A 57351-nucleotide genomic window follows, 5' to 3' on the forward strand; every position below is an offset into this window, starting at 1 on the left:
TTCACCTCAAGCAAATTGCACGCGCCACACGGGTAGAACCCTCCGCACGTTGATCGCCACGACCACCACCAAGGGTGTGGCACTGAGACGAGCCAAAGATCTCCAGGTATTAGACGGCTGCGGTTACGACTCAGCCAGGCACTCGGCGTTACCGCAAGCGTACGACCCACAAGCGTGCGCGTGCACTGGTGAGGCCATACCCGCTTCCCGCACCTATTTACGCGATCACACTCAACGATAGGATGACAATGAGGTCACGGACTATTCGGCGGAGCGCCCTCGGCACACAAACGGCCTCACGAGTTCGAGCAGCGGTCAGCGTAGCTCTCACAGTGTGTCTTCCACTCGTCGCAAGTGTGCTCGGCGGGTCAGCGCCGGCATATGCCGATGAAGGTCAGTTCGAGGCGTTGTATCAGGAGTTCTACACACCACCGGATCCCTTACCGCTCGGCTCCCCCGGCGATCTAATCCGCAGTGAGCCGTCACGACTAGTACTGGAGCCGTCCGGTCAACTTGGTGCCTTCGTCGCCAAAGGCACGCGGATCATGTATCGCAGTACCGACACTCATGGGAATCCTGTTGCGGTAACTGGCACATACTTTGAACCCGACAACCCCTGGCCAGGTACGGGACCGCGCCCGCTAATAGCGCTAGCGACGCTGCCTTACGGGCTGGGGGAGCAGTGCGCGCCGTCGCGAATGTTCAATCAGGGGATTCACGCATCCGTCGGCCACTCGGGGTTCGATCTTATGGTCAATCTCGAGGAGACATTCGTGGCGACCATGGTGGCCCGCGGCTTCGCCATCGTAGTGACCGACTACGAAGGATCGGGAATACCGGGAAAGATTCAGCCATTCCTCAACCGTGTCTCGCAGGGGCACGTACTGATCGATGCTGCCCGCGCGGCAATGAAGTTGCCGGCCACCTCACTGGACCCAAACGGGCCGGTGGCTTTTTGGGGCTACTCCCAAGGCGGCTCGGCCTCGGCATCTGCTGCCGAACTAGCTGCGAGCTATGCCCCGGACATGCGCGTAGTCGGCGCCTGGGTGGGAGCTCCCTTCGCGGACCTGTCGATAGTCTTGCCATTCCTGGACGGCAGCATCCTCAACGGAGCGCTCGGGTTGTTGCTCAACGGTATCGCGGCGGCCTATCCACAAACGGCCGAACCACTTATGGGCACGCTCAGTGATCGAGGTAAGGACCTTGTTCAACGCACGCAAGTGATGTGCACGGTGGAAGTCATGGCAAGCTTCGGGTTCCGCCATGTGGCGCCGTACTTCAATACCGACCCTGTTGCACTGATGTCCTCGGAGCCGTTGAAGGGCATCCTTGACGCGCAGCGGATAGGGACGCTGAGACCGTCGATGCCGGTGTTTATAGACGTCAACCGTTACGATCCGTTCAGCCCATGGACCGGGGCGCATCAGCTGGCTGTCGACTGGTGTTCGAAAGGTGCAGATGTCGAGTTCTGGACCAATGAACAGCCACCGTTTCTGAACAAGACCTTCACCAATCACTTCTTGACCTACTGGGTTGACGGTGAGCGATCCATGCAATGGGTCGCCGATCGGTTCAACGGACTGCCCACCACACCAAACTGTGGGTTGATATGAGAGGCACCACGACTGGGTGAGCGTTAACGGTTACGCCTTCGATTGGCGGCGTTACCCCGCGCACGGCCGACAGTGACGAGACCTCACGTCGACTTCACCCGGTTCTTGGCAAGTGATCGTCACAAGCGGGAGGCATAACCCGTTCTACTCGAGGTTGTTGTCGCCTTTCAAGATTATTATGCGTCCGACGTTGGAACATGTGTCACGTTAGGCATTGTCGTCGGTAGGCGTCAATCGCCTGAGCGCATTGCCGAAGTGACGCAGAAGAAGTGGCTTGCCAGCATACTGTCTAACGCCAAAGCTCCCGACTGATCGGTTGCGGCGACCGGTAGCACCACTGCAGCAACTAATCTCGGATAGGAGACGAGGCTTTCACGTACAGGTAGACGGGCGCTTTTCAACTCATGCAGACCGCCTTCTTGCTACAGGGATCGTGATGTTGCCAGCCCTTCCTCGGTTAGCTTGTCAAGTCTAATGCCGATGCTGCGCGCCGCCTCTTGTACGATCGGCGCAACCGTACGCATGTTCATGTTGCCCGTCCACCCCGCAGCGGAAATCGCGGCGATGGCGGCGCCGCTGGTGTCGCGAATAGACGCAGCGACGCAGGAGATTCCGGGTCCTGACTCTTCGTGCTCGAGAGCCAAGTCGCCAGTCGCAGCGCGGTTGAGTTGCCGCCGCAACAGCTGAGGATGTCGAACAGTTCTTGGACCTACAGCTGGGAGGCCGGCTGCTACTAGAGCGTCAACTACCTGCGGCGGCGCCCCAGCCAGTAGCGCCTTCCCGACACCCGTCGCATGTGCTGGAAGACGACCGCCTACGCGCGAAGGCAGCTGGGGCGCAGAGGGACTCGGTAATATTTCGAGGTATAGAACGTCGAATCCGTCTAGGACAGCGAGATGAATCGTATGACGTGTCGTCAACAACAGGCGCACCAATATCGGCATTGCAGCGTCGCGGGTCAACCGCCGGCTCCTCGCATGCTCGCCCCACTCGAAAACTCTCAGACCGATGCCGACCTTCTCCGCGTAGCGGTCGACCATCCCCGTCCGGGTCATCTCCGCTACTAAGCGCGACACCGTCGACTTGGGGAGGTCAGTGCGGCGCGCCAAATCATTGATACCAACGGGACTTTGCGCTGCGTGTAATTCGTCGAGCAGCCGTGCCATCCTGCGTATCACCGATGTCGCTGGAATCCCTGCAGTGTTCCGTTCTTCGGGCCGCACCGCTTCATTATGGCCCCTTCGTCGAGCAGAATGCCATGCAGCTGCATACCGGAATGCGCACCAGGCCCTCAGATGTCTCAAGCAGCCGACCTAAGGAAATGATGATCGACGACCACGATGTCGGCACCGCCCCTGGCCGATCCGAAAAACCGTGAACCCAACCGGGCAGGTCTCCCGCAACACGATCAATTACGTCGCTGACTTACTGCAACAGGCAGCCGAGCTGCGCCGACCAATTCCGCCGATTCGTCACCTCATCGGTGCCGAGAACGTCGACGGAGCCTACGGCGTCCAAGACGAACTTGTTCGACGCCGCGTGGGAGACGGCGCGGTTATCGTCGGACGCAAGATCGGCCTTACCTCTGCGGCGGTGCAGCAACAACTCGGCGTCGACCAACCCGACTTTGGCTTCCTAACGGTCGATATGGATGTCTCAGATGCGGCGATGATCCCTTCCCACCGACTGCTCCAACCCAAAGTCGAAGCTGAGATTGCGTTCATGCTCAAAGCCGATCTCGACGGCGATGTCAGCGACCGCGAACAGCTCGTTGCTGCCATTGACTACGCCGTGGCCGCCTTAGAAGTTGTCGACAGCCGTATCTCACAATGGAATCTAAGTATCGCCGACACTGTCGCCGACAACGCCTCCTGCGGACTTTTCATCCTCAGCAAGCACAAGGTTCCGCTGACCGTCTTCGAACCGCGCAACGCGGAGATGCGCATGTTCGTCAACGACGAACTGCTGTCCCAAGGCGACGGACGCGCCTGTTTGGGGGATCCCCTCGACGCCCTGGCCTGGCTTGCCCGCGCCGCTGTGAGGTATGGAAACCCCCTGCGCGCCGGTCAAATCGTTCTGTCAGGGGCTTTGGGGCCGATGGTTCCCGCGTATCCGGGGGCCCGGATTCGCGCCGAGATCGCTCCTCTTGGCACAATTTTGGCCGAATTCTCACCGTCGGAGATAGCGTGAACGCAATAAAAGTCGCAATCATTGGCTCGGGCAACATCGGTACTGACCTGATGTACAAAATCTTACGTACATCTCGAGTACTGCAAGTCGCGGCAATGGTCGGCATCGACTCCGGCTCTGACGGGCTTGCGCGCGCCGCACGGCTTGGCATTCCCACCACACACGAGGGCGTCGACGGACTCATAAGCATGCCCGGATTCACCGATATCGACATCGTCTGCGACGCCACGTCGGCGCGCGCGCACGTAGCCAACGCAGCCGCACTCGCCGGCTATGCCAAGACGCTGATCGACCTGACACCTGCAGCGATCGGCCCTCAAGTCGTCCCCTCAGTCAATCTGCTCTCCTGCCTTGACGCCGGAGCGACCAATGTCAATATGATCACTTGCGGCGGGCAAGCCACCATCCCCATAGTGTCCGCGGTCTCGGCGGTCACCGCAGTGCACTATGCCGAAATCGTCGCGTCCATCGCTTCCAAGTCCGCCGGGGCAGGAACCCGCGCGAACATCGATGAATTCACAGAGACTACCGCCCGTGCGGTCGAACAGGTGGGGCGAGCCACAAGGGGTAAGGCTGTTATCATCCTCAACCCGGCCGAACCACCGTTAATCATGCGCGACACTGTATTTTGCCTAATCGGCAACGCGGACCACGACGCTGTCCGCGACTCAATTCACGCTATGGTCGACAGCGTTGCCGGTTACGTGCCGGGATACCGGCTTAAGCAGCCCGTGCAATTTCATCCCGTCGCACCCGATGAACCTCTTTGCACACTCGCGGGGGACGCCAGCAGACAGGTAAGGACTCGGGTGTCGGTGTTCCTTGAGGTGCAAGGCGCCGCACATTACTTGCCTGCCTACGCCGGCAATCTTGACATCATGACCTCGGCAGCTCTACAAGTCGCCGAGTGCATCGCTGATAGGCGACGACACGGCGGCCAAACGGAGGTACCACAGTGACCGCCCAGCTCTACATTCAAGATGTCACGCTGCGCGACGGCATGCATGCCATTCGGCACCGGATTAGCCCAATCGACGTGGCGATTATTGCCGCCGCCCTCGATGCTGCTGGTGTAGACGCCATTGAAGTAGCTCACGGCGACGGATTAGCAGGGACCTCACTGATCTACGGTCCGGGCAGCCACACGGATTGGGAGTGGATTGAGGCCGCTGCCAGCGCCATCAAGAACGCGGTCCTCACAACATTACTTCTTCCCGGCATCGGCACGATCGCTGAACTCAAGCGCGCCCACTCGCTGGGCGTGCAATCTGTGCGCATCGCGACGCACTGCACCGAAGCCGACATCGCTGCCCAGCACATCACCATGGCACGCGAACTCGACATGGATGTGTCGGGCTTCCTCATGATGAGCCACATGACTGACCCCCAACACCTTGCGTCACAAGCAAAACTGATGGAATCGTATGGCGCCCGTTGTGTTTACGTTACTGACTCCGGAGGGCGACTCACCATGGATGGCATGCGCGAACGTATCCGGGCTTACCGTGATGTTCTTGACCCAACGACTCAGATCGGTGTTCACGCGCATGAAAACCTCTCACTTTCCGTAGCTAACAGCGTTGTCGCGGTCGAAGAAGGGGCAACCCGCGTTGACGCGTCGCTTGCCGGGCAGGGTGCCGGTGCTGGCAATACCCCTATCGAGGCCTTCGTGGCAGTTGCCGATCTAAACAATTGGGAACACAACTGCGCAATGTTCGCACTCCAAGACGCCGCCGACGACTTTGTCCGCCCACTTCGTGACCGCCCGGTTCAGGTCGACCGAGAAACCCTCACTTTGGGATATGCCGGGGTGTATTCATCGTTTCTGCACCACGCCGATAACGCAGCTCGCATATACGGAGTAGATGTCCGCACACTGTTGTTGGAGGTAGGTCGGCGGGGTCTAATCGGTGGCCAGGAAGACATGCTCGTCGATATAGCGCTCGACCTCGTTGCGTCGCCGGAATGAATCCAACGTATTAAGCCAGGGCCGAAAGAGCCTGCGCCGCAGAGGCCGGCTCGATACGCCCGTTGATGCCAAGAAGACTTCGAGGCGCAGGGCAGTTCGAGACGAGGATCGCCGATTTGATTCGAAGTGTCAGACCTGGAGGAGCGTAAGCGTGAATTTTGGAATCGACGTCTCTAACGAGTAGCGAAGACTGAATTCTGCGGCGTCGTAACGATATAGACGATGATCTCTAAAGTCCTGGTCGCCAATCGTGGTGAGATCGCGATCCGCGCTTTTCGGGCCGCTTATGAGATGGGGATCGACACGGTTGCGGTCTATCCGTATGAGGATCGCAACAGCGTGCACCGGTTGAAGGCCGACGAGTCCTACCAGATCGGCGAGACCGGCCATCCCGTGCGGGCGTATCTGTCGGTCGAGGAGATCATCGGGGTCGCACAGCATGCGGGAGCCGACGCGGTTTATCCGGGGTATGGCTTTTTGTCGGAGAATCCGGCGTTGGCGGTTGCGTGTGCGCAGGCCGGGATCGCGTTTGTTGGGCCCAGTGCTGATGTGCTTGAGTTGGCGGGCAATAAGTCGCGGGCGATCGAGGCGGCCCGCTCGGCGGGGCTGTCGGTGCTTGACTCGTCGGCCCCGTCGGCGTCGGCCGAGGAGTTGATGGCCGCTGCCGAGGGCTTGGAGTTCCCGTTGTTCGTCAAGGCCGTGTCCGGGGGTGGGGGCCGGGGGATGCGGCGGGTCGCCGACATCGACGTGCTGGCTGATGCGATCGATGCCGCGGCGCGCGAAGCCGAGTCGGCGTTCGGCGACTCGACGTTGTATCTCGAGCAGGCCGTGGTTAACCCTCGCCATATCGAGGTGCAGATCCTGGCCGACACCCACGGCAACGTGATGCACCTGTTCGAACGGGACTGCAGCGTGCAGCGCAGGCACCAGAAGGTCATCGAGCTCGCGCCCGCCCCGAACCTCTCTGAGGAACTGCGGCAACGGATTTGTGGGATGCGGTCGCGTTCGCCCGCCAGATCGGCTACACGTTCGCGGGCACCGTGGAGTTCCTGCTCGACGAGCGCGGCCAGTACGTGTTCATCGAGTGCAATCCGCGCATCCAGGTCGAGCACACGGTCACCGAAGAGATCACCGATGTCGATTTGGTGTCCAGCCAGTTGCGCATCGCCGATGGGGAGACGTTGGAGGGCCTGGGCTTGAGCCAGGAGGGTCTGCCGTCGCCGCGGGGTTTTGCGCTGCAGTGCCGGATCACCACCGAGAACCCTGCTAACGGGTTTCGGCCCGACACCGGCCGCATCACCGGGTACCGCACCCCCGGTGGTGCGGGCATCCGGTTGGACGGCGGTACTCATCTGGGTGCGGAGATCAGTGCGCATTTCGACTCGATGCTGGTGAAGTTGACGTGTCGCGGACGCGACTTTGGCACCGCGGTGGCGCGGGCGCGCCGCGCGCTGGCCGAGTTCCGGATTCGCGGGGTGTCGACGAATATCCCGTTCCTGCAGGCGGTGGTCAACGATCCCGATTTCCGGGCCGGGCGCATCAGCACGTCGTTCATCGACGAACGCCGGTATCTGCTGACCGCCAGAACACCGGCCGACCGGGGCACCAAAATCCTCAACTACCTGGCCGAGGTGACGGTCAACCAGCCACACGGCCCGCGAACCGCGTCGGTGTAACCCCAAGACAAGCTGCCCGACATCGATCTTGAGGCGCCGGCGCCCGACGGCAGCAAGCAACTGCTGACCGAACTGGGCCCCGAGGGGTTCGCCGGTTGGCTGCGCGACTCCAAACCGTTGGGCCTCACCGACACGACATTCCGCGACGCGCATCAGTCGCTGCTGGCCACCCGGGTGCGCAGCAGCGGACTGTCGATGGTGGCGCCCTACGTCGCGCGCATGACCCCGCAGTTGCTCTCTCTCGAATGCTGGGGCGGGGCGACTTACGATGTGGCGCTTCGGTTCTTGAAGGAAGACCCGTGGGAGCGGCTGGCCGCGCTGCGCGAGGCCATCCCGAACATCTGCCTGCAGATGCTGCTGCGGGGCCGCAACACCGTCGGTTACACCCCGTACCCAGAAACCGTCACCCACGCCTTCGTCGCCGAGGCCACGGCGACGGGCATCGACATCTACCGCATCTTCGACGCGCTCAACAACGTCGAATCCATGCGCCCGGCCATCGACGCGGTCCGCGAAACCGGCACGGCCATCGCCGAAGTCGCGATGAGCTACACCGGGAATCTGTCTGACCCCGGCGAGAACCTCTACACCCTGGACTACTACCTCAAGCTCGCCGAGCAGATCGTCGAGGCGGGCGCGCACGTGCTGGCGATCAAGGACATGGCCGGGCTGTTGCGCCCGCCCTCGGCGCACACATTGATCAGCGCTCTGCGCAGTCGCTTCGATCTGCCCGTGCACGTGCACACCCACGACACCCCGGGTGGGCAGTTGGCGACGTATCTGGCGGCGTGGCAGGCGGGCGCGAGCGCCGTCGACGGGGCATCGGCGCCGCTGGCCGGCACCACCAGCCAGCCCGCGCTGAGTTCGATCGTGGCCGCGACCGCGCACACCGAGTTCGACACCGGGTTGTCGCTGCAGGCGGTGTGCGACCTCGAACCGTACTGGGAGGCGTTGCGAAAGGTTTACGCGCCCTTCGATGTGGTGGCATCTGGGCCGCCTTCTCCGACGGGGCGGGTGTATCACCACGAGATCCCCGGCGGTCAGCTGTCGAACCTGCGCCAGCAGGCGATCGCGCTCGGGTTCGGCGACCGCTTCGAAGAGATCGAAGCCAACTACGCCGCTGCTGATCGGGTGCTGGGCCGGCTGGTGAAGGTGACCCCGTCATCGAAGGTGGTGGGCGACCTCGCGCTGGTGTTGCTCGGGGCCGGTATCAGCGCCGATGAATTCGCCTCGGACCCAGCGCGGCTCGACATTCCCGATTCGGTGATCGGATTCCTGCGCGGCGAACTCGGCGATCCCCCCGGCGGATGGCCCGAACCGCTGCGCACCAAGGCGCTGGCCGGTCATGCGCCGGCCAAGTCGCAAGAGGAACTCAGCGCGCAGGACGAAGCGGTGCTCGCCCAGGCGGGCCCCAAGCGGCAGGCCGCGCTGAACCGGTTGCTGTTCCCCGGTCCGACAAAGGAACTCGAGGCCCACCGCGAGCAGTACGGCGACACGTCGAGCCTGTCGGCCAACCAGTTCTTCTACGGGCTGCGCAGCAACGAGGAGCACCGGGTCCGGCTGGAGCGCGGCGTCGAACTGCTCATCGGGCTCGAGGCGATCTCCGATCCCGACGAGCGCGGCATGCGGACCGTGATGTGTATCCTCAACGGCCAACTGCGGCCGGTACTGGTGCGCGACCGCAACGTCTCCAGCGACATCCCGACCGTGGAAAAGGCCGACAAGTCCAACCCCGACCACATCGCAGCACCCTTCGCCGGCGTGGTCAGCGTCGGCGTCTCCGTCGACGACCAGGTCCAGGCCGGACAGACGATCGCCACGATCGAGGCTATGAAGATGGAGGCCGCCATCACCGCACCCAAAGCGGGCAAGGTGAACCGCGTCGCGGTCTCAAACACCGCACAGGTCGAAGGCGGCGACCTGCTGGTGGTGGTCGGGCGTTAATGAGCGGGTCGACGGTACCCCTGTCAGTTGCTCCTTCTTAGCAAAGACTGAACCAGGCCCAGATACGGCTTGATCGATGTTGATCGTCTCACATTGAACTCTGGTCTGAACACGCCTGACGCCACGTTATGCGTGCTGGCAGCGAACACGTATGGTGAAATCATGACGGCAGTTGGGAAAGCAGCCGGAGGCGGACGCGACGCACGAGTCGCTCAATCCATCCTCACGATCTTTGGCCTTTACGCGCGGGCTGAAGGCAACTGGCTGTCGGTGGCGTCCGTAGTTGCGATGATGTCCGACCTCGGCGTCGAGGGTCAGGCTGTACGGTCGGCGATTTCACGCCTCAAACGACGGGATGTCCTTCACAGTGAGTATCGCGCCGAAACTGCGGGATATTCGCTCGCACCATCGACCCTAGAGGTGCTCGCGGAGGGCGACGTTCGCATATTCGAACGCACGCGGGCAACCGTGGATGATGGCTGGATCGTAGTGGTCTTCTCAGTCCCTGAATCCGAGCGGGAACGTCGACACGAATTGAGGTCGAGCTTGACACGGCTTGGCTTTGGCACTGCGGCGGCGGGGGTTTGGCTAGCTCCGGGGAATCTGGCTGCGGAAACGCGACATGCGTTGGAACGGCGTGGCTTGTACGAGTACGTAGACATGTTCTTGAGCAAGTACGTAGCCTTCGGCGACCTTCGCGCCAAAGTGCACACATGGTGGAGCCTTGAAGAACTCAGCGATATGTACGCAGACTTTCTGCAGCAATACCGTACGGCTCTGTATCGGTCGACCTCACAGCGAGTTGAGCCCCGCGACGCATTCCAGATCTATGTGCCGATGTTGACTAAGTGGCGCCAGCTGCCATACCGCGATCCTGGGCTGCCCCTCTCACTCCTGCCTCCGGCGTGGAATGGTGAGGCCGCCGGCGTACTGTTCGACGAACTAAACCGAGCCCTGAGTCCGTTGGCTCAAAAGCACGCTCTGGCGGTCATTCATGGGCGACGTGTCGAGGATAGCGCCAAGCCGACCAAGTCTCCTATTCGGCGCCAATAGACAGATGTATCAATAGTTTCAATGATTTCAGCACCCGATGTAAACCTTCATCGGTGCATCTTCGTCACACGGGATCATCGAAACGCCGAGACACCCGTCAGTGCTCTACCGATACTGAGGGCGTGCATCTCCTCAGTACCCTCATACGTCACGACACTTTCTAAATTGCTCATGTGGCGCATCACGGAATGCTCCAGGGTGATTCCGGCAGCCCCTAGTATCCCCCGCGCCGTACGCGCTACCTCGATTGCAATCCGAACATTCGCTAGTTTGCCATGGCTGACCTGCTCTGGAGTGACGCGGTGAGCATCTTTGAGATGACCTAGTCGCGTAGCGGTTAAAGCTGCGTTGCTCAGTGCGATGGACATGTCGGCAAGTTTTCGTTGGGTGAGCTGAAAGGCGCTGAGTGGCTTACCGAACTGAGTGCGAGTTTGAGCGTACTCGAGAGCCTCGGCGAAGCAGGATCGAGCCGCGCCCACGGCGCCCCACAAGATTCCATATCGCGCCTCGTTGAGGCACGATAGCGGTCCCTTCAGCCCGCGAATATCGGGGAAGACGGCCGAGGCGGGAAGTCGGACATCGTCGAAAACGAGTTCGGCGGTGGCTGACGCTCGGAGCGAGAGCTTGCGCTTTATCTCATGCGCGCTGAAGCCCGGGGTGTCGGCAGGCACAATGAACCCGCGAATCCCTTCCTCAGTCTGCGCCCAGACAACTGCTATGTCTGCGACAGTGCCGTTGGTAATCCACATCTTCGAGCCGTTGAGCACCCAGTCGTCGCCTTCGCGCCTTGCTGAGGTACGCATGGCCCCAGGGTCGCTGCCGGCATCGGATTCCGTCAGCCCGAAGCAGCCGATCGCCTCCCCCGCGGCCATCGGGGGCAGCCATTGCTGGCGGTGCTCTTCGCTTCCCCATCTATAGATGGCGAACATGGCCAATGAGCCCTGTACCGATACCAGGCTGCGCAATCCAGAATCAACGGCTTCCAGTTCACGGCATGCAATCCCATATGAGGTTGCTGAGGTGCCCGCGCATCCATAGCCCGAAAGGTGCATTCCCAGCAATCCGATCTTTCCCAATTCGGGCGCGATCTCTGCGGGTATGCCGCCGTGGTCGTACCACTCGGAGATACGGGGAGCGAGCTCCGCGCATGCGTAATCGCGGACAGTCTGCCCGATGGCGCGTGCTTCAGGAGACAGCAGTTCATCAACTGCTAGGAAGTCGCTCGGCTGCATCATTGCCCTCTCCATTGAGGCGGGCGTTTGGCGTTGAACGCCGCGTGAAATTCACCGTGATCGTCAGTTGTCATCAATAACGCCTGTGTCATCGCGTCGAGCTCCAATGAGGACGACAGTGGCATATCGAGTTCGCGGGTCAACAATGATTTTGTTTGGGACAGCGCTAGAGAGGGTCCCTGTGCCAGCCGAGCCGCCAGAGCGGTCACCGCGGCATCTAATGAGTCATCATCGACGAGTTGCGATACCAAACCGAAACGGTCCGCGGTTTCAGCATCGATGGTGTCACCCAGCATCAACAGGGAAGTGGCCCGGCCCAAACCGACGACGCGGGGGAGCAAATACGCTGCGCCCATGTCACCGCCGGACAGACCCACCTTGGTGAACAGGAATGCAAATCGTCCCGAGCGACCCACCACCCGGAAGTCTGCCGCTAGGGCGATGACAGCACCGGCACCTGCAGCTATTCCTTGAATCTTGGCGACGATTGGGATCGGGCACTCGCGCATCGCGCGAATTACGTCGCCGGTCATCTTGGTGAACTTCGTCAACTCGCGAGCCTTCATCCTGATGAGTTCACCGATGATCTCGTTGACGTCGCCGCCGCCGCAGAAGCCTTTCCCCTCGCCCTGTATCACGAGCACTTTGACACCCGGGTGATGAGGAAGCTCGCTCAACAGGTCCCGGAGATCGGCATAGGACTCAAACGTCAGCGCGTTGAGCTTCTCAGGCCGGCTGAGAGTGACAGTGGCCACTGGGCCGGTAACGGTGTAGCTGAAGTGATTCCACTCGAATGTCAGTGGGACTGATGCTTTGTAACGAGTCATGAGGCGTTCCCAAGCTGTCTGAATAGTTCTCGGGCAATGATGGAGCGTTGCACTTCCGACGCACCTTCGTAAATGCGAGGGGCACGAACGTCGCGGTACAGATGTTCCAGCGGGTGGCCACGTTCAAGCGCGTAGGCGCCATGAAGCTGCACACATTGATCAACGATGACCTGCGCGGTCTCGGTAGCGAATAACTTCGCCATCGCGGCTGCCATGGTGATGTCGCTACGCGAGGCGCCGTCGTCGTACATTCGCGCTGCGGAATAGACGAGCAATCTCGCAGCTCGCAGTTGGGTGGCGAGGTTGGCAAGTGTGTGGTTGACCGACTGCAATGTCGCGAGGGGTGCACCGTGAACGTGTCGGCGTGAGACATGGTCGAGAGTGAGGTCGAGTGCTGATTGCGCCATCCCGACTGCGAAGGCGCCCACGCTCGGGCGGAACAGGTCAAGTGTGCGCATCGCGACCTTGAACCCTCCGTCGAGTTCGCCAAGTACATCTTGGGGTTCGACGCGGACTCCCTCAAATCGCAAGCGGCCGATCGGGTGCGGTGCGAGCAGATCGAGATGGCTGCCTGACAAGCCTTCTGCATCGCCAGCCACTGCGAATGCTGTGACCCCGCGAGCACCCGCATCAGCGGTAGTGCGCGCGAAAACGGTATAGACGTCGGCCTCCGGAGCATTGGAGATCCAAATCTTGTCTCCGTAAAGCCGCCAACCGTCGCCGTCAGCCTCGGCTCGTAAGTCGAGGGCGGCGGCATCGGAGCCGGCTCGCGGCTCAGTAAGGGCGAAAGCTGCCACAGTGTGGCCCCTAACCACTCCGGTCATCCAGCGGTCGATGGTTTCCGGCTGCCCGGACTGGAGGATCGGATAACTCCCCAGACCCTGTAGCGCTAGTGCGGTTTCCGCCTCGGTTGATACCGACGCGATAGTTTCTCGGAGTAGACACAACCGCATCGCGGCAGCGTCAGTTGGAGGGCTGTCGGCCTCGCCGCCAAAGAGATCGCGGAGTAGCCCATGGTCACCCATGGCGCGAAGCAGTGGTCGGTTCACCCGAGCTTCGCAGCACTCCTCAGTTAGGGGTCGTAGTACATCAACCGCGAGCTCGCGGACTCGGCTGATGTATGCGGCTTCCTCTGGGCGCAATGTCGTCATCGTGCCGCCACCTTCGTTGGCCGCCAGCGGTCGTGACGCGTGTCCATCCCACCGGCGCGAACTAGTTCCAGGCGTGGTTTGGGAGCGTCGGTGCGGCCGGTCTGTGGCTTACGTCGGCCCGCTGCCCAGGGCTTGGGCCACGTAGCGGCTGGGCCCTTGTAGTCCTGCTCGGCAGCGGCGTGCAGCGTCCAATTTGGATCGTAAAGGTGAACACGGCCGAGGGCGCAAAGATCAGCTCTCCCAGCCAGGAGAATCGAATTTGCGTCGTCGTGAGAAGAGATGACACCCACTGCGATGGTCGCGATGTCAGCTTGGTTGCGGATTTTGTCGGCGAAGGGCGTCTGATATGAGCGCCCAAATGCAGGCCTCTCGTCTGGTGTCACCTGGCCAGTTGAGACATCGATGGCTGCAGCTCCGGCATCCTTGAATGCTTCTGCAATCACTACTGCATCCTCGGCAGTAATCCCGCCATCGACCCAGTCGGTGGCGGAAATGCGGACAATCATCGGCTTGCCCTGGGGCCATGTCTCGCGTACCGCAGTAAAAACCTCGAGAGGGTAGCGTAGCCGCGCTCGAAGGTCACCGCCGTACTCATCGCTCCGCTGATTGGTGATAGGTGAAATGAATGACGACAGCAGGTAGCCGTGCGCGCAGTGAAGCTCAAGCAGATCGAATCCTGCATGGTTCGCGCGTAGCGCCGCATCGACGAATTGTCGCTTGATCATGGCCATATCGTCGCGAGTGAGCTCGCGAGGCACTTGATTCTCTGGCCTGTACGGCACGGGCGAGGGAGCTACGACTGGCCAGTTTCCGTTGTCGAGCGGCTGGTCGATGCCCTCCCACATCAACTTGGTAGAGCCCTTGCGGCCCGAATGACCTAGTTGGATTCCCACCTTAGCCTGGGTCTCACGGTGTACGAAGTCAACCAACCTTCGCCATTCACTCGCCTGTTGATCGTTCCAAATCCCGGTGCAGCCGGGTGTAATTCGGCCTTCGGCGCTTACGCAAACCATTTCGGTCATTACGAGGCCAGCACCACCCAGAGCCTTGCCCCCGAGGTGGACCAGGTGAAAGTCGTTAGGAATTCCGTCAATTGAGCGGTACATGTCCATTGCAGAGACCACGACTCGATTGGCGAGTGTCAGTCCACCGAGCTGGAAAGGCTGAAACATCGGCGGAGTGTCGGGCTGATGTGCTGGGTACTGCGCAGCAAACCAAGTATTAGCCTCGTCAACGAAATCTGGGTCTCGCAATCGCAAGTTCTCATACGTGACGCGCCGACTGCGAGTCATGATATTGAATGCGAACTGCATCGGTTCTTGATGCATGTACTGCGCCAAATTTTCAAACCACTCTGAACTCGCCTGCGCAGCACGTTGGGTGGAAAGCACGATAGCTTTACGCTCTGCTTCGTACTCCTCCAGAGCCACCTCGGTCGTCGGTCTCTCATGCAGGCAAGCAGCAAGTGCAAGAGCATCTTCCATTGCCAACTTGGTCCCGGACCCGATAGAGAAGTGTGCAGTATGGGCAGCATCGCCTAGCAGAACGACGTTGCCATGGCGCCATGTCTCATTGCGAACCGTAGTGAAGTCCAGCCACTTCGAGTTGTTCGCCATCACCTCTTGGCCATCGAAAACACCGGCGAAGAGTTTCCGGATCCGTTCGATGGATTCTTCATCTGACTTGCCAGGTGATAACCGTTGGGAAGCAATAGTGTCGAATCCAGCTGCACGCCAGACTGATTCGGCCATTTCGACGATGAAAGTACTACCGCTGCTGTCGAACGGGTACCCATGGGCTTGCATCACTCCGCTCGGCGTTTCCAGGATGTAGAACTTGAATGAGTCAAAGACCTTGTCTGTGCCCAGCCACATGTATTTGCACCCACCCCGGTCAAGACGAGGGTTGAACGTGTGCGCGAATCTCCTTCGCACCAGCGAATTAGCCCCGTCAGAGGCGACCACAAGATCGCAGCTTGCGGAGAGGGCAACCACATCTGGTGCTTCTGTGCAGAAATGCACTCTAACCCCCAGTTCCGCGCACCGGTGTTGGAGTAGACGCAGTAACGCCTTGCGGCTCATTGCAGCGAATCGGTGACCACCGCTTGTGATCACCTGATCTCGATAATGGACATCGATGTCGTCCCAGCGGGCGAACTCCCGTTCCATGTTTCGGTAGATGACCGGATCCGCATGCTCGATCCCGCCCAAGGTCTCGTCCGAGAAGACAACTCCAAAGCCAAATGTGTCGTCGGGCGCGTTGCGCTCCCAGACTGTTATCTCGTGATCGGGGTTAAGTTGCTTTACAAGTGCTGAGAAATACAGGCCGCCAGGACCACCACCTATGACTGCGATCCGCACTCTAGTTCTCCTTGCCTGTGCCGCAAGCTTCAACGGATGGATATAAAAGGAAAAGGGACGGTAATGAAAAATCGCTATATCACTACCCTTGCTGAACGGGACAGTAGGTGGATAGAGCGCTCCGGATGTGGCGCGGCCAGGTACACGGTCGTCCGAGGCCGTCGATATGCACCACGGTCATTGAGCCACAGGCGACCTCAACGTCAGCACGCGCGACGCTGAACCCATAGCGCAAGGATGAACCGCCAATTTGGTCAACCCACAGTGTGATAGTCACGCGGTCTCTAAACCACAATCGTGCTCGATAATCGACCTCGTAATGAGCTCGGGGAATAGTGCCGGAGACTGATAAGATGCCCAACTTCTCGTGCAACTCCGCCTCGGCAGCTTCCACCCAGCGCACAACCGTCGCATGGTGATAGTGACCCGCAGCGTCGGTGTCTTGCCAATCGACAATCTGGTCGATGGTGACTTGCGTTGTGGCGCCTCGCGTTTCAGGGCGCATCAGGCTCCAATCTCAGGCCTGAGACCAGTTCGGGCAATCGATGGCGTTGGAGTTTGCCCGTGCCCGTCTTTGGCAACTCATCTACGAAGAAAATTTGACGCGGGTACTTGTACGGTGCGATTCGACTCTTGACAAAATCCTGTAGGGCCAAGGTTCGCCCCGCGTGAGGTTCGATGCCGGAACGCAGGACGATGAATGCACTGACGAGCTGGCCTCGGTGATCATCGGAAAGACCGACCACCCCGCACTCTTCTACATCGGGATGGGCCATGAGAGCCTGCTCGACCTCTGGTGCGGCGATGTTGTATCCGGACGAGACGATCATGTCGTCGCTGCGCGCCTGGTACCAGAAGTATCCGTCGACGTCTTGAACGAAGATATCTCCGGTGATATTCCAGCCGGCCTGCACATACTCACACTGACGCGAATCGGACAGGTAGCGGCAGCCCGTCGGCCCCTTTACTGCAAGGCGTCCGGGGATTCCCGGCGGCAACGGGACGCCATGCTCATCAAGTACCGCCGCTACATAGCCGGGCACTACGCGACCGGTTGATCCTGGACGGATTTCGTCTTCGGCACTCGCAATGAAAATGTGCAGCATTTCGGTCGCCCCGACGCCGTCGATGATCCGCAGGCCGGTTGCGGCAAAGATCGACTGCCATGTAGTGACGGGCAGATGCTCACCGGCAGAAACTGCACGCCGCAGCCTCGAGAGCCGATCGACCTTGCCGGAGTTCACAATGGCGCGATACGCCGTTGGTGCGGTAATGCACACTGTCACGTTGTAATCCGCGATGAACTCCGCTAGCTGCTCGGGCGAAGCCTTCTCGAGCAGTAACGTCGATGCGCCAACACGTAACGGGAAGACAACCAATCCTCCGAGGCCGAATGTGAACGCTAGCGGCGGAGTGCCGGTGAAAACATCGGTGGGCTTTGGTTTCAGAATGTGTGTCGAGAAGCTGTCGGCGATCGCGAGTACGTCGCGATGGAAATGAACGGTAGCCTTGGGGCGCCCCGTCGTCCCGGAGGTGAATGCGAGCAAGGCTACGTCGACGGCGGCGGTGTCGACTGCGATAAACTCGGCTGATTTGCCCGCGATTGCTTTCGTCAGGCCGGCGCTACCGCCGTACTCAACGACGTGAAGCCTTGGGATGTCGGCTTCTATGAGCGAGTCGGTGAAGCGCGCGTCGCACAATACAAGATCCACGTTCGCTATCTCGGCAATCTTCGTAAGCTCTACGGAGCGCAGCATGGCAGCTGTAGTCACCGCCACGGCGCCGGCTTTGATCACACCGATCCAGCACGCAACCAGCCACTGGGTGTTTGGGCCTCGCAACATCACTCGGTTGCCAGGCACGATCGCATAGTCGTGGACGAGCACGTTGGCGATCTGGTTGGACACTCGAAGCAAGTCGCCGTAGGTCCACACCGGTGAACCGGGGGCCACCAGGCAAGGCCGATCGGCGCCCAAACGCTCGATGACTTTGTCGAGCAGTTCAACCGCGCAGTTAAGGCGCTCTGGATATTGCAGTTCAGGGAGATCGAATACCAGTTCAGGCCACTCGCGCGCAGTTGGGAGGCCGTCACGGCAAAATGTGTCAACATGCGCGGATGGCGGTGGGGAGTCGCTCACTGAACCTCCAATCTCTGAAGCGCCAGAATATGCCTAGATCGTGACGACAGTCAACAGAACACGATATAGAAAATTCGCCGCTAACCTAACGACTCGTCGCGCTCGATCCCCCGGACCCCAGTCGGGTGCCATGGGGCTGGAAGGACTGGCGAGCAACCGCCGACAGTATGGGGGCGCAGCCATTGGCGGCACGGCGGAGTGCGGCCCCGCTGCGCGTGACCTAAGAGGAAGCGCCTGCCTCGAGCCAGAGAGAATCTAGGATCAGTGATGAACAGAGCCAAACGCTACATTAGGAAGCATGAATCTTGGTGTGGCATCAGCCATGCCGCCACGGCCGTCGCGGCCCGCTCCGGCAACTCCCATCACAAAGTGTGGGTGTTTCAACCGACACCGGCGTGGGTGACCCGTCCGCGATCAGCCGGGTGTACGACGCTCCCGGACAGAGGGTTACGACGATGCTCGGAGAATAGGCATCATGGATCAAACAGAACGTGTCGGTGCGGGCGGCTTGGGCCAGTAGATGGCTTCCATCTGCGCTCGTGCTGGTTTCGATGTCGGTTGTCGCGTGACGTGCTCGAGCAAAGGCGTCACACCATCCATGCGCCGAGCTCTTCGCGACTGACGCCGTCCAGTATTGCCGATGCGACCGTGAGCATCAGCATGGCATTGAACCTATGCACATGCGTCGCCACGCTCAATGAGCTCGAGCCACGAGATCAAATCGTAGGACGAGCGCGAGCTAATGCCGATCTGGTGGATCCTGTTGTGGTGCCGGTAATCCGAGGCGATTGAGCCTCGAAGAACTAACTGAGGGCTACGAGATGGAGCTGCCCCGCGCGGAGCGGCCCAAATCTGCTGACCCGTCCGGCGGCATTCTTCCGATCGCGCATATAACTGATTCTTGACGGTCGTACGGAAACTATGACAAGGTTTCGGTGTGAGTAGCTCTTCCCCGGTGGCGTTGGTGACTGGTGCAGGGAGCGGGATTGGGCGTGAAGTGGCGATTCACTTAAGCGCTAAAGGCCATCGCGTGGCCCTTACGGCGCGGAACGTCGAACAGTTGCAAGAGACCGCATCGCGGTGTGGGCCGGAGACGACCATCGTCGCAGCCGACATCACCGACCAGGGCGCTATCGACGCTCTCTTCACTCATATAGAAGATCGTTGGGGCAGTGTCGACGTTCTGGTAGCTAACGCCGGCGCCGGAACCTCAGCTCCACTGCACAAAACTACGGACGACCAATGGCGTTCGATGCTAGAGGTGAATCTCACCGCTCCGTTCCGCTGCATCCGAAGGGCGGTGCCCGGCATGGTCGCCGGCGGGTACGGCCGCATAGTAGCCGTCGCATCCGTGGCGGCAAAGCGCGGTGAACCCTACGTCAGTGCATACACCTCCAGCAAGCACGGATTACTTGGATTAGTTCGATCGGCCGCCGCAGAGCTGGCGACCACCGGTGTGACCGCAAATGCAGTGTGCCCCGGATATGTCGATACGCCGATGACCCAGCGCACAATCGCCGAGATCGCCAAGGTTGCTGGCCGCACGGCAGCGGATGCACGAGCCGCGCTAGAGGCCAAACAACTCAATCGGCGCTTGGTGCGCATCGACGAGGTCCGTGATGCGGTTTGGTTTTGCATTAGCAACGCTGCCCTCAACGGCCAATCTATCGCGATCGATGGAGGTGCAATACAGGTGTGATACCGGGGTCCACTGCTGCCGACCATTACTGACCGCCCCCACTACCTGAGGCGCCCAATGACAATCGAAATCTTCAATCCACCAGAGCTCGGCGAACCAAGCGGGTTTTCCCACGCTGTAGCGGGAACAGGGAAAACAATCTTCCTAGCAGGGCAGACGGCATTAGACCCTTCTGGGCGCATCACAGGAAAGACGGTCGTCGAGCAGTTTGAACGGGCTCTCGGCAACCTGCTTACTGCGCTAGCCGCCGCTGGTGGCGGACCCGAAGACCTGACGAGCTTAACCATCTACATCGTAGATATGGACGACTACAAGGCAAGGTCGCGCGAACTCGGCAAAGTATGGCGGCGCCTTATCGGCAAATCGTATCCAGCGATGGCGGGTGTTGGCGTTGCGCGCCTGTGGGATACCGATGCATTGGTCGAGGTACAGGGATACGCGGTTGTGGCCGACTCCAACTGACTATGCCTCGGCAGAGGGATAGAGTTTCTCGGCCCATTGATATCGCGCCACGGCCCATTGATATCGCGCCACTGCGCGGATGTAGTGGTTTACCGGTACGACCACGGGCCGAAACCGTTTGCAGGTCCGCGAGCCTTGGTGACTCGAGCGTCATGAAAGTTTGAGGAAGGCAATACCGCTCCGACTGGCGGCGACACACATGAAGTCGTTTGGACCGCGACGTCGACCTGCTACATCAGGTCCATGACAAGTCGCGGCGTGTCAATGGCCAATTGGAAGTCCCCGCTGGTGACCAGGAAAGTCCCGCCCCCCAACCGCAATGGCCTCCTCGGGGTGCTTATCACGCCGTTTGCGCAGCACATCAGACAACAACGGGGCCGCGGTCTCGCGCTCTATTGCCTTCGAAGGCCGCAGCAGTCAGCGGGAAAACCTGTGGCGGCATGGATGCCGACGCCGCCAAGGAGCTCAAGGAGCTGCGCGAGCAGAATGGCCGCCTCAAGCGACTGCTGGCCGAAGCCGAACGCGAGAAAGACGCATTGCGGGAGGTGGCGAAGGGAAAATTCTGAGCCCAGCTGCCAAGCGCCGCGCCGTCGACATGCTCAAGAAACGCTGAGTATGTCGGAACGGCTGGCGTGCAAAGCCGTTGGGCTGGCCCGCTCCACCTACCGCCGGCTGCCGTTGGCGCAGACCCCGGCCGATCCAGACGCCGAGATGAGAGCCTGGCTGCGCGCCTACGCCACCAAACACCCGTGTCACGGGTTCCGGCGTGCCTGGGCGGCGCTGCGCTACGACGAGCGCCGTGAGGTCAACAAGAAGAAGATCCACCGCCTGTGGCGTGAAGAGGGCCTGCAGGTCAAGGTCACCTCCCCGCGAAAGCGGGTCGGGGTCTCCTCGGTGCCGCCCATCGTCGCCGATGCGCCGAAGGTGGTGTAGGCGATCGATTTCCAGTTCGACTCCACCATCGACGGAAAGGCCATCAAGATCGCCTCGATGATTGACGAGCACACTCGCGAGTCGCTGCTGAACATCGTGGAGCGCTCGATCACCGGCGAGCACCTGGTCGAGGAGCTCAAGAAGGTGTTCGGCGCGGCCGGCGGCCCGCCGAAGGTGCTGCGCATGGACAACGCCCCGAAATGGTTTTCCAAGCGCTGCAACGGTTCTGTCAGAACAAGACCGGAATGGTCTGCATTCCGCCAGGCTGCCCGTGGGATAACGGCTACATCGAGTCGTTCAACAATCGACTACGCAAGGAGTGCCTCAACCGCAACTACTGGAACACCCTGTTCGAGGCCCGCGTCGTCATCGGCGACTTCAAGCATGAGCACAATCACCGACACCGCCACTCGGCCCTGGGCTACCGCACCCCAGCCGAGTACGCTGCCGCCTGCAGGTGCACCCACACCCCGGTCGCCTGCAGCATCAACTGAGAACGGATCAAACCACCCAGACTCTGGAAGCGGGTGGACTCAACAACGGGGACTCGCCACCCACGACACACCGTTACGGCCGCGAAATGAAAGCCGCTGCGGTGCTGACGCTGCGGGCGGAGCTGGGCGCCGAGCAAGGACTCCCACTATGAGGACAACTCAAACATAAACGGCCCGAACCACTTACACACTAAACGCGACAAGCCCGGAGGTCTCCGTCATGTCGCCACGTCGTTGCAAACCTCTGTGAACAGCTAGCTGGGCTTACAGTTAGTCCGGCTCGACAATGCCTGTGTCCCAAGCCCGTTGGGTCTGCGCGCCGACATCCGGGTCGTGGGTCTGCTGGAAGTTGCGTCCGCCCCGACCGAAGGTGGCCACGACGGCCGCGGGCACCGCGGCTTCGGTGAGCGGCCGCGCCAGCCACCGGCACGGGCGGACATGAACCAGATCCACCGTTGCGCCGTCACCGTCGTAGAAGTACGGCCCGGCGATGCGGCCCAGCCAGTACAGCCCGTCGGTGTCGCGGGTCCACACGAACGCGCCGTCTTCGATGTCGGCGAACCGGTCGACGCGGCGCTGCAGCCGCTCATCCGCACCGGCCTCGCCGAAGCCCACAAGGCCCGACGCCAGCGCGCGCTCGACCGCCGCCGCCGCATCGAAATCGTCGCTGCGCGAACGCATCGGCGCGCGGTAGACAGCCGGCGTGCCCATCAGGAAAACGGGGGGCGTTCGTCGATGCGTCGCGACACCTTTCCTGCCGCCCGCCAGACCCGCGCGGTCCAGTCCTCGTCCTCCTCGGTGACGAAGTTGCCCATCACCCGCACCGCGACCGTCATCAAGAAGTCCGATCGCATCGCCACCGGGCCCGCCAGCGGCAGGAACCGCGGAATCGTCAGCAGCAGCGCCAGCCGCCTCGCCACGGAGAACCCGCGCGCGTAGTGCGCCGACAGCACCGCGGGCCACGCCGCGGTCAGGTCACCGGAGCCCAGCAGTTCGGCGGCCAGCCGACCGGTCTGCAGCCCGTAGTCGATGCCCTCACCGTTGAGCGGGTTGACGCAGGCCGCCGCATCGCCGATCAGCATCCAGTTCGGCCCGGCCACCCCGGACACCGCGCCGCCCATCGGCAACAGCGCCGACAGCCCCGCACGCGGTTCGCCGGTGAAGCCCCACTCGTCGCGGCGCAGCCCGGCGTAGTACGACATCAGCGGGCGCAGCGCGGCGTCGGCAGGGCGTTTGGCCGTCGCCAGCGCCCCGACGCCGATGTTCACCTCGCCGTTGCCCAGCGGGAAGATCCAGCCGTAGCCGGGCAGCACCTCACCCTCCGGTGAGCGCAGCTCCAGGTGCGACGTGATCCACGGCTCGCTGGCCCGCGGAGTGCCGATGTAGCCGCGGATCGCCACGCCGTACACGGTTTCCTTGTGCCACTGCCTGCCGAGCACCCGGCCCAACGTCGAGCGCGCGCCGTCGGCGACGATCAGCTCACGACAACCGATCGACGCGCCCGAGTCCAGCCGCACCTCCGACACCCGTCCAGCCGAATCATGAGCAACCCCAACGGCTTTCACGCCGAGCATCATCTTGGCGCCCTCGTCGACGGCCACCATGCGGATGCGGTCGTCGAGCTCGGTGCGCGGGACCGCGCTGGAGGTCGCCGGGAACGACGGTCCCGGCCACTCGATTTCGACGTCGGCGCCAAAGCCCGACATCCGCAACCCGCGGTGGCGCACCCGGCCGGCCAGCCACGAACCCAGGCCCAGCCGGCCCATCTCCTGCACGGCGCGCGGGGTCAGGCCGTCGCCGCAGGACTTGTCGCGCGGGAACTGGGCGGAGTCGATCACGACCACGTCACGTCCGGCGCGGCACGCCCATGCGGCAGCCGCCGATCCGGCGGGTCCGGCACCCACCACCACCACGTCGGCTCGCGAATCCATAGTTCCCAGTATGTTGGCTGTGTGAGAACCCCAGCGAGCGTGGTGGCGGGAGTGGACTTCGGCGACCCCGCGTTCGCGCGGGACGTACGCGACGGCGTGGCCCGCATCGAGGACTTGATGGCCGCTGAGCTGGGCAAAGCCGACGAGTTGATGTCCGAGGCCGTCCAACACCTGTTTTTGGCGGGCGGTAAACGGTTCCGTCCACTGTTCACGGTGCTCTCAGCGCGACTGGGCCCCGACCCCGACGCATGGCAGGTGACGGTCGCCGGCGCGGTCATCGAGCTCGTGCACCTGGCGACGCTGTACCACGACGACGTGATGGACGACGCGCAGATCCGCCGCGGCGCCCCGAGCGCCAACGCCCGCTGGAGCAACAACATCGCGATCCTGGCCGGCGACTACCTGTTCGCGACGGCCTCGCGTCTGGTCAGCAGGCTGGGACCGGAGGCCGTACGGGTCATCGCCGACACGTTCGCGCAACTGGTCACCGGCCAGATGCGCGAAACCCGCGGCGCCGCCGACCACGTCGACTCCGTCGACCACTACCTCAAGGTGGTCTACGAGAAGACCGCCTGCCTGATCGCGGCCTCCGGCCGGTTCGGGGCGACGTTCTCCGGCGCCGACGACGAGCAGATCGAGCGGCTCAGCCGTCTTGGCGGCATCGTCGGCACCGCGTTCCAGATCTCCGACGACATCATCGACATCGACAGCGACCCCGACGAATCCGGCAAACTGCCCGGCACCGACCTGCGTGAAGGGGTGCACACCCTTCCGGTGCTCTACGCGCTGCGCGAAACCGGCCCCGACGCCGAACGGCTGCGCGAGCTGCTTTCCCGGCCGGTCGACAACGACGACGACCTGGCCGAGGCGCTGCAGCTGCTGCGCAGGTCACCCGGTATGGCGCGGGCCCAAGAGACCGTCGCGCAGTACGCCGAGAAGGCCGAAGACGAGCTCAACCGGTTGCCCGAGGGCCCCGGCCGCGAAGCGCTCGCGACGCTGGTGCACTACACCGTCCATCGGCACGGCTAGGACGTCTAGGAACCGGGGGCGTCGGCTCAGCGTTATGTCAGCGAAGACTTCCAGCTCCACTAGAGCCCCAAGCAGGAGGAATCCGCGATGACGTGGAACCCGCACGCCAACAGGGTCAAGACGTTCCTGTTGTTGGCGCTGTTCTCCGGGCTGATCGTCGGCGTCGGCGCGATGTTCGGCCGCAACATCATGTTTCTGGCCGTGCTGTTCGCCGTCGGGATGAACGTCTACGTCTATTTCAACAGCGACAAGCTCGCGCTGCGGGCCATGCACGCCCAGCCGGTCAGCGAGATGCAGGCGCCGATGATGTACCGGATCGTGCGCGAACTTGCGACCGCGGCGCGTCAGCCGATGCCGCGGCTGTACATCAGCGATACCGCGGCCCCGAACGCCTTCGCGACGGGCCGCAACCCGCGCAATTCGGCGGTGTGCTGCACGACGGGCATTCTGACCATCCTCAACGAACGTGAGCTACGCGCGGTGCTCGGCCACGAGCTGTCCCACGTCTACAACCGCGACATCCTGATTTCCTGTGTGGCCGGGGCGATGGCGTCGGTGATCACCGCGCTGGCCAACCTCGCCTTCTTCGCGAGCATGTTCGGCGGTAACCGCGGGGGAGGCGCCAATCCCTTTGCGATCCTGCTGGTTTCGCTGCTGGGCCCGATCGCGGCGACGGTGATCCGGCTGGCGGTGTCGCGGTCGCGGGAGTATCAGGCCGACCAGTCCGGTGCCGAGCTGACGGGTGATCCGCTGGCGCTGGCCAGCGCGCTGCGCAAGATCAGCGCGGGGGTGGAGCAGGCGCCGCTGCCGCCCGACCCGAAGCTGGCCGATCAGGCGCACCTGATGATCGCCAACCCGTTCCGCGCCGGGGAGAAGATCGGCAAACTGTTTTCCACGCACCCACCGATGGAGGATCGGATCCGCCGGCTCGAGGAGATGGCGGGCCCCGGTAACCACCGAGGCCCGGGCTACTACTGAGGCGTCAGGCGCAACTCGACCAACGGCAGCGCGGTGTTCTCGGTTTCGATCGGGGCGCCGAGGGTTTTTTCGAGCACGGGCTTCATCGTGTCCCAGGCGCGGCGGTGACGGCTGATGTAGCGGCCGAGCGCGGCGTCGGCCTCGCCGGTGCTCAGCACCCGCGCCGTCGCGGGGACGGATCTGCGGGTGCCGGACGACACCCGAACGTTCGGGTCGGCCTCGATGTTGCGGTACCACTGCGCGTGGGTGCCGAAGCCGGAGGCGACGACGTAGGTGTCGGGGTCGGGATGGTCGAGCACCTCGAGGACGACGTAGCGCCGAAGCCCTGAACGACGGCCGATGTGCTCGAGCTGCAGGAAGCGTGACCCGAGCACAAACCCCAGCCGAGCCTTGTACAGCCAGATCGGGGCACGCATCAGCGCACGCGACCGCAGCACCGCGTCCCCTGCTTTGGCCAACATCGACATCGGCAAAAAGTCTAGTGAAGCCGGGTAACAACAGGCAGCCGTGAGCCGATGTTCCCGGTATGCGAGCCGCCCCGTTACGCCCTACTGTGTGGACTGTGCTGAACAGAGTTCTGGTCGGTGCCCTCGGCGCAGGCGCGGCGCTGGCCGCCGCCTCGGGCGTCGCTGCGGCACAGCCGCCGTCGCCGCCGCCGGCTCCGCCTGCACCCGACGTCAACGCCTACGCACCGGTGAAGCTCTCCGATTACGCGGTGATGGACGGCAACTGGTACGCGTTCCGCACCCCCGACGGGCTGACGTGTGTGCTGCAGCGCAGCGGCGGCTACGGCTGCAGCGGCGCGATTCCGGCCGCACCCAACGGAGCGAACTTCGTCAGCGGCGGGCCGGGAGTGCCCGGGTTCGCCAACGCCGATGCCTCGGTGTTCGGCTTCGTCGGTGAGGTCAAACCCCTTCCGGCCGGTTCGCGGATCAGCTTCCAGACGGTCAGCTGCGGCAGTGACGGTTCGGTGACGACGTGCGCCGACAGCCGCAACCAGTCCGGGTTCGTGCTCAGCCCGGCGGGCAGCTACATCATCAACGACGGCCGCAACCCGCTGCTCGAACGGCCCGAGGGCACCAACCCGTACTTCAACTAGTTTTTGCGCCGGGCTCGGGTGGATTAGAACCCGGCGCCGTGCACCTCGTGGCCCGGCTTCTCGACCATCAGCCCGCGGTAGGCCTGCTCGACGCTGGAGCCCTGGTTGACCACCCCGTCGACCTCACGCGCGATCGGCATCGACAGCCCGTAGTCGTTGCAGAACTCCATGACGACGCTGGCGGCCTTCACACCCTCGGCGACCTGGTTCATCGACGCGATGATCTCCTCGAGCGGCTTACCCGCCCCGAGTTGCTCGCCGACGTGGCGGTTGCGGCTGCGCTGCGATGTGCAGGTGACGATCAGGTCGCCCATCCCGGCCAGGCCCGCGAACGTGTCGCGGTGTCCACCCATCGCCTCGCCGAGCTTGGACATCTCGCGCACCGCGCGCGACATCACCATCGCGCGCGTATTCTCGCCGATCCCAAGCGAATAGCCCATGCCGACCGCGATCGCGTACACGTTCTTCAACGCGCCGGCCATCTCCACGCCGACGACGTCGTCGGTGGTGTAGGTGCGAAATCGCTTGGTGCGAAACAGCTGTGCCAGATTCGCCGCGAGCTGCTGGTCGGGCATCGCGAGCACCGCCGCGGCGGCGTAGCCCTCGGCCACCTCGCGAGCGATGTTCGGCCCGGCCAGGATCCCGGCCGGATGTCCGGGCAGCACCTCGGCCACGATCTGGCTCATCCGGTAGTTGGTGCCCTGCTCGAGACCTTTGACCAACGACACCACCGGCACCCACGGCCGCAGCTCCTTGGCCAGTTCGGTCAGCACGGCGCGGAAGCCGTGTGAGGGCACGCCCATCACGATGACGTCGGCGCAGGTGGCCGCCTCGGCGAAGTCCGTCGTGGCCTTCAGCGAATCGGGCAACTCCACCTCGTTGCCGAGATATTTGGTGTTGCGGTGGTTGTCGTTGATGTCATCGGCGGTCTCCTGCGAGCGCACCCATTGCAGCGTCGGCCCGCGCCGCGCGCAGATGGACGCCACGGTAGTGCCCCAGGAGCCCCCACCGAGAACGACGACCTTGGGTACACGTTTCTCAGGTGCCATGCCGATCAGGTTAGAGCCGGCGGCGGCAAACGAGGCCGGATTCGGCAACGCCGCTTCGGCGCGCGAAGGCGCGTCAGCGGTAGTTGACGAACTGCAGCGCGACGTCGAGGTCGGCCTTCTTGAGCATGGCGATGACGGCCTGGAGATCGTCGCGCTTCTTCGACGACACCCGCACCTCGTCGCCCTGGATCTGGGCCTTGACGCCCTTGGGGCCGTCGTCGCGGATGAGCTTGCTGATCTTCTTGGCGTTGTCGCTGTCGATGCCCTGCTTGATGGTGCCGCTGACCTTGTAGGTCTTACCCGAGGCCTGCGGCTCGCCGACGTCGAAGGACTTCATCGAGATGTCGCGGCGCACGAGCTTCTCCTTGAACACGTCGATGGCGGCCTTGACGCGTTCCTCGGTCGAGCTGGTGATCGTGATCGTCTCCTCGCCCTGCCAGGCGATCGAGGTGTCGGTGCCGCGGAAGTCGAAGCGGGTGGCCAGCTCCTTGGCGGCCTGGTTCAGGGCGTTGTCGACTTCTTGGCGGTCGACCTTGCTGACGACGTCGAACGATGAATCCGCCATGGGATCGCTCCTCCTTGATAGTCGGCTGACGGTCAGGTGCCGTTTTCGTCTTCAGCCCATCCTCGTTGTACCCTGCTAGTCGCACCAAACCGGGGATCCCGGCGCGGTGCAGCACCCAGGCAGGTTGCCCGAGCGGCCAATGGGAGCGGACTGTAAATCCGTCGGCGAAAGCCTACAGAGGTTCGAATCCTCTACCTGCCACTCTGTTCAAGCGCATGCGGGGCTACCTGCTGTGATCACCACCAGCTAGGAGCGCATGCCCCCATGTTCAAGCCCGCCGTTAGTGCCCTGATCGCTGCCTTGCTCGTGCTGACCGGCGGGGCGCTCGCCGCGGCGTCGCCCTATCCCACCGGACCGGTGACGATGACGGCGGGCGCCAATCCCGGCAGCGGGTTCGATCTCACGATCCGCGCGGTCGTGGACGCCCTGCAGCAGGAACACATCGTGAATGTGCCCCTGCCAGTGCAGAATCGCCCCGGAGGCAGCGGCGCCGACTTCTTGGCCACGATGGTGCGGGAGCACCGTGGGGCCGATGACCAGGTGGCGGTCACGTCGCTGTCGATGATGGTGAACCAGATCCACGGCGAGTCCCCGTACGGCATCGGCGATGTCACGATGATCGCCGGCTTGATGACCGAGCACTACGTCGTCGTCACACGCCCGGGCGCCCCGTTCGCCAACCTCGATGCCCTGATGTCAGCGATCAAGTCCGACCCGGCCCACGTCACCGTTGGTGCCGCTCACGACGACGAGGTGCCCTTCGACCTGCTGGTGTCGGCGGCGGGCGGTGGCCCGTCCACCGTGCAGTACGTCACCCAGGAGGGTGGCGGCGACCAGAGTGCGGCGCTTCGCAACGGCGACATCGATGTGGCGATCGGCGGTGTCAGCGAGTTCGTCGATCAGGTGGGCTCCGGTGAGCTCATGGCGCTCGGTGTGCTGGCCGAGGACAGGTTGCCGGGGCTGGCCGTTCCCACCGCGAGGGAACAAGGACTCGATGTCACCCTGTCGAATTGGCGCGGTCTTTACGGACCGCCCGACATGCCGGCATACGCCGTCGAATACTGGCAGTCAGCGCTCGCGCGGATGGTGGTGTCACCCACGTGGCGCCAGATCGCGGAGCGCAGCCAATTCATGACCACCTTCATGGCCGGTGAAGAGTTTCAGGCGTTCCTGGCCGAGACCCAGGCCGACGTCGAGGCCGCGGTCGGACCCGCGCACCGGTAATCAGACGCGCGTATCAGCGCTGGGTGATCGCGCGGCTGACCACCTCGGCCACTTCTTCCTCGGTCAGCGCGCTGTCCTCGATCAGCGCGTGTGACAGCACGGTCCGGACGACGACTTCGGCCGCGGCTACCGGAGTCAGGGCGAGTTCGTCCGACGGCGGTATCGCCGCCGCGACCATCGCTGCCACCGTCTGCACCAGGTTCATTCGGCTGTTGCCGACCGGCAGCCCGGCATAGAGCAACCAGTGGGGTTCGTGGTCGCGAATGTAGACGAACGCCTGGTGATTGCGCAGGTAGCGCAGCGCGGTGGTGACGATCGCGGCCGTCTGCGCAGACGGGTCGGCCTGTGGGTCGAAGGCGGCGAGCGTCGCGGCGATCATCGCCCCGATCTCCTGTTCGGCGATCGCGCCCAGCAGTCCGTCCTTATCGCCGAACTCGCGGTAGGCCGTGGCCCGCGAGACGCCGGCGCGCTCCGCGACCTCCCGCAAGGTCAGCCGATCGAGGCCGCCCTCGGCGATCATGTCCAGTGCGGCCTGCACCAGTTGTGACGACGAACGAGTCCTGGCCACCGACTCTTTCTACCGCAGCACCATTGCGGCCCACCTCAAACTGAGACTAGATTGCCATTTAGTCTCAGTAGAGGAGTTGCGCCCGGTGACCCAGACCCCGAGCATGTCGACCGATCGGCCCGCGCTGCCCGAACTCGACCGATACCTCGCTTCCCTGCCCGTCAGCGAGCGGGATCAGATGACGGCCCAGCTCACCACGCTCAGCGACGCCGACTTCCGAAGCCTCGGCGTCAGCGAGCCGCAACTGGCCGAATACGACTACTCGGTCGACGACATCGACGGCACCATTCCGGCCGACCTCGATGGAACCCTGTACCGCAACGGACCCGGCCGCTGGCAGGACCACAGCGGTCGGCCGCTGCACCATCTCTTCGACGGCGACGGCATGCTCTCGGCCTTCACCCTCGCCGACGGCTCGGTCCACTACAAGAACAGGTACGTGCGGACCAACCACTATCTCGGCAAGACCGGGCTGAACCATATGGGCACCGCCGCGCCAGGCGGCATCAAGTCCAACATCGGTCGTCTCCCACCGAACCTGGCCAATACCAACGTTGTTGAACACGGCGGTCGGCTGTACGCGCTGTGGGAAGGCGGGCCGCCCCACGAAATCGACCCTGAGACACTGGAAACCATCGGCATGCGCCGATTCGGCGGTGAACTGCGTTGGGTGGGATCTTATTCGGCGCATCCATGTTTCTGTCCGCGTACCGGCGAGATGTACAACTTCGGCGTCGAGTTCATCCCGCGCCCACATCTGCGGATCTATCGCACCGATCCGGCGGGCCGGCTAAAGCACTACCGTTCGGCGCGACTGCCCTACGTGGCGATGGTGCACGACTTTGCGCTCACGGACAGCCATCTGGTGTTCGTGGTGTCACCGATCATCCCGGCGGCCCTGCCGGTGCTGTTGGGGCTCAAGCCGATGGGCGACGCCATGGAGTACCGGCCCGAGAAGGGCAGCGTGTTCGTCCTGGTGCCGCGCGACGGCGGCAAGATCCGCACCATCGAATACGACGCCCTCTTGATGTTCCACCTCAGCAACGCCTTCGACGACGACGGCGACACGGTCATCGACGCGATCACCTACGCCGACGGGCGACTGCTGGGGCGGCTCAACCGATTCCATGTCGCACCCCTCGACGACGCACCCTCGACGTTCATGAGATACCGCATCACGCGGTCGGGACGCGTCATCGCCGAACCTCTCTTCGAGACCCCCTGCGAATTCCCCCGCCACAACGACGCATTCGAGGGGCGCAAACATCGATACGCTTACCTCAACACGCGCCACAACCTTGTCTCGTTCTACGACTCGATCACCAGACTCGACTTGAGCGACTCCTCAGCGGCGACCTACACCTCGCCCGAGGCCGGAAACAGCTTCTGCGAGCCGGTGTTCGCCGCCAAACCGGATGCCGCCGCGGAGGACGAGGGGTGGGTGCTCACCGTCGAGTACCAAGCGCGCACGCACACATCGCGGCTGGTGATCTTCGACGCGACCGACATCGCCGCAGGGCCGATCGCCGCCGCCAATTTGCGTCAGCACATCCCGCAGGGGTTCCACGGTAACTTCGCCCCGCGATCCCGCTGAAAGCAACGATCACGACTTCCGCGCATCCCGTTCCCGTCCTCACCTGTTTTGTGATTGGTTGGTCGGGTACCCCGATGGCCGAGATCGACCTCACGGATCGGAGAAATCATGACGACCTCACCGGAACCCAACGCACGCCTCGGAACCACTGCCCAAGGTGGGCGGTCCCTTCTGGCGTCGTTCAACGACTATCTGTCGGCTCAGCAGCTGGTGGATCGGATGTCCGACGGTGGGTTTCCAGTCGAGCACGTGCAGATCGTCGGCGAGGGCGTAAGCACGGTCGAAAGCGTCACCGGACGCATGACGAAGGGCCGGGCAGCGCTGGCCGGCGCCGGCAGCGGTGCCTGGTTCGGTCTGCTGATCGGCCTTCTCTTCGCGATTTTCGCGGTCGGACCCTTGTGGATCTGGGTGGTGCTGATTGCGACGGTCATCGGCGCGTTCTGGGGCGCGGTGTTCGGCTTCGTCGCGCACTGGTCCACTCGCGGGCAGCGTGACTTCTCAAGCGTGCAGTCCTTGAAAGCCCAGCGCTACGACGTCTACGTCACCGAGCAGTACGCTGCCGATGCGGCCCGGTACGTGCGACCCGTCTGACAAGGTTCAATCGGCGCACTTCGCCACCGGCGCGAAGGGAGACCGATGCCGAACTCACTGGACGGGAAAGTCGCTGTCATCACCGGCGGCGCCAGCGGCATCGGATTAGCGACCGCACACTCGCTCGCCAAGCGGGGAGCGCAAGTCGTGATCGCAGATATCCACGCCGACAACGCGAATCGGGCCGCCGCGGAACTCACCGCGAACGGCCATTCGGCGGCGGCCGTCGTGTGCGACGTGGCAACCGAGCAAGCCTTCGACGATCTGCGCGACTTCACGCTGGACCGCTACGCGTCGGTCGACATCGTGATGAACAACGTCGGCGTGCTGACCAGCGGTCGACCCGACCACCTCCCCGTCGGCGAATGGGAACGGATCATCGACATCAACCTGATGTCGGTCGTACGAAGCAACGCCGCGTTCCTTCCCCTTCTCATCGCGCAGGGACACGGCCACATCGTCAACACCGCGTCGTTCGCCGGCCTGTACACGTACTCTTTCGACCGGATGCCCTACGCGGCGACCAAGGCCGCGATCGTCCAGATCTCTGAAGGGCTCCGGCTCTACCTGCACCCGCAGGGCATCGGCGTCACCGTCGTGTGTCCCGGCCCGGTGGCAACGAACATCCTCGCCACGATGCCGCCCACGTTCGGCCCCGAGGTCCAAACCGGGCTTCCCGGAGAGCAATTCGAGATCCTGCTGCCCGAGCAGGTCGGTGAACAGGTCGCCGAGGCCATCCTCGAGAACACCTTCATGCTCTATACCGACGATCAGGTCCGCGATGTCCTCGTCGAGCGCGCGTCGGACTGGAACTCGTTCATCGCCAAGCAGACCGATAAGCTCACGCAGGGGTGAACTGCACCGCCGCGAGGCGTTCGCGCTGCACCACGTCGGCGAAATCCGCGACCGACGGTATGCCGTCGTCGCGGAACTTCAGGCCCATCATCGACGGTGCGAGCCGCGGTCCCCAGGACTTCGCGAAGCGGTGGCACAACTCGGCGACTTGCGCGGTATCGGTCAGCAGTTCACCGCGCATCCTCGTCGTCCGGCCGTCGACCACCACGTCGCAAATGGCCCCGCCGCGGAAGTTGTGCTTCCAGGCCGCCGGGGTCAACGCGTACAGCTCACCGTCGATCTTGTGCGCCGTCACCGGGATTGAGTACTGCCTGCCAGTTTTTCGGCCGACGACGTCAATCACCATCATCCGGCTGCGCAGCGGTCCGGCCAGCGGCGTGCGCAGCAACTTGTCGAGTATCGGGTTCGCGATTCGCATCACCGTCTCCGGTGGATGCCACACTGTGACTGCTGGGACCTGTTCCGCCATGTCCGCCACGCTATGACGGCTCTTGACCGGCGGTCCAGTCAGGTCCAATGTTGGCTACAGGACGACGAACACGCAGGGAAGGCCGCCGATGAGCATCGACGACGATCCGGTCACCACGCTAGACGACCTGCGCAACGACCTGGCGGGCCGGCACAAGTGGACACAAAGCAGCGGCGCCTCGGTGGACCCGGCGCTGGTCGACGCCGACATGGCGGCCATCGACCGCGACGGCTACCTCATCTGGGAGAACCTGCTCGACGCCGACGAGTGCCGCCAGATCAAAGCGACGGTCGCACCCTGGCTCTCACACACCGGGCGCAACTCGTTCGAGGGCCATCGCACCCAGCGCGTCTACAGCCTGTTGAGTAGAACCCGCGTCTGCGACCGGCTCGTCGACCATCCGCGGGTGCTCGCGGTGCTCGACCGCCTGCTGATGGACAATTATCTGCTGTCGGCGCTACAGGCCATCAACATCCAACCCGGCGAGACCGCGCAGCTGGCCCATCACGACGACGGGTTCTATCCGATCCCGCGGCCCCGCGATCCCCTTGCGGCCGCGACCATTTGGGCGATCGACGACTTCACCGCCGACAACGGCGCCACCGTGCTCTATCCGGGCAGCCACCGCTGGGGCAGACGCCGGCCCGGACCGGACGATCTCGCGCACCCTGTCGTCATGCCCGCCGGATCCTGCGTATTCTTCGTGGGCACCCTCTGGCACGGCGGCGGCGCGAACACCAGCGACACCGCGCGGCTGGCCGTCACCGCCCAGTACTGCCAGCCCTGGCTACGGCCGATGGAGGCCTTCACGCTCTCGATATCACGGGACACCGCACGCGAGGTCTCCGAGGACATCCGCCGCATGATCGGCTACAGCGTGCATCCGCCGTTCGTCGGCGCCGTCGACGGGCTGCACCCGCTGCGACTGCTGGACCAGGATCAGGCCGCGCGCTGATCCGTGCGCACACCCGCCGCGCCCGGGGTCACGGGGGCGGCGCCGGCGAGCAAGTTGAACTTGATCGCGAACATCTGCGCATCCCCGCTGGAACCGTACGAGTACGGGAGCCGACGGCGGATCTCGCAGCCTGCGTTCTCGATGATCACGTGGACCTCGTCGGCGTCGTGCCCGGGCGGGGCGGTGGTGGTGGCTGTGGCGGTGAGCCCGGCGAGCGGAAACCTCAGAGCCTCCGGACCGGACCCGACGAGCAGGTGGGTGCGGGTCAACCGCAGATCGTCAAAGGACATCAGGACACCGTCGGCGTGATCGCGTCGACGTTGTCGTCGCTCCACCACGTACGCCAAGGCCATCATGACCGCCATGGGTACGACCAGCACGCCAATCCACGCGGGACTCAACGTTGGGTCCATCGCTTCCCCCCTCCAAGCGGATCTCTCGATCCAGTTGAATTCAATGCGGCGTGACCTCCATCACAGCACGACTTGGTAACGGAATGACCGGAAATGGAAATATTCAAACTTATTTTTTCGGCGAGGCGGGTCGCCCGCACGGAGTTCTCGCTGTGTCCGGTCAGCGGTATATGCGCTGGCCACAGTGCATGCATCCGTACCCATAGGTATGGATGGGCCGCGCACCGCTTGCATGCAAGCGGCCGTTTACCCTCAATCTCTGGGCGTCAGGCGGATCGCCGCGAAACGCTCCCGTGCCACCGCATCGGCGAACTCCTCGAGCGTCGGTATCCGATCCTTGTCGCGGAACTTCATCCCCAGCGACATTTGCGCGCGTTTGGCGCCGCAGGACTGCGCGCAGCGCCGGCAGATGGCGGCGACGTCGGCAGGTTCGGTGATCAGCTCCCCGTGGACCCGGACGATGGACCCGGCGTGCTGCACCGTGGCGTTGGCGCCGCCGCGGAAGTTGTTCTTCCACGGCGCGCTGGTCAGCGCGTAGTAAACGCCGTCAATCTGATGCGCGCTCAACGGAAACGAGAACCTGCGCCTGCTTTTGCGTCCGGTGACCGTCAGCACGATCATCTGCTGGCGCATCGAACCGATCAGGGGCGTGTGCATCAAAAGCCGCATGGTCGGGTTGGCCACGCGCAGCAGGCGCTCCGGGGGGTTGGACAGCGTGACCGCGGGTACATCGTCAGCCATGCGCTCACGGTACGGCCTCACCGCCACCGCTTCGCGCCGATCGTCAAAGGTCACCGAGGTCGTCGGGCACGTCGACGGCATGCTCGCGCAGCGCCTCCAACGGCACCACCTCCAGCGTGCGTTCGTGGGTGCACGCCAACACCACCGGCGCCGCAGCGCCGTCCCGATACGCCCGCAGCCAGTTCACCGCGGTGACGCACCACCGGTCGCCCGGTTTCAGCCCGGGAAAGCGGAACTCCGGCCGGGGCGTCGACAGGTCGTTGCCGATGGCGCGCTGGTGATCGAGAAAGTCGGCGGTCACCACCGCGCAGATGGTGTGCCTGCCGATGTCTTCGGGACCGGTCGAACAGCACCCGTCGCGGTAGAAGCCGGTGACCGGGTCGCTGCCGCACGGCTCAAGCGGATCGCCAAACACATTGAGCTCATTCACCAGTTCTCGCCTCCGCAGCGTCGGGGTTTTAATCTAAATGTTGGCATGGAGGAGCACCTGGTATGGCTTCGCTGACTACCGGCGACGGGCTTCCCGACGTCGTGGTGACCGCGGTGACCACGACGACGGCGTTGGCCCCCGATGCGGAACAGACGTGGCAGCAACTGCTGCAGGGTGAGAGCGGGATCCGCACGCTCGACAAGTGGTTCGTCGGCGAATACGCATCGCCGGTCCGCATCGGCGGGCAACTGCGCGAGGACTTCGACGACCAACTCAACCGCGTCGAGAAGCGCCGCATGGCGTTCATGCAGAAGATGGCCACGCTGCTCGGGCGCCGGCTGTGGGAGGCCGCCGGCTCGCCCGATGTCGACAGCCGACGGTTGGCGGTCTCGGTCGGGCTCGCGCTGGGCTCCACCGAGGAGATCCCCGCCCAGTACGACGCGTGGAAACAGAAAGGGCTGCGCGCGGTTTCGCCGCTGGCCGTGCAGATGTACATGCCCAACTCGGCGGCCGCCGCACTCGGGCTGGACCATCAGGCCAAGGCCGGCATCATGTCGCCGGTGATGGCCGACGCCTCCGGCGCAGCGGCCATCGCCCAGGCCTGGCGCCACATCGTGTTCGACGACGCCGACGTCGTGATCTGCGGTGGCGTGGAAACCGAGATCGAGGCGGTGCCGGTCGCGGCGTTCATCCAGCAGGGCGCGATGTCCACTAACAACGACCCGGCCGGCGCCTGCCGTCCGTTCGCCAAGAACCGCGACGGCATGGTGCTCGGCGAAGGCGGGGCGCTGCTGCTCGTCGAGAGAGAGGAGCACGCCAAAGCGCGTGGCGCGCGCATCCTGGCGCGGCTGATGGGCGCGGCGATGACGTCGGACGGCTACGACGCCATCGACCCCGAGCCGTCCGGGGAGCGCGCGGGCGATGCGATCAGCCGCGCCATCGAGGTGGCGGGGCTGACGCCCACCGACATCGACCACATCAACGCCCACGCCTGCGGAACCCGCGTCGGCGACCTCGCCGAAGCGCGCGCCATCGGCCGCGCGCTCGGCGCGCACAAACCGGCCGTGTACGCGTCCAAGGCGGCGCTGGGTCACTCGCTCGGGGCCGCCGGAGCCGTCGAAGCCGCGCTGACCGTGCAGACGCTGCGCGACGGCGTGGTGCCGCCGACCCTCAACTTCACCGAACCCGACCCCGAGATCGACCTCGACGTCGTCGCAGGCGGCCCGCGGCGCGGCGACTACCGCTATGCGCTGACCAACTCGTTGGGGTTCGGCGGCTACAACGTGGCGCTGGTATTCGGCGCCCCGTAGCGAGCTACTTGACCAGGGTGAACTGCCCGACCTCACAGATGCCGCGCTCGAAGAAGTCCGCGCAGCCGGTCAGGTAGTGCATGTAGCGCTGATAGATCTCCTCCGACGTCACCGCGACGGCCTCGTCGTGGTGCGCCTCCAGGGCGTCGGCCCAGGTGCGCAGGGTCCGCACATAGTGCGGGCTCAGCTTGTCCAGCTCGGCCAGCGAGAAGCCGGCGTCGCGCGAGAAGTCGATTACGTCCTCGTCGCACGGCACGGCGCCGCCGGGAAAGATCTCCTTGGCGATGAACCGCATGAACTTCAGGTCGCTCATGACGATCGGGATGCCCATCTCCGGCCAGCGCTTGAGCGGATGCCCCATGATCGTCTGCAGCAGCAGCCGGCCGTCGTCGGGCATGACGCGGTAGCAGGTCTCGAAGAACGCCTTGTACTTCGTCTTCGGCCACGCCTCGAACGCCTCGATGCTGACGATGCGGTCGACGCGGCCGTCGAACTCCTCCCAGCCCTGCAGATGCACCTGCCGCGAGCGCTCGGTGTCGAGTCCCGCCAACATCTCGCTGGCGAACGCGCGCTGGTTCTTGCTCAGCGTCAAACCGACGACGTTGACGTCATACTTCTCGACCGCCCGCTTCATCACCGAGCCCCAGCCGCACCCCACGTCGAGCAGCGTCATCCCCGGCTGCAGATCCAGCTTGCCGAGCGCCAGGTCGATCTTGGCGAGCTGCGCCTCTTCCAGCGTCATGTCGTCACGCTGGAAGTAGGCGCTGCTGTAGGTGCGCGAGGGGTCTTGGAACAACCCGAAGAACTCGTTGGATATGTCGTAGTGGGCCTGAACATCTTCGTAGGCTGGCCGCATATCCGTCGAGATCTTCGTCGAGCCCGACCTGCTCTCCGACATCCGCGTTCGGCTCCTTCAGCTATGGGGTGCGCAATTGACGCACTTTGTATATCTCACTTTTCGTAAATCGGCTAAACGCCTGCCTTCTCACAGGTGAACTGGCAGACGTCGGTGTAACCGTCGCGGAACAGGTCAGCGCAGCCGGTCAGGTACTTGTAGAACCGCTCGTAGATCTCTTCGGACGTGATGGAGATCGCCTCGTCCTTGTGGGCTTTGAGGTTGGCCGCCCAAGTGTCCAGCGTCTTGACGTAGTGGGGCTGCAGGTGCTGCTCGCGCGTGACCGAATAGCCTGCCTTGACGGCGTGGTCGCGGACCATCGAGGCCAGCGGCAGCCGCCCGCCGGGATAGATCTCGTCCATGATGAACTTGATGAAGCGCACGTTGGACATCGTCAACGGCAGACCCTTGGCTTTGATCTCTTCGTCTTCCGGAATGATGATCGTGTGTAGCAGCATCGCGCCGTCGTCGGGCAGCCAGTTGAACGTCTTCTTGAAGTAGTCGTCGTACTTGTTGAACCCGAAGTGCTCGAACGCCCCGATCGACACGATCCGGTCGACGCGGCCCTCGAACTCCTCCCACGGCTGCAGCCGCACCTCCATGTTTCGCTTGCTCTTCGAGTTCGCGAACCAGTGGTTCTCGATGTGCTCTTTTTGGTTCTCCGACAGCGTCAGCCCGATCACGTTGACGTCGTAGCGGTCGACGGCCCGCATGATCGTCGAGCCCCAGCCGCAGCCGATGTCCAGCAGCGTCATGCCCGGCTGCAGGCCCAACTTGCCGAGCGCCAGGTCGACCTTGGCCATCTGGGCCTCTTCGAGCGTCATGTCGTCGCGTTCGAAGTAGGCGCAGCTGTAGGTCTGGGTCGGGTCCTGCCACAGCTTGAAGAAGTCGTTGGAGATGTCGTAGTGGAACTGGACTTCCTTCTTGTCCGAGCCGCGGGTCTGAGCCGCCGATTTCGACAGCCACTTGGAGTCTGGTTGGCTTGCTTGGCCTGTCGTAGCGCTTGATGGATCTGTCATCGTCACCCTTTACCGAATGTGGCGGTTGGTCTTCCTCGTCGCGCAGTTGTTCTCGACACGATGAGTTGACAGTACCCGTTGTGGCGGTGGTGTCGGAACGGCACCGCCGACGCGTCGACCTGCTAAATTCGTTCGTTTTTCGTCATCCAGCGCATCACCTGCCACCCGGCGAACACCGGCAGCCAGATCGTCAGAACCCGGTAGAGAAGCACGGCGGGCACCGCGGTCGCCGCAGGCATTCCGAACGCCGCCAAACCACCGATCAGCGCGGCCTCGACGGCCCCGACGCCACCGGGGGTGGGGGCCGCCGACGCGAGCGTCCCACCCACCATCGTCACCACGGTGACGGTGATGAACGACGTGTCCCCGCCGAACGCGGCCACCGCCGCCCACAGCGCGAACGCGTTCCCCAGCGTCGTCGCCGCACATCCCGCGACGATGATCGCGAGCCGCCTGGGCTCGCGGGCCAGTTCGGTGAGGTGGCCGACCATCTCCTGCAGCCGCGGGCGCACCGCCGTGGCCAGCCATCGCCGCAGTTTGGGCACCAGCAAGAACGTGCCGACCAGGCCCAGCGCGACCCCGGCGACCAGGTACAGCACCGCGATGTCGGGGACGAAGCGGCCCAGGTCCGCCGACGCTCCGGCCGCGGTGCTGAACAGGATCAGCAACCCGATATGGGTGATGACCTGCACGGATTGTTGCAGCGCGACGGCGGTGGTGGCCCTCATCGGGTTGACACCGCCCTTCTGCAGGTAGCGCGCGGACAGCGCCAGGCCGCCGACGCCTGCCGGGGTGGTGGTCGCGGCGAACTTGTTGGCGACCTGCATGACGGTCAGCCCGCGCAGCGTGACCAGTCCGTCGGCGCAGGCCCAAAGTGCAGCCGCCGCACCGATATACGTCAGCCCCGATGCCGCCAGCCCGACCATCGCCCACCACCAGTTGGCGGTGCGCAGTTCGGTGACGAACGTCGGCACCGAGCTGATGAACGGGTAGGCGACGTACACCAGCGCGATCAGCAGCACCAGCTGGATGAGCTGGCTGCGGGTGAACCGGGTGACCGTCTCGGCGCGGATCTCGTCGACACGGGTTTGCCGCTTGACCTCGTCGCGAGCTTCCGAGATGACCGCGCCCGCGTCCTCGATCGGTTGCCGGATATGTTGGGGCACTGCGGCTTTCGTGAGGCGCCGGGACGCGTTGAGCACCGCGTCCTTGCCGAACGAGTCGATGGCGGCGCGCACGGCCGACGGCGCGTCGTACAGGTCGGTGGTGGTGACCAGCAGCTGGGCGATGTCCGAGCGCAACTGGGCGTCGGTGGCGCCGTACTCGGCCCGCTCGAACCCGCCGAACAGCACCTCGTCGTCGGCGACGGTGATCTTGCTGCCGCGCAGGTCGCCGTGGGAGATCTGGCAGTCGTGCAGCGACCGCAACGACTCCCACACGCGGCCGACGGGGATGGTGTCTTCGTCGATCGGGGTGCCGCGGGCGGGGGTGTGGGAGTAGAGCGTCCAGCCGCGGTCGAGGGCGGCGACGCTGATCGTCGAGGTGTTGGCGAGGCCGAGTTGTCCGATCGCGATGGCCATCAACGCGCGGTGTTCCACCTGGCGGCGCATGGAGGCGTGCAGCGGGGCGGTTTCGCGGTCGCGTAACCGCAGCTTGAGCCACAGCTGGCGCAGCACACCGCCGCCGCGCTGGTGCGGCCCGTACAGCTCCATCACCGCTGACGACCGCTGGTCCACACACGTCGCGAGCATCACCAGCGGCCCGGCGCCCGCGGGCCGCACCACGGTCAGCCCGGAGACCACGCAACCGCGCCGTGCCATCGCCCGCACGGCGCCGTCCAGCGGCACCTCCAGGCCGGGGGTTCCGACGACGAGGACCACCAGCGCGCCGACGAACCAGCCGACGGCCAGCCCGAACAGCGAACGCGCAGGCACGATCGCGCTGATCAACAGGTGGATCGGCACGAACGCCAACAGCAGCGCCCACCACCAGCGCCGCCAGCGCGCGGGCAACCACGGTCCCGAGACGGTCAGCACCGCGACCAGCATCGCGATCCAGCGCGGATCGTCGACGAACTGGGAGGTCACCGAATCGAGGCGCTCGGAAAGGTCGAAGTGCCAGCGCGGCGCGGCCAGGCCGTCGCCGGTGACCGACAGCGCCAGCCCCGCGATGGCCGCGGCGGCCGCGTACGCGCCGAGCAGCTTCCACTGCCGCGACACGATCAGGCCGACCAGGATCAGAAACGGCAGCGCCACCAGCGCGATGCCGTAGGCGATGTACACCAGGTTGGCCTGGGTGGGGGTGAGCACCCCGACGATCCCGGAGATCGACTGCTCCAACGCCACCCACTCGTAGCGGGTGACCAGCGAGCTGAAGATGACGATCGCCAGAAACAGCCCCGACAGGATGACCCGCAGGATGTCGTTGGTCCGCCGGGTCAGCGGCTGCAGGAGGCTGCCGGAAACGGCGATCTCCCGCCCGTCAACGCGCATGTCTCCACGATCTTTCGTATCCGGCGCCGCATCGGTAGCGACTCGCCGACAACCTAGCCGTATTCCGATCTAGGGGAGTGAACGACGCGGGGGTGCTCGATCAGATCGCGTAATCGGGCAGCTCGAAGTCCTCGGTGGTGCTGCCGGACAGCAGCTTGGCCAACGGCGGAAACACCATGCTGCGGATGGCGATGTCGCGAAACCACAGGCCGAGACGGGTCTTGGTGGCGAACAGGCTCAGGAGTTGTTTGGCGCCGGCCTGCTTGGTTTCGATGAAGGGCCGCAGCTGTGTCTCGTAGGCGGCGAAGGCGCGCAGGTGATCGCCCGCGGCGCGGTGCAGTTCTCCGGCAAGCACGTAGGCCTCGGTGACCGCCAGCCCGGTGCCCTCACCACCGAGCAGCGAGATACAGCCGGCCGCGTCACCGATCAACACCACCCGGCCGCGTGACCAGCGGTCCATCCGGATCTGGCTGACCACGTCGAAGTAGATGTCGTCGGCGCCGTCGACCGCGGCGAGAATCTGCGCGGATTCCCAGCCGGCGTCGTGGAATTCGTTGTGCAACTGCTGCTTTGGGGACAGGCCGGGGTCGTTGTGTTCGGTGCGCCACACGAACAGAAACAGGGTGCGGTCGTCGCGCAGCGCGAAACGTGAGACCTGCTTACCGGGCGTGTTGTGCATGACGTAGACGAGTTCGTCGCGTGGACGGTAGCCGGTTACCACGCAGGCGGCGACTTTGCAGCCCAGGTAGTGCTCGTAGTCGCGTTCGGGTCCGAAGACCAGTCGACGCACGTTGGAGTGCAGCCCGTCGGCGCCGACGACCAGGTCGAATTTTTGCGGCTCGGAGTGTTCGAACGTCAATTGCACCCCGTCGGCATGCTCGTCGAGCGTGGCGATGCTGTCGCCGAAGAGGGTGTCGACCGTGCCGTCGATGGTGTCGTAGATGGCCGCCGCGAGGTCGCCGCGGGGCAGGCTGACCATGTCGTCGCCGATGATCGTGCGCAGGGTGTCGACGCTCAACTCGGCTCTCGGCTTACCGCGCGGGCCGACGATGCGCACCGATTCCACCTGGTAGCCGGCATCGAGGAGGGTCTGCTCGATGCCCATGCGCTGCGCGGTGCGGTAGCCGACGCCCCAGAAGTCGATCATGTAGCCGCCGGTCCGAAACGCCGGCGCCTGTTCGATCAGCGTCGGGGTGTGGCCGGTTCTGTGCAGCCAATACGCCAGTGCCGCGCCTGCGACACCCGCTCCGCTGATGGCGACCTTCATGTTCCCGGGTCAAGGCTACTGCCGCGGTGGGATGGACGGCGCCGGTGCGGGTACTCCGCTACGGTGGCCGCCGTTTCCCGTGTCCTGCTCGCCCTTGCCTCGAGCGTGATGCTGATCGTGGCATGCGGCGGCGGCGACGCGGACGGCCAGCCCGATCCCGCCGGGCCACGCGATGTCGCCACCAACCTCGAGGTTCCGTGGGGCATCGCGTTCCTGCCCGACGGCAGCGCGTTGATCGCCGAACGCAACAGCGGCGCCATCCAACACCTGTCGCTGTCCGGAACGGTGAACCAGGTCGGCGCGGTCGACGGTGTCGCGGCGCGCGGCGAGGGCGGTCTGCTGGGGCTGGTCACCGTCGGGCAGACGGTCTACGCCTACATCACCACCGCACAGGACAACCGGGTGGTGCGGATGAGCTTCGACGGCGCCGCGCTCTCCGAGCAGGCACCGATCTTCACCGGCATCCCGGCGGGGACGATCCACAACGGCGGACGCATCGCGCTGGGCCCGGACGGCAAGCTCTACGTGGCCACCGGTGAGCGCGGCGATCGCGGTCTGGCGCAGGACCCGGCGTCGTTGGGCGGCAAGATTTTACGGATCAACCTCGACGGGTCGATCCCGCCGGACAACCCGGATCCGGCATCGCCGGTGTGGTCGCTGGGCCACCGCAACATTCAGGGGCTGGCCTGGGATGCGGCCGGGCGGATGTGGGCCACCGAGTTCGGCGCCAACCGGATCGACGAGCTCAACCTGATCGTGCCGGGCGGCAACTACGGCTGGCCGATGGCCGAGGGCCGCACCGGCACCGAGGGGCTGATCGATCCGGTGGTGCAGTGGGGTGTCGACGAGGCGTCGCCGTCCGGGCTGGCGTTCTTCGGCGGCGCGCTGTGGGTCGCGGCGTTGCGCGGCGAACGGTTGTTCCGGATCCCGGTCGGCGGCGACGGCGCATTGGGGGAACCGGAGTCGCTGTTCGTGGGCCGGTTCGGGCGGCTGCGGACGGTGGTCGCCGCGCCCGATGGCGCGTTGTGGTTCACCACCAGCAACCGCGACGGGCGGGGGACCCCGCGTGACGGCGACGACCGGATCCTGCTGTATCAGCCGTGATCGGACGAACCCGTTCCATGTCGCGACGGGAACTCGTAGCCTATTAGGCATGAGTGGAACAAGCCGGGCAGGGTTGCCGCCGGGACCGCCGATTCCCTCGTTCATTCAGCTTATGGCCATGGCGAAGTGGTGGGGCCCGTTCGTGGCCGCATGCCGGCGCCGCTACGGCGACGTCTTCACGCTGCGCAACTCGATGATGGGCCCGATGGTCTACCTGGCCGACCCGGACGCCATCAAGGCCGTGTTCGCCGGTGATCCGCGGATTTTCCATGCCGGGGAAGCGAATTCGATGTTGGGCGGGCTGCTCGGCGACAGCTCGGTGCTGGTGGTCGACGGCGACGCGCACCGCGAACGGCGCCGGTTGATGATGGCGCCGTTCCATCGCGACGCGGTCGCGCGTCAGGCGGCGACCATGGCCGAGATCGCCGCGGAGAACATCGCGGGCTGGCCGGTGGGCCGGCCGTTCGCGGTGGCGCCGAAGATGGCGGAGATCACCCTGGAGGTCATCTTGCGCACGGTGATCGGCGCCAGCGACCCGGCCCGGCTGGCGGCGCTGCGCGCGGTGATGCCGCGGCTGCTCGACGTGGGACCGTGGCAGTCGTTCGCGCTCGCCAAGCCGCATCTGCTGCAGCGCCGCCTGTGGCGGCGGTTGCGCGAGCACATCGCCGAAGCCGACCGGCTGCTATACGACGAGATCGCCGAACGGCGCGCCGACCCGGACCTGGCGTCGCGCACCGACGCGTTGGCGATGCTGGTGCAGGCCGGTGCAGACGACGGTACGGCGATGAGCGACAAGCAATTACGCGATCAGTTGATCACGCTGCTGGCCGCCGGCCACGACACCACCGCGACCGGGTTGTCGTGGGCGCTGGAACGGTTGACCCGCCATCCGGAGGTGCTGGCCAAGGCGGTGGCCGCGGCGGACGCCGGCGACGACGAGTACCTGGACGCGGTGGCCAAGGAGACGCTGAGGGTGCGGCCAGTTGTGCCCGACGTCGGTCGCATCATCAAGGAACCGGTCGAGATCGCCGGCTATCGGTTGCCCGCCGGGGTGATGGTGGTGCCGAGCATCACGCTGGTGCACTCGAGCGCGTCGATCTATCCGCGGCCCGAGCAGTTCGATCCGGACCGGATGGTGGGCGCCTCGCTGAGCCCGACGACGTGGCTGCCGTTCGGCGGCGGCAATCGGCGTTGTCTCGGTGCGACTTTCGCGATGGTCGAGATGTGCGTGGTGCTGCGTGAGGTTTTGCGTCGTGTCGAGTTGGCCACCACGACCCAGCCCGATGAGAAGGTGCGGCTTCGGCACGTGATCTTCGCGCCGCGGCGCGGCGCCCAGATCACGGTGCGAGCCCGCCGCGCCCCGCTTTCCCGGAACGGCGCCGAGGAGCAGTCTGCCGGGGCGGCGTCTCCAAAGGTGCGGTCTCCCGGGGCACTGTGACATTTGTGCCCAGCTACGCGCGAAAAATTCGCTCAAGTTACTTGGCGCAGTAGTAGGTGAGCGAAAAATTCGCTCATAGCTGGGCACTTCACTAGGTGTCCCCCCCGGAGAGCCGCCCGTGCGCGCGTCGATCGCGGCGCCGACGATTCCGCGAAAAGCCCCACGGCGGTTGTGCGGTGTCGGTAAGCACTTATGGGTGGGCGCGGGACGGATCAGTGGGTTGGCGGTAGCACTCGGCGTGGGTGCCGCGGTGCTGACGGGACACGGGGTCGCCTCGGCGGCCCCCGACGAGTCGAGTTCGGAGACGACGTCGTCCGAGGCTGCGTCGACGGACGTTGAGGACGCCGGCGAGCAGGAGTCGACGCCGCTGCAACGCCTGAAGGAGCGGTGGGAGCAGGCGCAGAAGACCGAACCCGACGACACCGTCGAGCAGGAAGTCACGTCGACCGTGGGTAACGGTCGAACCGCGAAATCCAATGAGAGCTCGCGGGATCCGATCGAGGTCGACGTACCGGACATCGATGAGCAAGAGGTGTTTGAACCGGTCGAGGAACCTGACGAGATCGTCGAGCCTGAGCCGGTCGAGGAGCCTGTCGAGCCGGCAGAACCGACGACATCCACCGTCGACGTCGTCGTCGAAGAGGATCCCGCTCCGGAGCCGGAAGAACGTGTCACGGTCGCGGTCTCCGACCTGATCTCCGCGGTGCTCAACCCGTTCGCCGGTGCCGACGAGTTGCCCGACGCGCCCGCGGGCGCACCGGCCGTGTGGACGGTGGCCGCCGCTGCCCGGCGCGAATTCCTCGGCGTGGTACCTGATTCCGAGGACGACGCGAAGCCGGCCGCGCAGACCGTCGTCGCGATACCGGTGACCCCGATTCTGACACCGCTGCAACACATTCCGATCCTGGGCCCGCTGGTGTTCACCCCGATCGTCGCCACGCTCAAGCAGATACCGCTGATCGGCGACATCCTGCATCCGATCATCGGCTACCCGCTGGGCGGCACCGGCGGGACGACGCCGCGCGACGTGTACGTGATCTCCAGCGACGGCACCCCGATCTACGCGCACTTCTTCCCGGCGCAGGGCGCCGCGAAGGGCACGGTGGCGCCGACGATCCTCTACGGATCGGGTATCGGCCTGCCCGGCGAAACGAACCCGCTGGCGATGAACAGCCCGTTTCTACCGAACGAGGTGATCGGCATGGGCATGCTGCTGCGGGCCGGTTACAACGTCGTCACCTGGGATCCACGCGGTGAATGGAGTTCGGGCGGCCGCGTCGAGATCGACCATCCGGACTACGAGGGCCAGGACATGGTCGCGCTGATCAGCTGGATCTCACAGCAGCCCGAGGCGCTGCTGGACGCGCCGGGTGATCCGCGCATCGGCATGGTCGGCGCCTCATACGGCGGCGGAATCCAGCTGGTGACGTCCGCTATTGACGACCGGGTGGACGCGATCGTGCCGACCATCGCATGGCACAACCTCAACTCGGCGCTGTACAAGAACGGCGCCACCAAGTCCAGCTGGGGCGTCATCCTCCCGGTGGCCCTGCTGTTCACCGGGGCGCGGGTCAACCCGCGGATCTACTCCGTGGTCGCGGTCGGTCTGATCACCGGGCAACTCCCGCAGGTAGATCAGAACTTCCTCGAGGAGCGCAGCATCTCGCAGCTGATCGACGACGTCACCGCCCCAACGCTGTTGGTCCAAGGCACGGTCGACACGCTGTTCACGCTGCAGGAGGCCCACGACAACGCGATGGTGCTGATCGGCAATGGGGTGCCCACCAAGGTGGTGTGGTACTGCGGCGGCCACGGCGCATGCATCACCAGCCACAACAACGGCGAGGTCATCGAACGGGCCACGCTCGACTGGCTCGACCACTACGTCAAGGGTCTGCCGGTGTCGACCGGCCCGCAGTTCGAATGGGTCGATCAGCACGGTCAGAACTTCGCCTCCGACACCTACCCCGTCAAACCCGCCACGCCGCTGACCGTTTCGAGCGCCGCGGGCGGCACCCTGCCGCTGCTGCCGCTGCTCGGCGGGTCGGGCCCGAACTTCAGCGCGCTGCGCGCCGGGCCGCTCGGCACGCTGATGGGAATTCTGTCCGGCGCCAAGGCGATCAACGCCGTCAACATGTCCACCACTGCGGCGGCGACCACCACCTACATCGTCGGCGCACCCGAGCTGGAGTTCACCTATTCGGGCACGGGCTACACCCGGCATGTATTTGCCCAACTCGTAGACGATGCAACGGGTTTGGTGATCGGCAACCAGGTGACGCCGATTCCGGTGATGCTGGACGGCAAGACGCACACGGTGAAGGTCCCGCTGGAACCGGTCGCGCACACGCTCGCGCCGGGGCAGACGGTGACCGTGCAGATCGTCGCGTCGGCGATCACCTACCAGACCCCGTGGACGCTGGGCGAGGTGCGCATCTCGAACCTCACGCTCACCCTGCCGACCGCGGACGCGACGGCGATCTCGACCCCATCGACCCCATCCGCCCAGGCGGCCACCGCGGCCTAGAAATCAGCGCGATCGAGGTGTCCGCGGCCCTGGGATAATCGGCGGGTGACCGTACTCGACGTGTTCCTGTCGACCTGGTCGAACGCGCGTCAGACGTTCGGCTCCGGCAGTCCGCAAGACGGCGCGCGGTTCGACAACAGTGGACCGCTACGCCGACTGGCGTCGGAGCTCAACTCCGCCGAGCCCGGGTCGCATTGGGCTGGTAGCGCAGCCGACGCGTACGGCACGGCCAACACCGACCACCAGCGTGTGATCGGACAGATCGCCGAACTGGATCAACGGTTGAGCGCACACGTCGACGAATCGGCCGACGTGGTCGCCGCCGGACGTCGTGACCTCGAGGCGGTACGCCAGTGGGTGCTCGACGCCGCGGCCAGCGTCCCCCCGAACGAGGCAGGCCAGGCGTTGATGCTGCCGATCGTGCAGAAAGGGGTCGCACAGGTCGTCGAGATCGTGCAACGGTCCAATCGCGACCTGACGGCGGTCGGTGAGAAGATCCGCGCGCTCGGCGACGAGTACCAAACGCTCAGCCGTCAGAAGTTCGGGCAGCGCCCGACCGGGCTGCCACCGGATCCCGATCAGGTCCTCGAGAACATCCTGAAGAAATATCAGGTGTCCGAAGAAGAGATGGTCAGGCGCGAATGGCCGTGGCCTCTGAACCAATTCAAAGATCCGCAGCGGCTCACCGAGAGCGAGGCGCGGATGCTCGACAACCTCAGCCTCAAGGAGAAGTGGGACTTCTACCAGATCAAGGAGAAGGCCGAAGCCGAGGCCGAGGCGCGCTATCCCGAGGGCGGCAACATCGGCAACCACCGCGACGCATTCCGGCATGCGTACTGGAACGCGTTGATGACCGAGCGGTTCGGCGAGGAGTGGGCCCGCGAGTACGCCACGGCCCACGAGCGAAAGCCGGCCAACACCGCCGCGGACGAGGCGATGGATCTGTACAACAACGAGATCGGCCGTTCGATCGCGACGGCGAATCCCGGCGCGTCACCCGAACAGCTCTCCGACATGGTGCACGAGGCGGTCCAGGACGGAGACACCGTTGTCATTCGTCCGGACGGGCTTGGGTTGGAGTGGAGCGACAACATCCCCGTCGGTGGCGAAACCGGTCCCACCGACCGAGGACCCCACGGTCCCGCCGACGACCCGGGACCGATGCCGATCCCGCCGAAACCGACCGGAGATTACGACTACGGAGGAGTGGGATGAGCGCGATGCGGATGGCGCTGTATGCCGTGCTGGTCTGCGTGGCAGCGGCCGGCTGCGGCCTGGGCGGCGGCCCCGAGGTGAAGCTCACCTTCGACGATCCGCTCGAAGCGAAACTGTCCGAGGCCGCCGAGCGCAGCGAGCCCACGCGGTTGCGTGATCTCACCGACTTCGAGTGGGACGAGATGCACATCTTCTACGAAGGCGACTCCCGCGAGGACGTCGAGGACGTGGTGGGGGCCCAGGTGTTTCGCGACAAGTATTACGGCTCGTCGGGCAGCTTGATGGTGTTCAAGGACAAGGGCAGCGTCGTCAAGGCGTTGGCACTGACCGGCGAACAGGTCAGGGGCGACCGCCCGACCTGGTCGTCGGACGTGCTGGTGGTGCCCTACGGCCTCGGATATCTGCGCCTCGCGTCGCCGTAGGATGCCCGCGGCGCCGGCCCATCCGGCAAAATTGACACGCGTCGCCACCGTGCTGGCAAACGTGATGTAGTTTCGATCGACACAGCGACGCGGGGCCGCTGCGAGGAGTGAGGGTGGACGCGACACCATTCGGGCACTATCAACTGCAGAAGTTGATCGGCCGGGGCGGGATGGGTGAGGTCTACCGCGCCTACGACACCCGCACCGACCGCATCGTCGCGCTCAAGCTGCTGCCGGTCGCGATGGCCGCCGACGAGACGTTTCAGCAACGGTTCCGGCGCGAATCCCAAGCCGCCGCAAGCCTCAACGACCCGCACGTCGTGCCGATTCACAGCTTCGGCGAGATCGACGGCCGGCTCTACCTGGATATGCGCCTCATCGAAGGCCGCAACCTCGGCACCATGCTCGCCGACGGGCCCAACCCACTGGCGCCGGCGCTGGCGGTCAGCGTCGTCGAACAGCTCGCGTCGGCGCTGGACGCCGCGCACGCCACCGGCCTGATTCACCGCGACGTCAAACCATCGAACATCTTGCTCACCGACCGAGACTTCGTGTACCTCATCGACTTTGGGCTCGCCCGCTCGGCGGGCGAACAGGGGTTGACGACGGCGGGCAGCACGCTGGGCACGATGGCCTACATGGCCCCCGAACGCTTCGAGGGCAAACCCGTCGACCCGACCGCCGACATCTACGCGCTGACCTGTGTGCTCTACGAGTGCCTGACCGGGGTGCGGCCGTATCCCGCCGAAACCCTCGAACAGCAGATCGCCGCGCATGTGAGCAAGGAGGTGCCGCGCCCGTCGGCCACCCATCCCGAACTCGCCGCATTCGACGACGTCATCGCCAAGGGCATGGCCAAGAAGCCGGGCAAGCGGTACCAGACCGCGGGCGCGCTGGCCGAAGCCGCGCGCCGGGCGCTCAACGCGCCGGTGCGGGTGGCGGGCAGTGGCCGTCACGCCGCGCACCGCACCCCGGGCGTTTCCCGGCGGGTGCTCGCGGTGGCCGGTGCCGTCGTGCTGGTGGCCGCGCTGGGCACCTTCGGCGTCTGGCAGTGGCGCGGCGGGTCGGGGGGCGACACCGCGCCGGCCTCGATGGCCGAGGGCTCGTCGACGGCGACGCCTGAGGCCGTGCCGGGCGCGGTGGAGTCGATCGCGGCGACGGTGCCCGAGGACATCCGGTCGACGGGTCGGCTGATCATCGGCGTGAACGTGCCTTACGCACCAAACGAATTCAAGGACGCCGACGGGCAGATCGTCGGGTTCGACGTCGACCTGATGAACGCGATCGCACGCACGCTGGGCCTGGTGCCGGAGTACCGCGAGACCGCGTTCGAGGCGATTTTCCCGTCGGTGCGCGCGGGCGACTTCAACGTGGGGATGTCGTCGTTCACCGACACCAGGGAGCGTCAGCAGTCGGTGGACTTCGTCAACTACTTCGAGGCCGGCACGATGTGGGCGCGCCAGGCCGGCGCCTCGGTGGACCCCGATAACGCGTGCGGGCTGCGGGTCGGCGTGTCGTATGCCTCGCTGCAGGAGACCGAGGAGATCCCGGCCAAGAGCGCGGCGTGTGAGGCCGCGGGCCTGGCCCCGATCGAGAAGGCCGTCTACGTCAGCCAGACCGACCTCAACACGGCGCTGATCAACGGCGAGGTCGACGCGTTGTCGGCCGATTCGCCGGTGACCGGGTTCGCCATCAAGACCTCGGGCGGCGCGCTGGAGGCAGCCGGGCAGGTGTTCGACGCCGCACCGTACGGGTGGCCGGTGGCCAAGGGATCCGCGCTGGCCGAGTCGCTGCGGCTGGCGCTGGAACACCTGATTGAGACCGGTGAGTACCGCACCATCGCCACGATGTGGGGCGTGGAGAAGGGCATGATCGACCAGCCGTCGATCAACGGCGCGACGAAGTAGCGTTTCGCACGCCCGGCGTTCGGGAATTCGTCGGCTTTCACCGCCGACACCGCTGGGAGCGCTGATGAGCGAACCGACCGACCGAGCTGTGCGAATCGCGATCGCGGCCGCGGCCGTCGCGGCGGCCGCCTCCTTGGCCGCGTGCGGCAGCGACGAAGAGGAACCACAAGACACCACGACGACGACCACGACCACCGCGACCACCACGCCGTCACCGTCACCGTCACCGTCACCGTCGCCGACGCCGACGCAGCCCCCGCCGACGACCCAGCAGCAGGCGCCGGTCACCACGACGCCCGTCGCACCCGCTGGGCCACCCGCCGAGCCGCCTGCCGGTGCACCGCCGGCCGAGGAGCAGGAGGGTCCGAGCAGGGAAACCCGTCCACCCGACGTCACCGCGTCGCCGCCGGTCACCGCGCCCAACCCGATCATCACCGAGGAAGAGTCCGGCTGAGCCTCCGTTCAGCGAGAGTGCCAAACCACCTGTGCGGCATACAGTTTGGTAGGCTCGGGCGCTCATCACGTTAGGTCCGAGCGCGCGGCGGGAACCCTGTCGACGTTGCCAATTGACCTGCACAGTCGCTGCCGCGCGCGGTTGAACGGAAAGGATTTGATGTGAGTTCCCCGAAGGGCGACTCTCGTCTGGGCACCCGGTTCGGGTCCTACGAGCTGCAGTCTCTGATCGGGGTCGGGGGCATGGGCGAGGTGTATCGGGCATACGACACCGCCCGGGACCGCATGGTGGCGATCAAGCTGCTGCGACCGGATTTGGCGTCGGATCCGACGTTTCAGGAGCGCTTCCGTCGCGAATCGCGCGTCGCGGCGCGGCTGCAGGAACCCCATGTCATCCCGGTGCACGACTTCGGCGCGATCGACGGGGTGCTCTACATCGACATGCGGCTGGTGGAGGGCGCCAGCCTCAAGGAGGTGCTGCGCAACGACGGCGCGCTGCCGCCGACGCGGGCGGTGTCGATCATCACCCAGGTGGCGTCGGCGCTGGACGCCGCGCACGCCAGCGGGCTGGTGCACCGCGACATCAAGCCGGAAAACGTCCTGCTCACACCCGAGGATTTCGCCTACCTCGTCGACTTCGGCATCGCGCACGGCAGCGGCGAGGCGAACGTGACGATGACGGGACTGCTGATCGGCTCCAGCGCCTACATGGCGCCCGAACGGTTCAACGGGGAACGCGGCGGACCGGCGTCGGACGTGTACTCGTTGACGTGTCTGCTGTATGAGGCCCTGACCGGCCGCTCACCGTTCGAGGCGGCCGATCTGCGCCAGGTCATCACCGCGCACCTGTTCAACCCGCCGCCGCGGCCGAGCATCATGCGCCGCGGGATCAGCCGGGCCTTCGACGACGTCATCGCCCGCGGTATGGCCAAGAAACCCACCGACCGCTACGCCTCGGCCGGGGAGCTGGCCAAAGCGGCCGCCGCGGCGCTCGAACAACCGCCCGCCGCGGCGCCGACGCCTGCGCCCGTGCCGCCTGCGCCGCCCTCGACGCGGCAGTTTCCGGCGGGATACCCGCACCCGGCCGCCACGGGCCAACCGCCGTACGCGCCGCCGCCGCCGCCGGCGCGTCGATCACGGTTCAGCCCGGCCCAGACGGCGCTGCTGATCGGCACCGTGGTGATGTTCACCGCGGCGGTGGTGTTGGCCGCGGTGCTGGTGTTCACCGACGGGGGCGGCAGCGAACCGCAGACCAGGCTCGCGGTCCCGCCGCCTGCGGGCACGGAGCCGACCTCACCGACCACAACCACCACCACAACGGCACCAACGACAACGTCACCGACGACAACGCCGTCGCCGAGCGGGGCGCCGATCGCCGGGGTGTCGGGCACCGATTCGCTCGGTTTCGTGGGCCATTCGGCGCGCTGCGACAGCGGCGACGAACCCGCGGCGGCGATCCGCACGGCGAATTCGCTTGCGATCGTGTGCGAAACGTCGCCGGGAGACTTCTACTACCGCGGCGAACGGCTGAGCGACGGCGCCAGCCTGCAACTCGGCAACGCCGCGCCATCCGGCGCCGGGTTTGTCGCGGTCAACCCGGCCGACGGCGCCCGCTACGAGGTGCGCCCCGACATGCTGACCATCTCCAGTAACCGCGGCGTGGACTCCAGAGAACCGGCATTGGAGTTCGGGGCGGGTTAGTGCCCGTGTAGTCTGGGGGTAGACCGGCTCCGGTCAGCAGCACTTCGACACCCGCTTCGGGAGATGATCTGCCTGCGATTTCGATTGCCCTTCGCCCGACGGTCCGTTGGCCGAAGCGCACCATACTTGAGGACTTGTTTTATGAAGTCGTCCGAACTTTTTTCACATCTCGATGAGTCCGAGCCCATCGCGAACAACAGCGGAAATGACGAACCGGTGGCCAACCCGGTGTTCTCCGATCGGCCGCAGCGGAACCCCTCTGTAACGACCTCGGCATGAACGGCTTGACGGGTACACCGCGACTTGCCCGGCCCGTCAGGCTCGTACTGGCGCCCACGTTGGGCGCCGACATCGACGGTGCGTGGTGGCCGCATACCGGCTCGACGGCCCGGGAATTGCCGCAACTGATCAACGTTCTGCACCGACCGCTCGGTGAGATCGTCGACATCTGCGTCAACTGGTCGGCGACCGAGGGGGCGCTGGACCTGAATTCAATTCTGACCAGTGCGCGGCCCAGAGCCGCGGCCGAACATCGGCGGCACCGACTGATGAGGATCGTGGGGCGTACGGCCGAGGCCAAGATTCTCGTTGTGCCGCATATGACGACGCCGGCATTGGGCAACTTGGTGATGCGATGCGCGTCGGGCAGGCCGCTCGTCGGGTCTGAACGCGACAGCCAGTGGCGTGATGCGGCCGAAAACGTACTTCGGGACGCAAGCGCCTCAAGCGCGTTGTGGACCAGCCGCACGGCCAGCGCTGTCACGTAAAGTATTGGCGGACAACGTATTTCTTGTGGCGATTTATCGTCGATAGGTTAATGGCGGCGGTTGCTGCTATCCTGACCACGGATGTTCTCTGACATCCGTTCAGAATGAGAGAAGTTGGAAAGTATGACACAGGGAACCGTGAAATGGTTCAACGAAGACAAGGGCTTCGGCTTCATCGCTCCTGATGGAGCCTCGAATGACGTGTTCGTCCACTACAGCGAAATTCGCGGTGACGGCTACCGGACACTGACCGAAAACCAGCGCGTCCAGTTCGACATCGAACAGGGCAACAAGGGTCCGCAGGCAGTCGGAGTGACGGCCGTCTAGCGAGTACATCGTTCGTTGTGGGCTGGCGGTTTTCCGCCAGCCCACAATGCATTTCGGACCCGTTGAGGTGCCCCTGGCGTACACTGGGGGTATCGGCGGTACGTCGCGCACGATGATCTTTTCCGTGTGCATCGCCGATTCGAAGTAACCGGCCGCTTTCGGCGGCTGAGACAGGACCGTCCTATGACCGCTCAAGTTGGCTACGCCGAACCGAGCACCCGCACCACCCGACCGCTGAAGACGCCGCGGCTGAGGTTGAAGCCCAAAGCGCCCGCAACGGGCTACGTCGATGGCGCCTGGTGGCCGCACAGCGATGACCTTGCGCGTGAACTGCCCGACCTGCTGGCCGTGCTATCGGTGCGGTTGGGACCCATTTCCCAGGTGATGTACAACCTCGACGATTGGCCCGATGTGCCGGCACGGATTGGTTCGGTTCGCCTCGACGGGTACCGAAGACAACCGGACCACACCATTGAGGTGCTGGGCCATACCGGCGGCAGAATCACGTTGCTCGTCGTGCCCACGCTTTTTGACCCCGACCACGCGCACGAGACGTTGATGACCGCGGCAGCGCCCGACAACACGTCGTCGACCGACGCGCTGCTCGAGATCAGCGAGGCCGACCGCGAAATTCGCGACCAAACGGCAGTCAACGAGCGGCGGTGGCTGTCAGGAGCCGGCGCGAAATAGCCCGGCTGTCAACGCTTCTTGTGCTGAAAGACCGCCTCGGTGGACGACTCGGCACGGGCGGCCGCCTTGGCGTGCTTGGCGGCGCGCTTTTCCTTCAGGGTCTTTCCGGACTTCTTGCTCATGGATTGTCGAGGAGACTTGTCAGACATCGCCGGCCCTTCATCGTGGGGCCCGAGTGGTCCCGCCTGACCTGACACTACGCCACCGCGGTGTAGCGTCAACAGATCAACGCTGACCGGATGAAGTTTAGGAAGCGCCGCCTTTGGGGAAAACCGTCACGGACACACCCGGCCTCGTCCGGACGGACCAATAGGACATCCATTGGCAATTACCGACATTGCCGCGTATGCGCATCTGAGTAGGACGGACATCGAGGCCCTCGGTGAGGAACTCGACGCGATCCGCCGCGACATCGAAGAGTCGCTCAATGCGCGCGACGCGACCTATATCCGACGCACCATCGGCTTCCAGCGAACGCTTGAGGTCTTGGCGCGCCTGATCATCGGCGCCAGCCGGTCACGGGCGGGCTGGCTGTTGGGCACGGCGGGCCTGGCCTACGCCAAGAGCGTCGAGAACATGGAAATCGGCCACAACGTCGGCCACGGCCAATGGGACTGGATGAACGACCCGGAGATCCACTCGAACACCTGGGAGTGGGACATGGTCGCGCTCTCCTCGCAGTGGCGCTACTCGCACAACTACCGCCATCACGTGTTCAGCAACATCGTCGGCGTCGACGACGACCTTGGCTTCGGCGTCATTCGGATCACCCGCGACCAGCCGTGGCAGCCCCAGCACCTCGTGCAGCCGCTTCGGAACCTGTTGCTGGCAGCGGTTTTCGAGTGGGGTATCGCACTTCACGGCGTGCATTCCGAGCATGACCGACATGCTCCGGACACCCAGAAGATCTCCGAGGCCCGGATGGAGCTCGTCACCAAGATCGCCCGCCAGGCCGTCAAAGACTACGTGGTCGTGCCGGCGTTGAGCCGATCCCGTTGGCGCAGAACGCTGGGCGCCAACGTAACGGCGAACCTGCTGCGCAACCTGTGGGCCTACCTGGTGATCTTCTGCGGGCACTTTCCCGACGGCGCGGAGAAGTTCACCGCCGACGTACTCAAGGACGAGACCCGCGGCGACTGGTATCTGCGGCAGATGCTTGGCGCGGCGAACTTCAACGCCGGCCGAGTGCTGGCGTTTTCCAGCGGACACCTCTGCTACCAGATCGAACATCATCTGTTTCCCGATCTGCCGAGCAACCGGCTGCCCGAGGTGTCGGTGCGGGTGAGGGCGCTGTGTAAGAAGTACGACCTGCCCTACACCACCGGATCGCTTGCCCGCCAATACTTCCTGACGTTGCGCACCATCCACAAACTCGCGTTGCCCGACCGGTTCCTGCGCGCCACGAGCGACGATGCGCCCGAGACGGCTTCAGAGCGCAAGTTCGTTAGGGCAGCACGGTCTTCATCAGCATGACGTTGTACGCCGACCACAGCGAGAGGTTGTAGTACAGCTCCTTTCCGGTGGACCACGGATGCAGGAACGGTGCGTAGATGCCGCCGGGGAAGTCCCACGACCGCACGAGCAA

At 64.6% G+C, this 57351-nt stretch carries 54 protein-coding genes, 1 tRNA gene and 2 pseudogenes (1 of these 57 only partly in view); 33 read left to right on the forward strand and 24 right to left on the reverse strand.

What is annotated here, in order from left to right; all coding sequences use genetic code 11:
* Positions 1-248: 248 nt before the first annotated feature.
* On the forward strand, positions 249-1613 hold the full coding sequence (locus ABQE93_RS24400) for a lipase family protein (RefSeq protein ID WP_069404999.1): 1365 nt from the start codon (positions 249-251) through the stop codon (positions 1611-1613).
* Between the two features lie 422 nt (positions 1614-2035).
* On the opposite strand, the gene ABQE93_RS24405 is transcribed toward ABQE93_RS24400, so the two are convergent.
* Positions 2036-2779, reverse strand: a complete 744-nt coding sequence (locus tag ABQE93_RS24405; protein WP_110917296.1) for an IclR family transcriptional regulator — start codon at positions 2777-2779, stop codon at positions 2036-2038.
* 208 nt (positions 2780-2987) lie between these two features.
* Between ABQE93_RS24405 and ABQE93_RS24410 the strand changes: the two genes are divergently transcribed.
* The 5 genes and pseudogenes from ABQE93_RS24410 (at position 2988) to ABQE93_RS24430 (ending at position 10445) form a co-directional block, all read left to right on the forward strand.
* The gene (locus ABQE93_RS24410; RefSeq protein ID WP_110917297.1) at positions 2988-3803 is read left to right on the forward strand and encodes a 2-keto-4-pentenoate hydratase; all 816 of its coding nucleotides are present in this window, start codon (positions 2988-2990) and stop codon (positions 3801-3803) included.
* Positions 3800-4762, forward strand: coding sequence for an acetaldehyde dehydrogenase (acetylating) (locus ABQE93_RS24415; RefSeq protein ID WP_084223068.1), 963 nt, complete (start codon positions 3800-3802; stop codon positions 4760-4762). Before ABQE93_RS24410 ends, ABQE93_RS24415 begins: the two co-directional genes overlap by 4 nt.
* Positions 4759-5772 (forward strand): 4-hydroxy-2-oxovalerate aldolase, encoded by a 1014-nt coding sequence (dmpG, locus tag ABQE93_RS24420; RefSeq protein WP_084223070.1) that lies wholly within the window; start codon positions 4759-4761, stop codon positions 5770-5772. Before ABQE93_RS24415 ends, dmpG begins: the two co-directional genes overlap by 4 nt.
* Positions 5773-5994: 222 nt before the next feature.
* Positions 5995-9392 (forward strand): annotated as a pseudogene (locus tag ABQE93_RS24425) (pyruvate carboxylase).
* Between the two features lie 93 nt (positions 9393-9485).
* Positions 9486-10445 (forward strand): PaaX family transcriptional regulator, encoded by a 960-nt coding sequence (locus ABQE93_RS24430; RefSeq protein ID WP_235848106.1) that lies wholly within the window; start codon positions 9486-9488, stop codon positions 10443-10445.
* A 74-nt stretch (positions 10446-10519) separates the two neighbouring features.
* Here the strand turns inward: ABQE93_RS24430 and ABQE93_RS24435 are convergent, their stop codons facing one another.
* The 7 genes and pseudogenes from ABQE93_RS24435 to ABQE93_RS24465 form a co-directional block, all read right to left on the reverse strand.
* Positions 10520-11728 (reverse strand): acyl-CoA dehydrogenase family protein, encoded by a 1209-nt coding sequence (locus ABQE93_RS24435; RefSeq protein WP_420865826.1) that lies wholly within the window; start codon positions 11726-11728, stop codon positions 10520-10522.
* Positions 11677-12504, reverse strand: a complete 828-nt coding sequence (locus ABQE93_RS24440; protein ID WP_069404988.1) for an enoyl-CoA hydratase family protein — start codon at positions 12502-12504, stop codon at positions 11677-11679. The genes ABQE93_RS24435 and ABQE93_RS24440 overlap by 52 nt, the downstream gene beginning before the upstream one ends.
* Positions 12501-13301 (reverse strand): acyl-CoA dehydrogenase family protein, encoded by an 801-nt coding sequence (locus ABQE93_RS24445; RefSeq protein WP_448411218.1) that lies wholly within the window; start codon positions 13299-13301, stop codon positions 12501-12503. The genes ABQE93_RS24440 and ABQE93_RS24445 overlap by 4 nt, the downstream gene beginning before the upstream one ends.
* A gap of 18 nt (positions 13302-13319) precedes the next feature.
* Positions 13320-13655 (reverse strand): annotated as a pseudogene (locus ABQE93_RS24450) (acyl-CoA dehydrogenase family protein); the annotation flags it as partial.
* Positions 13652-16015: a bifunctional salicylyl-CoA 5-hydroxylase/oxidoreductase gene (locus ABQE93_RS24455; protein WP_069404990.1), complete on the reverse strand. Its 2364-nt coding sequence runs from the start codon at positions 16013-16015 to the stop codon at positions 13652-13654. The gene ABQE93_RS24455 and the pseudogene ABQE93_RS24450, both read right to left, overlap by 4 nt.
* A gap of 82 nt (positions 16016-16097) precedes the next feature.
* Positions 16098-16520: an acyl-CoA thioesterase gene (locus tag ABQE93_RS24460; RefSeq protein WP_084223072.1), complete on the reverse strand. Its 423-nt coding sequence runs from the start codon at positions 16518-16520 to the stop codon at positions 16098-16100.
* Positions 16510-18153, reverse strand: coding sequence for an AMP-binding protein (locus tag ABQE93_RS24465; RefSeq protein WP_069404991.1), 1644 nt, complete (start codon positions 18151-18153; stop codon positions 16510-16512). The genes ABQE93_RS24460 and ABQE93_RS24465 overlap by 11 nt, the downstream gene beginning before the upstream one ends.
* A 937-nt stretch (positions 18154-19090) precedes the next feature.
* On the opposite strand from ABQE93_RS24465, the gene ABQE93_RS24470 reads away from it, so the two are divergent.
* The 5 genes from ABQE93_RS24470 (at position 19091) to ABQE93_RS24490 (ending at position 21741) form a co-directional block, all read left to right on the forward strand.
* Positions 19091-19852: an SDR family NAD(P)-dependent oxidoreductase gene (locus tag ABQE93_RS24470; RefSeq protein WP_069404992.1), complete on the forward strand. Its 762-nt coding sequence runs from the start codon at positions 19091-19093 to the stop codon at positions 19850-19852.
* Positions 19853-19909: 57 nt separating this feature from the next.
* The gene (locus ABQE93_RS24475; RefSeq protein WP_069404993.1) at positions 19910-20314 is read left to right on the forward strand and encodes a RidA family protein; all 405 of its coding nucleotides are present in this window, start codon (positions 19910-19912) and stop codon (positions 20312-20314) included.
* Between the two features lie 440 nt (positions 20315-20754).
* Positions 20755-20880 carry a hypothetical protein gene (locus ABQE93_RS24480; protein WP_268875933.1) on the forward strand — a complete coding sequence of 42 codons (126 nt, stop codon included), beginning with the start codon at positions 20755-20757 and terminating at the stop codon, positions 20878-20880.
* A gap of 49 nt (positions 20881-20929) precedes the next feature.
* The gene (locus ABQE93_RS24485; protein ID WP_165614119.1) at positions 20930-21247 is read left to right on the forward strand and encodes an IS3 family transposase; all 318 of its coding nucleotides are present in this window, start codon (positions 20930-20932) and stop codon (positions 21245-21247) included.
* Positions 21248-21447: 200 nt separating this feature from the next.
* Positions 21448-21741, forward strand: coding sequence for an integrase core domain-containing protein (locus ABQE93_RS24490; RefSeq protein WP_084223074.1), 294 nt, complete (start codon positions 21448-21450; stop codon positions 21739-21741).
* Between the two features lie 270 nt (positions 21742-22011).
* Here ABQE93_RS24490 and ABQE93_RS24495 read toward each other — a convergent pair whose 3' ends face one another.
* Together ABQE93_RS24495 and menJ are read right to left on the reverse strand one after the other, a co-directional pair.
* Positions 22012-22452: a GAF domain-containing protein gene (locus tag ABQE93_RS24495; protein ID WP_448411058.1), complete on the reverse strand. Its 441-nt coding sequence runs from the start codon at positions 22450-22452 to the stop codon at positions 22012-22014.
* Positions 22452-23681, reverse strand: coding sequence for a menaquinone reductase MenJ (gene menJ, locus ABQE93_RS24500; protein ID WP_448411220.1), 1230 nt, complete (start codon positions 23679-23681; stop codon positions 22452-22454). The genes ABQE93_RS24495 and menJ overlap by 1 nt, the downstream gene beginning before the upstream one ends.
* A gap of 12 nt (positions 23682-23693) precedes the next feature.
* On the opposite strand from menJ, the gene grcC1 reads away from it, so the two are divergent.
* Both grcC1 and htpX read left to right on the forward strand, forming a co-directional pair.
* Positions 23694-24701: a nonaprenyl/(2E,6E)-farnesyl/geranylgeranyl diphosphat synthase gene (gene grcC1, locus ABQE93_RS24505; RefSeq protein ID WP_448411060.1), complete on the forward strand. Its 1008-nt coding sequence runs from the start codon at positions 23694-23696 to the stop codon at positions 24699-24701.
* A gap of 87 nt (positions 24702-24788) precedes the next feature.
* A complete protein-coding gene (gene htpX / locus ABQE93_RS24510) occupies positions 24789-25679 on the forward strand; it encodes a zinc metalloprotease HtpX (RefSeq protein WP_448411061.1) in 891 nt (296 codons plus the stop codon).
* Here the strand turns inward: htpX and ABQE93_RS24515 are convergent.
* The gene (locus ABQE93_RS24515; protein WP_448411063.1) at positions 25673-26146 is read right to left on the reverse strand and encodes a nitroreductase family deazaflavin-dependent oxidoreductase; all 474 of its coding nucleotides are present in this window, start codon (positions 26144-26146) and stop codon (positions 25673-25675) included. The two genes, htpX and ABQE93_RS24515, sit on opposite strands and share 7 nt — an antisense overlap.
* A gap of 59 nt (positions 26147-26205) precedes the next feature.
* Here ABQE93_RS24515 and ABQE93_RS24520 point away from each other — a divergent pair, with 59 nt between their 5' ends.
* Positions 26206-26778 carry a hypothetical protein gene (locus ABQE93_RS24520; protein ID WP_448411065.1) on the forward strand — a complete coding sequence of 191 codons (573 nt, stop codon included), beginning with the start codon at positions 26206-26208 and terminating at the stop codon, positions 26776-26778.
* Positions 26779-26801: 23 nt separating this feature from the next.
* Here ABQE93_RS24520 and ABQE93_RS24525 read toward each other — a convergent pair whose 3' ends face one another.
* Entirely contained in the window at positions 26802-27827 is a 1026-nt protein-coding gene (locus tag ABQE93_RS24525; protein WP_448411066.1) for an NAD(P)H-dependent glycerol-3-phosphate dehydrogenase, read from the reverse strand.
* A 73-nt stretch (positions 27828-27900) separates the two neighbouring features.
* The gene (locus tag ABQE93_RS24530; RefSeq protein WP_448411068.1) at positions 27901-28392 is read right to left on the reverse strand and encodes a YajQ family cyclic di-GMP-binding protein; all 492 of its coding nucleotides are present in this window, start codon (positions 28390-28392) and stop codon (positions 27901-27903) included.
* 118 nt (positions 28393-28510) lie between these two features.
* Between ABQE93_RS24530 and ABQE93_RS24535 the strand changes: the two genes are divergently transcribed.
* Together ABQE93_RS24535 and ABQE93_RS24540 are read left to right on the forward strand one after the other, a co-directional pair.
* A tRNA-Tyr gene (locus ABQE93_RS24535) sits at positions 28511-28593 on the forward strand.
* Positions 28594-28656: 63 nt separating this feature from the next.
* Positions 28657-29616, forward strand: coding sequence for a tripartite tricarboxylate transporter substrate binding protein (locus ABQE93_RS24540; RefSeq protein ID WP_448411070.1), 960 nt, complete (start codon positions 28657-28659; stop codon positions 29614-29616).
* A gap of 13 nt (positions 29617-29629) precedes the next feature.
* Here ABQE93_RS24540 and ABQE93_RS24545 read toward each other — a convergent pair whose 3' ends face one another.
* Positions 29630-30184: a TetR/AcrR family transcriptional regulator gene (locus ABQE93_RS24545; protein WP_448411072.1), complete on the reverse strand. Its 555-nt coding sequence runs from the start codon at positions 30182-30184 to the stop codon at positions 29630-29632.
* An 85-nt stretch (positions 30185-30269) separates the two neighbouring features.
* On the opposite strand from ABQE93_RS24545, the gene ABQE93_RS24550 reads away from it, so the two are divergent.
* The 3 genes from ABQE93_RS24550 to ABQE93_RS24560 all read left to right on the forward strand — a co-directional run bounded on the left by ABQE93_RS24550 (position 30270) and on the right by ABQE93_RS24560 (position 33224).
* Positions 30270-31778 carry a carotenoid oxygenase family protein gene (locus ABQE93_RS24550; RefSeq protein ID WP_448411074.1) on the forward strand — a complete coding sequence of 503 codons (1509 nt, stop codon included), beginning with the start codon at positions 30270-30272 and terminating at the stop codon, positions 31776-31778.
* A gap of 108 nt (positions 31779-31886) precedes the next feature.
* Entirely contained in the window at positions 31887-32369 is a 483-nt protein-coding gene (locus ABQE93_RS24555) for a YflT domain-containing protein (protein WP_448411076.1), read from the forward strand.
* Between the two features lie 45 nt (positions 32370-32414).
* Positions 32415-33224 carry an SDR family oxidoreductase gene (locus ABQE93_RS24560; RefSeq protein WP_448411077.1) on the forward strand — a complete coding sequence of 270 codons (810 nt, stop codon included), beginning with the start codon at positions 32415-32417 and terminating at the stop codon, positions 33222-33224.
* Here the strand turns inward: ABQE93_RS24560 and ABQE93_RS24565 are convergent.
* Entirely contained in the window at positions 33211-33693 is a 483-nt protein-coding gene (locus ABQE93_RS24565) for a hypothetical protein (protein WP_448411079.1), read from the reverse strand. The two genes, ABQE93_RS24560 and ABQE93_RS24565, sit on opposite strands and share 14 nt — an antisense overlap.
* 88 nt (positions 33694-33781) lie before the next feature.
* Between ABQE93_RS24565 and ABQE93_RS24570 the strand changes: the two genes are divergently transcribed.
* Entirely contained in the window at positions 33782-34648 is an 867-nt protein-coding gene (locus ABQE93_RS24570) for a phytanoyl-CoA dioxygenase family protein (RefSeq protein ID WP_448411080.1), read from the forward strand.
* Here ABQE93_RS24570 and ABQE93_RS24575 read toward each other — a convergent pair.
* From ABQE93_RS24575 to ABQE93_RS24585, 3 genes are all read right to left on the reverse strand, one after another.
* The gene (locus ABQE93_RS24575) at positions 34633-35061 is read right to left on the reverse strand and encodes a hypothetical protein (protein WP_448411082.1); all 429 of its coding nucleotides are present in this window, start codon (positions 35059-35061) and stop codon (positions 34633-34635) included. The two genes, ABQE93_RS24570 and ABQE93_RS24575, sit on opposite strands and share 16 nt — an antisense overlap.
* Positions 35062-35313: 252 nt before the next feature.
* Entirely contained in the window at positions 35314-35802 is a 489-nt protein-coding gene (locus ABQE93_RS24580) for a hypothetical protein (RefSeq protein ID WP_448411084.1), read from the reverse strand.
* A gap of 43 nt (positions 35803-35845) precedes the next feature.
* A complete protein-coding gene (locus ABQE93_RS24585) occupies positions 35846-36232 on the reverse strand; it encodes a DUF2237 family protein (RefSeq protein WP_448411086.1) in 387 nt (128 codons plus the stop codon).
* A 62-nt stretch (positions 36233-36294) separates the two neighbouring features.
* On the opposite strand from ABQE93_RS24585, the gene ABQE93_RS24590 reads away from it, so the two are divergent.
* A complete protein-coding gene (locus tag ABQE93_RS24590) occupies positions 36295-37542 on the forward strand; it encodes a KasA/KasB family beta-ketoacyl-ACP synthase (protein ID WP_448411088.1) in 1248 nt (415 codons plus the stop codon).
* A 4-nt stretch (positions 37543-37546) separates the two neighbouring features.
* On the opposite strand, the gene ABQE93_RS24595 is transcribed toward ABQE93_RS24590, so the two are convergent.
* The 4 genes from ABQE93_RS24595 to ABQE93_RS24610 form a co-directional block, all read right to left on the reverse strand.
* Positions 37547-38440, reverse strand: coding sequence for a cyclopropane mycolic acid synthase family methyltransferase (locus tag ABQE93_RS24595; protein ID WP_448411089.1), 894 nt, complete (start codon positions 38438-38440; stop codon positions 37547-37549).
* Between the two features lie 71 nt (positions 38441-38511).
* Positions 38512-39456 (reverse strand): cyclopropane mycolic acid synthase family methyltransferase, encoded by a 945-nt coding sequence (locus tag ABQE93_RS24600; RefSeq protein WP_448411091.1) that lies wholly within the window; start codon positions 39454-39456, stop codon positions 38512-38514.
* Between the two features lie 122 nt (positions 39457-39578).
* Positions 39579-41948 carry a lysylphosphatidylglycerol synthase domain-containing protein gene (locus ABQE93_RS24605; RefSeq protein WP_448411093.1) on the reverse strand — a complete coding sequence of 790 codons (2370 nt, stop codon included), beginning with the start codon at positions 41946-41948 and terminating at the stop codon, positions 39579-39581.
* Positions 41949-42048: 100 nt separating this feature from the next.
* Positions 42049-43215: an FAD-binding domain gene (locus tag ABQE93_RS24610; RefSeq protein ID WP_448411095.1), complete on the reverse strand. Its 1167-nt coding sequence runs from the start codon at positions 43213-43215 to the stop codon at positions 42049-42051.
* Positions 43216-43323: 108 nt separating this feature from the next.
* On the opposite strand from ABQE93_RS24610, the gene ABQE93_RS24615 reads away from it, so the two are divergent.
* From ABQE93_RS24615 to ABQE93_RS24665, 11 genes are all read left to right on the forward strand, one after another.
* Positions 43324-44319 (forward strand): PQQ-dependent sugar dehydrogenase, encoded by a 996-nt coding sequence (locus ABQE93_RS24615; protein WP_448411222.1) that lies wholly within the window; start codon positions 43324-43326, stop codon positions 44317-44319.
* A 49-nt stretch (positions 44320-44368) separates the two neighbouring features.
* A complete protein-coding gene (locus tag ABQE93_RS24620; protein ID WP_448411097.1) occupies positions 44369-45757 on the forward strand; it encodes a cytochrome P450 in 1389 nt (462 codons plus the stop codon).
* A 118-nt stretch (positions 45758-45875) separates the two neighbouring features.
* Positions 45876-48284 (forward strand): S15 peptidase family protein, encoded by a 2409-nt coding sequence (locus ABQE93_RS24625; RefSeq protein WP_448411099.1) that lies wholly within the window; start codon positions 45876-45878, stop codon positions 48282-48284.
* Positions 48285-48329: 45 nt separating this feature from the next.
* Positions 48330-49499, forward strand: coding sequence for a DUF6973 domain-containing protein (locus tag ABQE93_RS24630; protein ID WP_448411101.1), 1170 nt, complete (start codon positions 48330-48332; stop codon positions 49497-49499).
* Positions 49496-49921, forward strand: coding sequence for a hypothetical protein (locus tag ABQE93_RS24635; RefSeq protein WP_448411103.1), 426 nt, complete (start codon positions 49496-49498; stop codon positions 49919-49921). The genes ABQE93_RS24630 and ABQE93_RS24635 overlap by 4 nt, the downstream gene beginning before the upstream one ends.
* Positions 49922-50034: 113 nt before the next feature.
* Complete coding sequence (stpK7, locus tag ABQE93_RS24640; RefSeq protein WP_448411105.1) at positions 50035-51828, forward strand: serine/threonine protein kinase StpK7; 1794 nt, start codon at positions 50035-50037, stop codon at positions 51826-51828.
* A 64-nt stretch (positions 51829-51892) separates the two neighbouring features.
* Complete coding sequence (locus tag ABQE93_RS24645; protein ID WP_448411107.1) at positions 51893-52282, forward strand: hypothetical protein; 390 nt, start codon at positions 51893-51895, stop codon at positions 52280-52282.
* Positions 52283-52443: 161 nt separating this feature from the next.
* Complete coding sequence (locus tag ABQE93_RS24650) at positions 52444-53982, forward strand: serine/threonine-protein kinase (RefSeq protein ID WP_448411109.1); 1539 nt, start codon at positions 52444-52446, stop codon at positions 53980-53982.
* A gap of 275 nt (positions 53983-54257) precedes the next feature.
* Positions 54258-54749 carry a DUF5994 family protein gene (locus ABQE93_RS24655; RefSeq protein ID WP_448411111.1) on the forward strand — a complete coding sequence of 164 codons (492 nt, stop codon included), beginning with the start codon at positions 54258-54260 and terminating at the stop codon, positions 54747-54749.
* A 123-nt stretch (positions 54750-54872) separates the two neighbouring features.
* The gene (locus ABQE93_RS24660) at positions 54873-55076 is read left to right on the forward strand and encodes a cold-shock protein (RefSeq protein ID WP_069404468.1); all 204 of its coding nucleotides are present in this window, start codon (positions 54873-54875) and stop codon (positions 55074-55076) included.
* Between the two features lie 183 nt (positions 55077-55259).
* Entirely contained in the window at positions 55260-55766 is a 507-nt protein-coding gene (locus ABQE93_RS24665) for a DUF5994 family protein (protein ID WP_448411113.1), read from the forward strand.
* Positions 55767-55774: 8 nt separating this feature from the next.
* On the opposite strand, the gene ABQE93_RS24670 is transcribed toward ABQE93_RS24665, so the two are convergent.
* A complete protein-coding gene (locus ABQE93_RS24670; protein WP_448411115.1) occupies positions 55775-55915 on the reverse strand; it encodes a hypothetical protein in 141 nt (46 codons plus the stop codon).
* Positions 55916-56087: 172 nt separating this feature from the next.
* Between ABQE93_RS24670 and ABQE93_RS24675 the strand changes: the two genes are divergently transcribed.
* The gene (locus ABQE93_RS24675; RefSeq protein WP_448411117.1) at positions 56088-57239 is read left to right on the forward strand and encodes a fatty acid desaturase family protein; all 1152 of its coding nucleotides are present in this window, start codon (positions 56088-56090) and stop codon (positions 57237-57239) included.
* Here ABQE93_RS24675 and ABQE93_RS24680 read toward each other — a convergent pair.
* Positions 57211-57351 carry the end of a glycoside hydrolase family 183 protein gene (locus tag ABQE93_RS24680; RefSeq protein WP_448411119.1) on the reverse strand. The gene runs 1248 nt beyond the window's last position, so only the last 141 of its 1389 coding nucleotides appear in the window; its start codon lies beyond the right edge, outside the window; the stop codon is at positions 57211-57213. The genes ABQE93_RS24675 and ABQE93_RS24680 overlap by 29 nt on opposite strands.

This window comes from Mycolicibacterium sp. XJ662 (assembly GCF_053484035.1).

Coding starts and splice junctions, on each gene's coding strand:
- ABQE93_RS24400 (WP_069404999.1), top strand. CDS start 249: ATGAGGTCACGGACTATTCGGCGGAGCGCCCTCGGCACACAAACGGCC.
- ABQE93_RS24405 (WP_110917296.1), bottom strand. CDS start 2,779: ATGGCACGGCTGCTCGACGAATTACACGCAGCGCAAAGTCCCGTTGGT.
- ABQE93_RS24440 (WP_069404988.1), bottom strand. CDS start 12,504: ATGACTCGTTACAAAGCATCAGTCCCACTGACATTCGAGTGGAATCAC.
- ABQE93_RS24460 (WP_084223072.1), bottom strand. CDS start 16,520: ATGCGCCCTGAAACGCGAGGCGCCACAACGCAAGTCACCATCGACCAG.
- ABQE93_RS24475 (WP_069404993.1), top strand. CDS start 19,910: ATGACAATCGAAATCTTCAATCCACCAGAGCTCGGCGAACCAAGCGGG.
- ABQE93_RS24480 (WP_268875933.1), top strand. CDS start 20,755: ATGGATGCCGACGCCGCCAAGGAGCTCAAGGAGCTGCGCGAGCAGAAT.
- ABQE93_RS24485 (WP_165614119.1), top strand. CDS start 20,930: ATGTCGGAACGGCTGGCGTGCAAAGCCGTTGGGCTGGCCCGCTCCACC.
- ABQE93_RS24490 (WP_084223074.1), top strand. CDS start 21,448: ATGGTTTTCCAAGCGCTGCAACGGTTCTGTCAGAACAAGACCGGAATG.
- ABQE93_RS24495 (WP_448411058.1), bottom strand. CDS start 22,452: ATGGGCACGCCGGCTGTCTACCGCGCGCCGATGCGTTCGCGCAGCGAC.
- htpX (WP_448411061.1), top strand. CDS start 24,789: ATGACGTGGAACCCGCACGCCAACAGGGTCAAGACGTTCCTGTTGTTG.
- ABQE93_RS24515 (WP_448411063.1), bottom strand. CDS start 26,146: ATGTCGATGTTGGCCAAAGCAGGGGACGCGGTGCTGCGGTCGCGTGCG.
- ABQE93_RS24520 (WP_448411065.1), top strand. CDS start 26,206: ATGCGAGCCGCCCCGTTACGCCCTACTGTGTGGACTGTGCTGAACAGA.
- ABQE93_RS24525 (WP_448411066.1), bottom strand. CDS start 27,827: ATGGCACCTGAGAAACGTGTACCCAAGGTCGTCGTTCTCGGTGGGGGC.
- ABQE93_RS24530 (WP_448411068.1), bottom strand. CDS start 28,392: ATGGCGGATTCATCGTTCGACGTCGTCAGCAAGGTCGACCGCCAAGAA.
- ABQE93_RS24540 (WP_448411070.1), top strand. CDS start 28,657: ATGTTCAAGCCCGCCGTTAGTGCCCTGATCGCTGCCTTGCTCGTGCTG.
- ABQE93_RS24555 (WP_448411076.1), top strand. CDS start 31,887: ATGACGACCTCACCGGAACCCAACGCACGCCTCGGAACCACTGCCCAA.
- ABQE93_RS24560 (WP_448411077.1), top strand. CDS start 32,415: ATGCCGAACTCACTGGACGGGAAAGTCGCTGTCATCACCGGCGGCGCC.
- ABQE93_RS24565 (WP_448411079.1), bottom strand. CDS start 33,693: ATGGCGGAACAGGTCCCAGCAGTCACAGTGTGGCATCCACCGGAGACG.
- ABQE93_RS24570 (WP_448411080.1), top strand. CDS start 33,782: ATGAGCATCGACGACGATCCGGTCACCACGCTAGACGACCTGCGCAAC.
- ABQE93_RS24575 (WP_448411082.1), bottom strand. CDS start 35,061: ATGGACCCAACGTTGAGTCCCGCGTGGATTGGCGTGCTGGTCGTACCC.
- ABQE93_RS24580 (WP_448411084.1), bottom strand. CDS start 35,802: ATGGCTGACGATGTACCCGCGGTCACGCTGTCCAACCCCCCGGAGCGC.
- ABQE93_RS24590 (WP_448411088.1), top strand. CDS start 36,295: ATGGCTTCGCTGACTACCGGCGACGGGCTTCCCGACGTCGTGGTGACC.
- ABQE93_RS24595 (WP_448411089.1), bottom strand. CDS start 38,440: ATGTCGGAGAGCAGGTCGGGCTCGACGAAGATCTCGACGGATATGCGG.
- ABQE93_RS24600 (WP_448411091.1), bottom strand. CDS start 39,456: ATGACAGATCCATCAAGCGCTACGACAGGCCAAGCAAGCCAACCAGAC.
- ABQE93_RS24605 (WP_448411093.1), bottom strand. CDS start 41,948: ATGCGCGTTGACGGGCGGGAGATCGCCGTTTCCGGCAGCCTCCTGCAG.
- ABQE93_RS24610 (WP_448411095.1), bottom strand. CDS start 43,215: ATGAAGGTCGCCATCAGCGGAGCGGGTGTCGCAGGCGCGGCACTGGCG.
- ABQE93_RS24615 (WP_448411222.1), top strand. CDS start 43,324: ATGCTGATCGTGGCATGCGGCGGCGGCGACGCGGACGGCCAGCCCGAT.
- ABQE93_RS24620 (WP_448411097.1), top strand. CDS start 44,369: ATGAGTGGAACAAGCCGGGCAGGGTTGCCGCCGGGACCGCCGATTCCC.
- ABQE93_RS24635 (WP_448411103.1), top strand. CDS start 49,496: ATGAGCGCGATGCGGATGGCGCTGTATGCCGTGCTGGTCTGCGTGGCA.
- ABQE93_RS24645 (WP_448411107.1), top strand. CDS start 51,893: ATGAGCGAACCGACCGACCGAGCTGTGCGAATCGCGATCGCGGCCGCG.
- ABQE93_RS24655 (WP_448411111.1), top strand. CDS start 54,258: ATGAACGGCTTGACGGGTACACCGCGACTTGCCCGGCCCGTCAGGCTC.
- ABQE93_RS24660 (WP_069404468.1), top strand. CDS start 54,873: ATGACACAGGGAACCGTGAAATGGTTCAACGAAGACAAGGGCTTCGGC.
- ABQE93_RS24665 (WP_448411113.1), top strand. CDS start 55,260: ATGACCGCTCAAGTTGGCTACGCCGAACCGAGCACCCGCACCACCCGA.
- ABQE93_RS24670 (WP_448411115.1), bottom strand. CDS start 55,915: ATGTCTGACAAGTCTCCTCGACAATCCATGAGCAAGAAGTCCGGAAAG.